48 protein-coding genes are annotated in these 56,954 nt (G+C 69.8%); 27 read left to right on the top strand and 21 right to left on the bottom strand.

The features are described from left to right. Nucleotides 1-21: 21 nt before the first annotated feature. Nucleotides 22-255 (top strand): hypothetical protein, encoded by a 234-nt coding sequence (locus ACT3SQ_RS13895; RefSeq protein ID WP_441445849.1) that lies wholly within the window; start codon nt 22-24, stop codon nt 253-255. Nucleotides 256-688: 433 nt separating this feature from the next. Further along, nucleotides 689-1,369: a response regulator gene (locus ACT3SQ_RS13890; RefSeq protein WP_441445163.1), complete on the top strand. Its 681-nt coding sequence runs from the start codon at nt 689-691 to the stop codon at nt 1,367-1,369. A gap of 48 nt (nt 1,370-1,417) precedes the next feature. Here ACT3SQ_RS13890 and ACT3SQ_RS13885 read toward each other — a convergent pair whose 3' ends face one another. From ACT3SQ_RS13885 to ACT3SQ_RS13860, 6 genes are all read right to left on the bottom strand, one after another. After that, the gene (locus ACT3SQ_RS13885) at nt 1,418-2,770 is read right to left on the bottom strand and encodes a glycoside hydrolase family 27 protein (RefSeq protein ID WP_441445164.1); all 1,353 of its coding nucleotides are present in this window, start codon (nt 2,768-2,770) and stop codon (nt 1,418-1,420) included. Between the two features lie 4 nt (nt 2,771-2,774). Next, nucleotides 2,775-4,076, bottom strand: a complete 1,302-nt coding sequence (locus tag ACT3SQ_RS13880; protein WP_444502332.1) for a D-arabinono-1,4-lactone oxidase — start codon at nt 4,074-4,076, stop codon at nt 2,775-2,777. A 142-nt stretch (nt 4,077-4,218) separates the two neighbouring features. Next, the gene (araA, locus tag ACT3SQ_RS13875) at nt 4,219-5,727 is read right to left on the bottom strand and encodes an L-arabinose isomerase (protein ID WP_441445166.1); all 1,509 of its coding nucleotides are present in this window, start codon (nt 5,725-5,727) and stop codon (nt 4,219-4,221) included. A 45-nt stretch (nt 5,728-5,772) separates the two neighbouring features. Further along, nucleotides 5,773-6,492, bottom strand: a complete 720-nt coding sequence (locus ACT3SQ_RS13870) for an L-ribulose-5-phosphate 4-epimerase (protein ID WP_441445167.1) — start codon at nt 6,490-6,492, stop codon at nt 5,773-5,775. Nucleotides 6,493-6,624: 132 nt separating this feature from the next. Continuing rightward, nucleotides 6,625-8,268 carry a xylulokinase gene (locus ACT3SQ_RS13865; protein WP_444601218.1) on the bottom strand — a complete coding sequence of 548 codons (1,644 nt, stop codon included), beginning with the start codon at nt 8,266-8,268 and terminating at the stop codon, nt 6,625-6,627. A gap of 72 nt (nt 8,269-8,340) precedes the next feature. Further along, nucleotides 8,341-9,363, bottom strand: a complete 1,023-nt coding sequence (locus ACT3SQ_RS13860) for a LacI family DNA-binding transcriptional regulator (protein WP_444601217.1) — start codon at nt 9,361-9,363, stop codon at nt 8,341-8,343. A 163-nt stretch (nt 9,364-9,526) separates the two neighbouring features. Here ACT3SQ_RS13860 and ACT3SQ_RS13855 point away from each other — a divergent pair, with 163 nt between their 5' ends. Then, the gene (locus tag ACT3SQ_RS13855; RefSeq protein WP_444601216.1) at nt 9,527-10,186 is read left to right on the top strand and encodes a hypothetical protein; all 660 of its coding nucleotides are present in this window, start codon (nt 9,527-9,529) and stop codon (nt 10,184-10,186) included. Nucleotides 10,187-10,220: 34 nt separating this feature from the next. Here ACT3SQ_RS13855 and ACT3SQ_RS13850 read toward each other — a convergent pair whose 3' ends face one another. The 3 genes from ACT3SQ_RS13850 to ACT3SQ_RS13840 are packed head-to-tail and all read right to left on the bottom strand — an operon-like array spanning nt 10,221 to nt 12,797. Then, complete coding sequence (locus tag ACT3SQ_RS13850; protein ID WP_345075578.1) at nt 10,221-10,850, bottom strand: dihydrofolate reductase; 630 nt, start codon at nt 10,848-10,850, stop codon at nt 10,221-10,223. Beyond that, on the bottom strand, nt 10,847-11,650 hold the full coding sequence (locus ACT3SQ_RS13845) for a thymidylate synthase (RefSeq protein WP_444601215.1): 804 nt from the start codon (nt 11,648-11,650) through the stop codon (nt 10,847-10,849). The genes ACT3SQ_RS13850 and ACT3SQ_RS13845 overlap by 4 nt, the downstream gene beginning before the upstream one ends. 4 nt (nt 11,651-11,654) lie before the next feature. Then, on the bottom strand, nt 11,655-12,797 hold the full coding sequence (locus tag ACT3SQ_RS13840; RefSeq protein ID WP_444601214.1) for a LacI family DNA-binding transcriptional regulator: 1,143 nt from the start codon (nt 12,795-12,797) through the stop codon (nt 11,655-11,657). A 720-nt stretch (nt 12,798-13,517) separates the two neighbouring features. Here ACT3SQ_RS13840 and arfA point away from each other — a divergent pair. The 5 genes from arfA (at nt 13,518) to ACT3SQ_RS13815 (ending at nt 18,456) form a co-directional block, all read left to right on the top strand. Beyond that, nucleotides 13,518-15,038, top strand: a complete 1,521-nt coding sequence (arfA, locus tag ACT3SQ_RS13835) for an arabinosylfuranosidase ArfA (RefSeq protein WP_444601213.1) — start codon at nt 13,518-13,520, stop codon at nt 15,036-15,038. A gap of 44 nt (nt 15,039-15,082) precedes the next feature. Continuing rightward, a complete protein-coding gene (locus ACT3SQ_RS13830; RefSeq protein ID WP_444601212.1) occupies nt 15,083-16,717 on the top strand; it encodes an alpha-N-arabinofuranosidase in 1,635 nt (544 codons plus the stop codon). A gap of 218 nt (nt 16,718-16,935) precedes the next feature. Beyond that, nucleotides 16,936-17,277: an ArsR/SmtB family transcription factor gene (locus tag ACT3SQ_RS13825; RefSeq protein ID WP_444599475.1), complete on the top strand. Its 342-nt coding sequence runs from the start codon at nt 16,936-16,938 to the stop codon at nt 17,275-17,277. 31 nt (nt 17,278-17,308) lie between these two features. Continuing rightward, nucleotides 17,309-17,806, top strand: coding sequence for an SRPBCC family protein (locus ACT3SQ_RS13820; RefSeq protein ID WP_444599476.1), 498 nt, complete (start codon nt 17,309-17,311; stop codon nt 17,804-17,806). After that, nucleotides 17,803-18,456, top strand: coding sequence for a TIGR03086 family protein (locus ACT3SQ_RS13815; protein WP_444601211.1), 654 nt, complete (start codon nt 17,803-17,805; stop codon nt 18,454-18,456). The genes ACT3SQ_RS13820 and ACT3SQ_RS13815 overlap by 4 nt, the downstream gene beginning before the upstream one ends. Nucleotides 18,457-18,620: 164 nt before the next feature. Here ACT3SQ_RS13815 and ACT3SQ_RS13810 read toward each other — a convergent pair whose 3' ends face one another. The 3 genes from ACT3SQ_RS13810 to ACT3SQ_RS13800 are packed head-to-tail and all read right to left on the bottom strand — an operon-like array spanning nt 18,621 to nt 22,959. Continuing rightward, complete coding sequence (locus tag ACT3SQ_RS13810) at nt 18,621-19,430, bottom strand: rhamnogalacturonan acetylesterase (protein ID WP_444599478.1); 810 nt, start codon at nt 19,428-19,430, stop codon at nt 18,621-18,623. Nucleotides 19,431-19,432: 2 nt separating this feature from the next. Next, nucleotides 19,433-21,397 carry a DUF6807 family protein gene (locus tag ACT3SQ_RS13805; RefSeq protein ID WP_444599479.1) on the bottom strand — a complete coding sequence of 655 codons (1,965 nt, stop codon included), beginning with the start codon at nt 21,395-21,397 and terminating at the stop codon, nt 19,433-19,435. Further along, on the bottom strand, nt 21,397-22,959 hold the full coding sequence (locus ACT3SQ_RS13800) for a family 43 glycosylhydrolase (protein WP_444599480.1): 1,563 nt from the start codon (nt 22,957-22,959) through the stop codon (nt 21,397-21,399). Before ACT3SQ_RS13800 ends, ACT3SQ_RS13805 begins: the two co-directional genes overlap by 1 nt. A 518-nt stretch (nt 22,960-23,477) precedes the next feature. On the opposite strand from ACT3SQ_RS13800, the gene ACT3SQ_RS13795 reads away from it, so the two are divergent. The 9 genes from ACT3SQ_RS13795 (at nt 23,478) to ACT3SQ_RS13755 (ending at nt 33,251) form a co-directional block, all read left to right on the top strand. After that, nucleotides 23,478-24,488 carry an ABC transporter permease gene (locus ACT3SQ_RS13795; RefSeq protein ID WP_444599481.1) on the top strand — a complete coding sequence of 337 codons (1,011 nt, stop codon included), beginning with the start codon at nt 23,478-23,480 and terminating at the stop codon, nt 24,486-24,488. After that, nucleotides 24,488-25,225, top strand: coding sequence for a DUF624 domain-containing protein (locus ACT3SQ_RS13790; RefSeq protein WP_444599482.1), 738 nt, complete (start codon nt 24,488-24,490; stop codon nt 25,223-25,225). Before ACT3SQ_RS13795 ends, ACT3SQ_RS13790 begins: the two co-directional genes overlap by 1 nt. After that, nucleotides 25,222-26,739, top strand: coding sequence for an extracellular solute-binding protein (locus ACT3SQ_RS13785; protein ID WP_444601210.1), 1,518 nt, complete (start codon nt 25,222-25,224; stop codon nt 26,737-26,739). The genes ACT3SQ_RS13790 and ACT3SQ_RS13785 overlap by 4 nt, the downstream gene beginning before the upstream one ends. 132 nt (nt 26,740-26,871) lie before the next feature. After that, the gene (locus ACT3SQ_RS13780; RefSeq protein WP_444599484.1) at nt 26,872-28,158 is read left to right on the top strand and encodes a glycoside hydrolase family 28 protein; all 1,287 of its coding nucleotides are present in this window, start codon (nt 26,872-26,874) and stop codon (nt 28,156-28,158) included. Beyond that, nucleotides 28,151-28,678: a hypothetical protein gene (locus tag ACT3SQ_RS13775; RefSeq protein WP_444599485.1), complete on the top strand. Its 528-nt coding sequence runs from the start codon at nt 28,151-28,153 to the stop codon at nt 28,676-28,678. Before ACT3SQ_RS13780 ends, ACT3SQ_RS13775 begins: the two co-directional genes overlap by 8 nt. Further along, nucleotides 28,675-29,643 carry a carbohydrate ABC transporter permease gene (locus tag ACT3SQ_RS13770; protein WP_444599486.1) on the top strand — a complete coding sequence of 323 codons (969 nt, stop codon included), beginning with the start codon at nt 28,675-28,677 and terminating at the stop codon, nt 29,641-29,643. Before ACT3SQ_RS13775 ends, ACT3SQ_RS13770 begins: the two co-directional genes overlap by 4 nt. A 38-nt stretch (nt 29,644-29,681) precedes the next feature. Continuing rightward, nucleotides 29,682-30,644, top strand: coding sequence for a dienelactone hydrolase family protein (locus ACT3SQ_RS13765; RefSeq protein WP_441445198.1), 963 nt, complete (start codon nt 29,682-29,684; stop codon nt 30,642-30,644). 323 nt (nt 30,645-30,967) lie between these two features. Continuing rightward, nucleotides 30,968-32,653: a ribonuclease J gene (locus ACT3SQ_RS13760; protein WP_441445199.1), complete on the top strand. Its 1,686-nt coding sequence runs from the start codon at nt 30,968-30,970 to the stop codon at nt 32,651-32,653. Nucleotides 32,654-32,741: 88 nt separating this feature from the next. Then, entirely contained in the window at nt 32,742-33,251 is a 510-nt protein-coding gene (locus tag ACT3SQ_RS13755) for a hypothetical protein (RefSeq protein ID WP_441445200.1), read from the top strand. 39 nt (nt 33,252-33,290) lie between these two features. Here ACT3SQ_RS13755 and ACT3SQ_RS13750 read toward each other — a convergent pair whose 3' ends face one another. Further along, the gene (locus tag ACT3SQ_RS13750; protein ID WP_441445201.1) at nt 33,291-34,148 is read right to left on the bottom strand and encodes a helix-turn-helix domain-containing protein; all 858 of its coding nucleotides are present in this window, start codon (nt 34,146-34,148) and stop codon (nt 33,291-33,293) included. Between the two features lie 55 nt (nt 34,149-34,203). Here ACT3SQ_RS13750 and ACT3SQ_RS13745 point away from each other — a divergent pair, with 55 nt between their 5' ends. After that, the gene (locus tag ACT3SQ_RS13745; RefSeq protein ID WP_441445202.1) at nt 34,204-35,076 is read left to right on the top strand and encodes a phytanoyl-CoA dioxygenase family protein; all 873 of its coding nucleotides are present in this window, start codon (nt 34,204-34,206) and stop codon (nt 35,074-35,076) included. Nucleotides 35,077-35,140: 64 nt separating this feature from the next. Here the strand turns inward: ACT3SQ_RS13745 and ACT3SQ_RS13740 are convergent, their stop codons facing one another. Next, nucleotides 35,141-36,736, bottom strand: coding sequence for a DUF222 domain-containing protein (locus ACT3SQ_RS13740; RefSeq protein ID WP_444601209.1), 1,596 nt, complete (start codon nt 36,734-36,736; stop codon nt 35,141-35,143). 439 nt (nt 36,737-37,175) lie between these two features. Here ACT3SQ_RS13740 and ACT3SQ_RS13735 point away from each other — a divergent pair, with 439 nt between their 5' ends. Further along, the gene (locus ACT3SQ_RS13735) at nt 37,176-37,667 is read left to right on the top strand and encodes a hypothetical protein (RefSeq protein ID WP_441445949.1); all 492 of its coding nucleotides are present in this window, start codon (nt 37,176-37,178) and stop codon (nt 37,665-37,667) included. A gap of 10 nt (nt 37,668-37,677) precedes the next feature. On the opposite strand, the gene ACT3SQ_RS13730 is transcribed toward ACT3SQ_RS13735, so the two are convergent. From ACT3SQ_RS13730 to ACT3SQ_RS13720, 3 genes are all read right to left on the bottom strand, one after another. Beyond that, nucleotides 37,678-38,211, bottom strand: a complete 534-nt coding sequence (locus tag ACT3SQ_RS13730) for an AAA family ATPase (protein ID WP_441445948.1) — start codon at nt 38,209-38,211, stop codon at nt 37,678-37,680. A gap of 77 nt (nt 38,212-38,288) precedes the next feature. Next, nucleotides 38,289-39,830: a hypothetical protein gene (locus ACT3SQ_RS13725; RefSeq protein ID WP_441445947.1), complete on the bottom strand. Its 1,542-nt coding sequence runs from the start codon at nt 39,828-39,830 to the stop codon at nt 38,289-38,291. A 74-nt stretch (nt 39,831-39,904) separates the two neighbouring features. Then, nucleotides 39,905-42,199, bottom strand: a complete 2,295-nt coding sequence (locus tag ACT3SQ_RS13720) for a glycosyl hydrolase family 95 catalytic domain-containing protein (RefSeq protein ID WP_441445946.1) — start codon at nt 42,197-42,199, stop codon at nt 39,905-39,907. A 340-nt stretch (nt 42,200-42,539) separates the two neighbouring features. On the opposite strand from ACT3SQ_RS13720, the gene ACT3SQ_RS13715 reads away from it, so the two are divergent. The 4 genes from ACT3SQ_RS13715 (at nt 42,540) to ACT3SQ_RS13700 (ending at nt 48,043) form a co-directional block, all read left to right on the top strand. Beyond that, on the top strand, nt 42,540-43,694 hold the full coding sequence (locus tag ACT3SQ_RS13715; protein ID WP_441445945.1) for a Gfo/Idh/MocA family protein: 1,155 nt from the start codon (nt 42,540-42,542) through the stop codon (nt 43,692-43,694). A 5-nt stretch (nt 43,695-43,699) separates the two neighbouring features. Then, nucleotides 43,700-44,986, top strand: coding sequence for a DUF993 family protein (locus ACT3SQ_RS13710; protein ID WP_441445944.1), 1,287 nt, complete (start codon nt 43,700-43,702; stop codon nt 44,984-44,986). Continuing rightward, the gene (locus ACT3SQ_RS13705) at nt 44,983-45,864 is read left to right on the top strand and encodes a sugar phosphate isomerase/epimerase family protein (protein ID WP_441445943.1); all 882 of its coding nucleotides are present in this window, start codon (nt 44,983-44,985) and stop codon (nt 45,862-45,864) included. Before ACT3SQ_RS13710 ends, ACT3SQ_RS13705 begins: the two co-directional genes overlap by 4 nt. Nucleotides 45,865-45,934: 70 nt before the next feature. Further along, nucleotides 45,935-48,043 (top strand): heparinase II/III domain-containing protein, encoded by a 2,109-nt coding sequence (locus ACT3SQ_RS13700; RefSeq protein ID WP_444592412.1) that lies wholly within the window; start codon nt 45,935-45,937, stop codon nt 48,041-48,043. Between the two features lie 57 nt (nt 48,044-48,100). On the opposite strand, the gene ACT3SQ_RS13695 is transcribed toward ACT3SQ_RS13700, so the two are convergent. Continuing rightward, on the bottom strand, nt 48,101-49,213 hold the full coding sequence (locus ACT3SQ_RS13695; RefSeq protein ID WP_441445941.1) for a substrate-binding domain-containing protein: 1,113 nt from the start codon (nt 49,211-49,213) through the stop codon (nt 48,101-48,103). 295 nt (nt 49,214-49,508) lie between these two features. Between ACT3SQ_RS13695 and ACT3SQ_RS13690 the strand changes: the two genes are divergently transcribed. From ACT3SQ_RS13690 to ACT3SQ_RS13675, 4 genes are all read left to right on the top strand, one after another. After that, a complete protein-coding gene (locus ACT3SQ_RS13690; protein WP_441445940.1) occupies nt 49,509-50,822 on the top strand; it encodes an ABC transporter substrate-binding protein in 1,314 nt (437 codons plus the stop codon). A 46-nt stretch (nt 50,823-50,868) separates the two neighbouring features. Beyond that, nucleotides 50,869-51,819 (top strand): carbohydrate ABC transporter permease, encoded by a 951-nt coding sequence (locus tag ACT3SQ_RS13685; RefSeq protein WP_444601208.1) that lies wholly within the window; start codon nt 50,869-50,871, stop codon nt 51,817-51,819. 3 nt (nt 51,820-51,822) lie between these two features. After that, on the top strand, nt 51,823-52,728 hold the full coding sequence (locus ACT3SQ_RS13680; protein WP_441445938.1) for a carbohydrate ABC transporter permease: 906 nt from the start codon (nt 51,823-51,825) through the stop codon (nt 52,726-52,728). Nucleotides 52,729-52,814: 86 nt separating this feature from the next. Further along, complete coding sequence (locus tag ACT3SQ_RS13675) at nt 52,815-53,522, top strand: hypothetical protein (RefSeq protein ID WP_444502521.1); 708 nt, start codon at nt 52,815-52,817, stop codon at nt 53,520-53,522. Between the two features lie 146 nt (nt 53,523-53,668). Here ACT3SQ_RS13675 and ACT3SQ_RS13670 read toward each other — a convergent pair whose 3' ends face one another. The 3 genes from ACT3SQ_RS13670 to ACT3SQ_RS13660 form a co-directional block, all read right to left on the bottom strand. Further along, nucleotides 53,669-54,733, bottom strand: coding sequence for a LacI family DNA-binding transcriptional regulator (locus tag ACT3SQ_RS13670; protein ID WP_441445936.1), 1,065 nt, complete (start codon nt 54,731-54,733; stop codon nt 53,669-53,671). Nucleotides 54,734-54,889: 156 nt separating this feature from the next. Continuing rightward, nucleotides 54,890-55,882 carry a hydroxyacid dehydrogenase gene (locus ACT3SQ_RS13665; protein ID WP_442332245.1) on the bottom strand — a complete coding sequence of 331 codons (993 nt, stop codon included), beginning with the start codon at nt 55,880-55,882 and terminating at the stop codon, nt 54,890-54,892. Further along, nucleotides 55,879-56,661, bottom strand: coding sequence for a sugar phosphate isomerase/epimerase family protein (locus tag ACT3SQ_RS13660; protein WP_444601207.1), 783 nt, complete (start codon nt 56,659-56,661; stop codon nt 55,879-55,881). The genes ACT3SQ_RS13665 and ACT3SQ_RS13660 overlap by 4 nt, the downstream gene beginning before the upstream one ends. Nucleotides 56,662-56,954 lie beyond the last annotated feature (293 nt).

The raw sequence follows: 56,954 nt of genomic DNA, 5'->3' as shown, positions 1-56,954 counted from the left end.
TGACGTCGAGGAGGCGGAAGTATGGCAGATTCGAAACGCAAACACGGCAAGGTGTTCGCCTGGTTGGTGGCGATTGGCATCGTGGCGCTTGTCGGTCTTCCGACTGCGCTGCTCTTCGGCCTCGGCGACCTGATCTTCGACGGCCCCAAAGAAGGCGTGATCTCTTTCTTCGGTACGCTCGGCTTCATTGCGGTTCTGCTCGCTATCGGATTCGTATGGGAGCAGGTCAAGGAACGGCGAAATCGGGGCCGGTGAGACCTGGCGGTCACGCCAGCGCTGTCTACGCAAGAACGTGGCCCTCTGAGGGGCGAAAAGCTGACAAAGTCAGCGGCCCCCAGAGGGCCACGGTGCTGCCATACTTCCGGGGATATTCGCATTTGAGTGTGGTGCCCTGCTGAGTCAAGGTGCGTCGCCGGCGTGTTCGTCGGTGGCTGCGTAGCGGGATACAGGTCTAATAGTGGTCGTGGTTGCGGTAGCCCCGGGCCGGCCACCACCAACACTGACAGCCGGTTCAGACTCCTCGCTGACCGCCTCTCCAAGGATCACTGGCACTGGACGCCCGACCACCGCGACCGACACGCGGCGGACCGTCACACCCCAATGTCGGAATCAGCTCGCAACCATCGGTCACCACGCCGACCGGGCTGACCTGCAGACCCCACGAAAGATCGAGGCTAAGCTCGATGGGATGGAGCGAATTCAGGTGCTGCTTGTCGACGATGATCCCCTCGTCCGTCACGCCTTGAGGTTCTTCGTCGATGGGGCCGTGGATCTCTGTGTCGTCGGCGAGGCCGGCGACGGGGAGGCGGCGGTGTCGCTGGCGCGGGAGCTGGGGCCGGATGTCATATTGATGGACCTGCATATGCCGAGGATGGGGGGCGTCGAGGCGACTCGACAGGTTGTCGAGCTGTTTCCTGAGATGCATGTTCTTGCGGTGACCACGCTGAGCACCGAGAGGCACGTCGTCCCCGCGCTGCGTGCCGGGGCGTCGGGGTACCTCGTGAAGGACACGGAGCCGGATGAACTCGTAGCCGCCATCCGAGAGGTGCATTCTGGGCGCTCGATGATCTCCCCGGAGATCACGTTCGAACTGATCAGCACGATCCGTGGTGATGCCCTGCGCAATGATGGCCGCAGGATGGCGGAACAACTGACAGCGCGCGAAATCTCTATCGTACGGCTCATCGCGCGCGGGATGTCGAATGCGGAGATATCGGAGACCCTGCATCTGTCGGAGCCGACGATCAAATCGAATCTCACGCGATTGATGAGGAAGTGGCGGGTTCGGGATCGCGTCCAAGTTCTTATTTATGCGATCACGCATGATGTCATCGATGTCGATATGCTCGAGGTCGGAGACGGCGAATAGGTGTCGTGCGGGTGCGAGAGAACGTGGGGAATGGGCTGAAAGCTCTGTCTACTGCCTGTCACCACGGAGCAGCACCGCTCCATGACGCGGGATCACCACGTCGATCGCGCTGGACCCCGGGGCGACGCCGCGCGCCGCGTCGGACTGCACGGAGACCGCACGCACCGGCACGAGCTCCCCGCTCCACAGCTCGGTGACCTCGCCGACGAGCGCAGCGGGCAGGCCCACGTCCTGGCTGTCCAGCGACACCGCGAGCTCCTCCTCACCCACATTGAACGCGCCGACGTACTGCTCGCCCTCCAGCCCGTCGGCCGTCCACAGGATCAGCGCGCCCTCGCGGAACACCTCGCGATTGCCGGTGGAGCCGGCGTGCACGGCGAGCACGTCGGGGTTCTGCAGCAGTGCGATCGTCGCAGGGTCGGAGCTGGGCAGGTCTCCTCCCACCATGAGCGGGGAGCGGGCGATCACCCACAGCGTCATCAGAGTGCGGCGCTCGTCGGGGGTGAGCTGGTCGTCGCGGGGCTCGCCGCGCTCAGCGCGGATCCCGATGCGGCCCAGCGGCAGCATGTCCCCGTCGGCCCAGCCGTCTGGGCCCGAGTGCGGGGCCCAGCGCGCGAAGCGGGCGAAGTTCGCCTCGACGTCCTCCCACCGATCCCACAGGTCATCGCAGATCCGCCACATGGTGGCGTGCTCGCGCAGGTGCGGCAGGCGGGTCAGGGACAGATCCCGGCCAGGGGAGAGGCTCAGCTGCATCGGCCTTCCGCAGCACTCGATCGCACCCGCGAACGCCTCGATCTCCGCCGCCTGGTAGGGCCAGAGCATGTCGTCGACCTTGAGGAAGTCCACGCCCCAGCCCGCGTACAGCGCGAGCACCGAGTCGTAATACGCTCTCGCTCCGGGCACGGAGTGGTCGATGCCCACCATGTGCGGGTTCCACTCGCAGGAATTCGTGGGATCAGCGATGTCCCCTGCGCGCAGCTCGGAGCCGAGCACGGGGCTGTTCGCCGCGACCGCGCGCCGCGGGATCCCCCGCATCACGTGGATCCCGAGCTTCAGCCCGAGGGCGTGGATCTCCTCGGCGAGCGGTCCGAAGCCCGTGTCGCCCGCAGCGCTCGGGAAGCGCACCGGGTCCGGCAGCAGCCGGCCGTGCTCGTCCATCGTGAGCGGTGCGCCCTGGTTGTAGCCGTGGGAGCGGGCCGACGGGTCGGACCAGTCGATGTCGATCACCACGGTGTCCCAGCCCAGCGGAGCCAGATGCTCGGCGAGGAAGCGGGCATTGGCCAGCACTTCTGCTTCGGTGACGGTGGTGCCGTAGCTGTCCCAGGAGTTCCAGCCCATCGGTGGGCGGCTCTGCCGGGGGCCAGGGGCAGTGGCGATGGCAGGGGAGGGGGCGGGGGTCATCTGGTCACTCTCCGAGCAGGCGGTCGACGTAGGCATTGGTGAAGACGCGATCAGGATCCAGGCGCTCGCGCAGGGCGAGGAAGTCCTCCAGCCGCGGGTACTGCGCGCGCACCTGCTCCGGGGCGGTGGTGAAGACCTTCCCCCAGTGAGGGCGCGGCGCGAACGGGGCCAGGCGCTCCTCGATCTCCGGCAGCAGCGACGCGACCTGCTCGGGCAGCTGCTTCCAGGTGAAGTGCACGCAGGCGCTGTCGCGCCGGTACGCGGGGGAGAGCCACAGCTCCTCCGCGGCGACGGTGCGGATCTCGGAGGCGTGCAGCAGCGGCCGGATCCGCTCGCCGAGCTCGCTCACCGCCGCGACCGCTGCGGCCAGGTCCTCGCGGGCCACGAAGTACTCCGACTGGATCTCCTCACCGCTGCTCGGGGTGAACTCGAGCCGGAAATGCGGCAGCCGCTCATGGGAGGGGCCGGGCTCCCCGCTCTGGTCGGTGCAGAAATCAGCGGGCATCCCCGCCAGCGGATGCACCGGCCGACGAGCCCGCCGACCGCCCAGCCACTGCTCCGGCAGCTCCTCGTCCACCCCCACCACCTGCTTCACCCAGGCCTGGTCGATCCGCCGGTCCCAGTGGTGGAAGAGGCTCACGCTGGTCCCGGCCGCGAGCATCGTCAGCAGGTCCTCGCCGGTCACGCGGCCTGCAGGGAAGTCCAGATGGACGGTCTGCCGCATCGAGGCGGCGGGTACCAGGTCCAGGGTCAGGTGGGTGACGATGCCGAGCGCGCCGAGTGCCAGCACCGCCCCGTCGAAGAGCTCGGGATCCTCGGCGCGGGACAGGGCGAGCAGGTCTCCACCGTCCGTGACCAGCTCGATCGCCCGCACCGAGGAGGCCAGCGAACGGCTGGCGTCCCCCGAGCCGTGGGTGCCCGTCGCACTCGCCCCGCCCACCGAGATGTGGGGGAGGGAGCCCATGTTCGCGAGCGCCAGGCCGTGCTCGGCCGCCGCCACGGCCAGCTCCCCGTAGCGCACCCCGGCGGCGACCCGCACGGTGCGCGCTGCGCGGTCGACCTCGAGGTCGGCGGGCAGGTGCGCGAGGGTGACGAGGTCCGCGTCGCTTGCGGCGATCTCGGAGAACGAGTGCCGGGTGCCGAGCGCCCGGATCCGCCGGCTGCGGCCCACCAGGGTGCGCAGCTCCGCGACGGAGGCCGGGGCGTGCAGCGGCCCGGGCCCGTAGTCCACGGTCCCGGACCAGCTGCGACCGGGGCGGGTGTGCGCGGAATCGGGGGCGTGCGCGGAAGGGGTCCCAGCGGGCATCATTGCTCCAGCTCTTCGAGGGTGGTCACGTCATCCTGCCGAAATGTGCCGGCCAGCGGGGCAAAGTAGGGCGATAGATCGCGCTATCGCCCCACTTTGTCCCGCTGGCCGGGCTTCTCCCGCGGGCGGGACGAGGTGGGGCTCAGAAGCCCTGGCCGAGGCGGTAGAACACCTGGTTGGTGCGCAGCTCCTGGGCGAAGGAGCGCACCGTGGTGTTCTCGTCGATGACCGCGAGCTCGAGATCGCCGATGGTCGCGAGGTCCTCCCAGACCTCGAGGCCCACGGCGGTGGTCATCACCGTGTGGTGGGCGGCGCCGGCGGTCAGCCAGCACTCGGCAGACGTCGCGAAGTCGGGGGCGGGCTCCCAGACGGCGCAGGCCACGGGCAGCTTCGGCAGCTCCTGCGCGGGCTCGACCACCTTCACCACGTTGGCGACCAGGCGGAACCGCTCGCGCATGTCGCTCAGCGCCACCACCACGGCGGGGCCGGCGTCGGCCGTGAACTTCAGGCGCACCGGGTCCTCGCGGTTGCCGATGCCCAGCGGGTGGATCTCGAGCGACGGCTTCGCGGTGGTCAGCGAGGGGGAGACCTCGAGCATGTGGGCGCCGAGGATCTGCTCGCGGCCGGGGGTGAGCTCGTAGGTGTAGTCCTCCATCAGGGAAGCGCCGCCGGGCAGGCCGTGGCCCATCACCGCGGCGACCCGCACCAGGATCGCGGTCTTCCAGTCGCCCTCGGCGCCGAAGCCGTAGCCGTCGGCCATCAGGCGCTGCACCGCGAGGCCCGGCAGCTGGCGCAACCCGCCGAGGTCCTCGAAGTTCGTGGTGAAAGCGCCGAAGCCGCCCTCGTCGAGGAAGGTGCGCAGGCCGATCTCCTGGCGGGCGCCGTAGCGCAGCGACTCGTGGCGCTCCCCGCCCTGCTTCAGCTCGGGGACGACCTCGTACAGCTCCTCGTACTCGGCGACCAGGGCGTCGATCGCGCTGTCCTCGACCGCATCGACCACGGCGACCAGGTCGTTCACGCCCCAGGTGTTCACGGAGACGCCGAGCCGCAGCTCGGCCTCGGTCTTGTCGCCCTCGGTGACGGCGACGTTGCGCATGTTGTCGCCGAAGCGGGCGAGCTTCAGCGAATGCATCTCGGCCCAGCCGGTCGCGGCGCGGGCCCAGCGGCCCACCTTCTCCTGCACGCCCTCGTCGCTCGCATGGCCCACGACGGTCTTGCGGTTCACGCCGAGTCGGGTGGCGATGTATCCGAACTCGCGGTCGCCGTGGGCGGCCTGGTTCAGGTTCATGAAGTCCATATCGATGCTCGCCCACGGCAGCTCGACGTTCGCCTGCGTGTGCAGGTGCAGCAGCGGGGTGCGCAGGGCGTCGAGGCCCTGGATCCACATCTTCGCCGGGGAGAAGGTGTGCATCCACGCGATCACGCCCACGCAGGCCGGATCGGCGTTCGCGGCCAGGGCCATCTCGCGGATCGCGTCACGATCGGTGAGCACCGGCTTCCAGACGATCTTCACCGGGATCGAGGAGCCGGCGTCGAGGGTCTCGGCGATCACGCGGGACTGCTCGGCGACCTGGTCGAGGGTCTCGGGGCCGTACAGGCCCTGGCTGCCGGTCAGGAACCAGATCTCGCGGGCTTCAAAGGGGTTCTGCATGGTGGTGTCCTCGTCGTTCAGGGGAATAGGGGGGCGGAGCCGGCGTCAGCGCTGGCCGTAGACGTTCTGGTAGCGGTCGTAGAGCGAGTCGATCAGGCGCGGCTCGATGGGCAGCGGCTCGCCGAGCTGGCGCGAGATGTGCACCGTGCGGGCGACCTCCTCGACCATCACGGCGGCCTTCACCGCGGCGCGGGCGTCCTTGCCGATCGTGAACGGGCCGTGGTTCTGCATCAGCACGGCGGGGCTGCGGTGGCCGGAGAGCGTCTCGACGATGCCGCGGCCGATCGAGTCGTCGCCGATCACGGCGAAGGGGCCGACGGGCACCGGGCCGCCGAACTCGTCGCCCATCATCGTCAGAACGCAGGGGATCTCCTCGCCGCGGGCGGCCCAGGCGGTGGCGTAGGTCGAATGGGTGTGCACCACCCCGCCCACCTCGGGCATATGCGAGTACACGTAGGCGTGGGCGGCGGTGTCCGAGGAAGGGGTCAGCGTGTCCGGTGTGCCGTCGTCGATCTTCACGCCGTCCAGGGTGCACACCACCATCGTCTCCGCGGTGAGCTCGTCATAGGAGACGCCGGAGGGCTTGATGACCATCAGCCCCGGGACCTCGGGCGCGGTGGCGGGGACCCGTTCGGAGACGTTCCCGGCCGTCCACACCACCAGCCCGTTGCGGGGCAGCTCGGCGTGGAGGGCGGCGACCCGCTCGCGGGTGGCGGCCACCGCCTCCTGGGTATCGACGGGGAGGGTGGCGAGGGCGAGAGTCATCAGGGCTCCTGGGAGGTCGTGGGGAAGAGTGAAGAGGCGAGCCCAGCCGGGTCAGCGAGGCCAGCCGGGTCAGCTGGGTCAGCCGGGTCAGCGAGGCCAGCCGGGTCAGCTGGGTCAGCTGGGTCAGCCGGGTCAGCTGAGCAGGTCGCCGGCGAGCCGTTCGACCGGGAGCCCGGTGCGATAGCTGGCCAGCCACTGGGCGTGCCCGGCCATCCCGGCCTCGTCGGGCTCGAGGGTGCTGAGCTGCTGGGAGGCGAAGATCTCGGTGCCCAGGAAGTCGCCGAGGGAGGCCTGCCCCTGCTCCTGCCCCTGGTCGCGGGCGCGAGCGGTGAAGGCGGCGAGCAGGGCCATGCCCCAGGCGCCGCCCTCGGCCGCGGAGTCGCCGACGGCGACCGGGGTGGCGAGCGCGTCGGCCAGCACCTGCTGGGCGACGCCTGCGGTGGCGAAGATGCCACCGTGGGCGTACATCACGTCCAGCTGCACGCCTTCGTCCTTCAGCAGGGCCTCCATGCCCACGGCGAGCGCCCCGAAGGCGCCGTAGAGCTGGGAGCGCATGAAGTTCTCGAGGGTGAAGCGGGCTTCCTGCTCGCGCACCAGCAGGGGGCGGCCGGAGGGGACGCCGGTCTGGTGCTCGCCGGAGACGTAGTTGTAGCTCAGCACTCCGCCGGCGTCGGCGTCGCCCTGGGCTCCCGCGCCGAACAGTGCGCCGTACAGCTCCTCGGGGCCGACGGGGTGGCCCAGCAGCTCGGCGAAACGGCTGAACAGGCCCAGCCAGGCGTCGAGGTCGGTGGTGCAGTTGTTGGTGTGGATCATCGCGACCGGATCCCCGGCCGGGGTGGTGACCATGTCGATCTCCTCGCGCGGGCCGGAGAGCTGCCCCTCGAGGACCACCATGGCGAAGGCGCTGGTGCCGGCGGAGACGTTGCCGGTGCGCGGGGCGATGGCGTGGGTGGCGACCATGCCGGTGCCGGCGTCCCCCTCGGGAGGCGCGGCGACCGCGCCGGACTGCAGCGCGCCGGTGGGATCCAGCAGCGCCGCCCCCTCGGTGGTCAGGGAGCCGGCATCCTGCCCGGCGGTCAGCACCTCGGGGAGCACCTCGGGCAGGGCCCAGGGCAGCTCCGCGACTCCGTCCAGGGCGGAGAACCGCTCCAGGAGTGCGGGGTCGAAGGCGTCGCCGGCGGCGGAGATCGGGAACATGCCGCTGGCATCGCCGACGCCGAGCACGGACCGCCCCGTGAGCTCGCGGTGCACGTATCCGGCCAGCGTGGTGAGCTGCGCCAGCTGCTGCACGTGCTCCTCGCCGCCGCGGATCGCATGCAGCAGATGCGCGACGCTCCAGCGCAGCGGGATGTTCACACCGAGGGCCTCGCTGAGCTCGCCGGCGGCCTCGGTGGTGAAGGTGTTGCGCCAGGTGCGGAAGGGGGTGAGCAGTTCGCCGTCGGCGTCGAGGGGGAGATAGCCGTGCATCATCGCGGAGATGCCGAAGCTCGCCAGCTGCGTGAGCTCCACCCCGTGCTGCTCACGCACCTCGCGCACCAGATCCGCGTAGCAGTCCTGGATACCGGCCCAGACGCTGTCCAGGGAGTAGGTCCAGCTCTCGTCCACGAGCTGGTTCTCCCAGGCGTGGGAACCGGTGGCGAGCACCGTGCCGGCATCGTCGATCAGAGCGGCTTTGATGCGGGTCGAGCCCAGCTCGAGGCCCAGGTGGGCGCGGCCGGCCCCGATCAGGGAGGCGGGGTCGGAATGCTCTGAGGGGGTCACGGCGGCGTGCGTCATACGCCTATCCCACCAGGGAAATCACGCGATGTCAACGTTCACATTGGCACCAGACGACGGCTCCCGACCAGGTCAGTGGGTGCGTTCAGGGAGGGTCGAGCGGCGCACCACCAGGCGCGGCGGCAGCGTGCTGGGCGTCCCTGGCGGCGGCTCTCGGTCCTCGAGCATGCACAGCAGGCGCTCGAGGGCGAGGCGTCCCAGCTCGGCGAAGGGTTGGGCGACAGTGGTCAGCGAGGGGATCTGGAACTCCGCTCCCATCGTGTTGTCGAAGCCCACCACCGCGACCTCCTCCGGCACTCGCAGGCCGTGCTCGTGCAGGGCGTGGAGCACGCCGATCGCCATCATGTCGTTCGCCGCGAAGATCGCGTCCGGCAGTCCGCTGCGCACCAGCTCGCTGGCGAGCTCGTAGCCGGAGCGCGGGGTCCAGTCCCCGGGGCCCACGACCGTTCCGTCCAGGCCATGCAGGGCGAGGGCCTGCTCGAACCCCTCGCGCCGGGCGCAGGCGTCGCACCAGTCCTGGGGGCCCGCGATATGCGCCACTGAGCGCACTCCGGTGCGAGCCAGGTGCTCGATGACCTGGTGTGCTCCGAGGTGCTGGTCCACCCCCACGACCTGGACCTCCGGGTTCCGGGCCGGCACCGCGGTGACGGCGACGACGGGGGTCGAGCGTGACAGCGAGGCGACCGCCGGGACCATGCCTTCATGGGCGGCGACCACCAGGATGCCGTCCACACCGGTGCCCAGCAGCTCGGCTCCGATCTGGGGGCTGCTGTCTGCGTCGGGACCGACGGTGGTCAGCAGCATCGAGTAGCCGGCTCGACGTGCAGCGGCCTCGATGGCGGTGGTCGTCTCCGTCGGCCCGAACAGGGAGGAGCCGTCGTTGAGCAGCCCGATCAGGGAGGAGCGCGTGGTTTTCAGCGCTCTGGCCGCGCGGTTGCGGGTGTAGCCCAGCTCGGAGATCGCTGCGAGCACGCGGGCACGGGTGTCCGGGCGCACGATCTGCGGTTCGTTGAGCACTCGCGAGACGGTCTGGTAGGAGACCCCGGCGCGGCCGGCGACATCCGCCATGGAGGGGCGGCGCAGGGTGGGAGCCACGGGGATATCTCCTTTCCAGGACGGGGTATATGGGCTGCAGGTGAGGCGGTGGCCTGCAAGATCGATTCACATCAGAGCAACGTGCCGTCGCGCCCCGGTCCGGCGATATGTCCGTTGCTGATTCGTGACCCGCAACGGCCTCGGAGGGGTGACACACGGGCATGTGAACGTTAGCATTCGAGGCGTTCTGGTCCCGGCCGGCACCGCTGTCCTCCAGGAGCTCGGAAAGCTCGAGACCACGGGGGAGGCGCCCCTGCTGAACACCCGGACGCACGATGCCTACCTCACGGAACTCGAGAGGGTCTCCGCTCACTCCGGGGTCTACGAGCTCACGGCCAGGACCGAGCGAAGTGCAGGTTCCGTCGGCGTCACCCTGCTGGTGGCGCGGATCGAGGAAGTCCTCTCTGACGTCGAGGGCCTGGTGACAGAGATGTTCGGCCCGGCGGGGCTGGTGGTGGAGTACGACGACCCGTCCGACGTCCTCGACCTGGCGGCGAGACTTCCGGGCCAGCTCACGGCGACCCTCATCGGAGACGAGGACGAGGAAGACCTGGAGCTCTCGCGAGAGCTCCTTCCCCTCTTGCGCGAGAGGGCCGGGCGCCTGCTGTGGAACGAATGGCCGACGGGCGTCTCCGTCACCCACGCCCAGCAGCATGGCGGCCCCTATCCCGCGACCACCGCACCGACCACGACATCGGTCGGCACCGCGGCGATCTCGCGGTTCCAGCGGCCGGTGGCCTATCAGAACTTCCCCGAGGTGCTGCTCCCCGAGCCCCTGAGGGATGCGAACCCGCTGGGAGTGCCCCAACGGGTCGACGGGTGAGGACCACCGTGCGGCGGGGTGAGGGAAGCGCAGCTCAGCGCCGGTAGCTGAGGACCCGGTAGCGGGTGCCGCTGGCCGCCTCGTGCCAGCCGCCGGCGGGATCGGACACTGCAGCATCGGTGGCGGCAAGGTGGAAGGCCGACGGGATCTCCGGGGCAGTGGTGTCCCCGTCGACCTCGAGGTCGATCTCGGTGACCACCAGCAGGTCGGCCTCCGCGATCGCCTCGCGGTAGACCGCGCCGCCGCCGATCACCCAGATCATCGGGCTGGCGGCGTCCGGGCGGGCAGCGTGCGGGGCGGGAGGCGTGCCCGCCTCGTCGGCGAGCACCTCGCGCGCGATCCGGAGGGCATCGGGCAGGCTCCGTGCCCGCACCGCACCGGCCTCCGCGAAGGCATCATCACGGGTGATGACGACATTGGTGCGGCCCGGCAGCGGCCGGAACTTCTCAGGGAACGACTGCCAGGTGCGCCGGCCCATCACCACCGGGGAGCCCTTCGTGGTGCGGGAGAAGTGCTTCAGGTCTTCCGGCAGGTGCCAGGGCATGGTGCCGCCGGCGCCGATCACGCCGTCCCGAGCCTGCGCCCAGATCAGACCGATCTGCGGAGCGACGACTCGCGGCGGCGCCGCACCGTCGGCCTTCGTGCTCTCGCCCGCTGTGCTCACACCGCCACCGGGGCCTTGATGCCCTTGTGGTGCTGGTAGTCGAGGATCTCGAAGTCCTCGAGCTCGTAGTCGAAGATCGACTCCGGCCGGCGCGCGATCCGCAGCGTCGGGGACGGGAACGCATCGCGCCCGAGCTGCCGGGTGACCTGCTCGTGGTGGTTGTCGTAGATGTGGCAGTCCCCGCCGGTCCAGATGAAGTCCCCGACCTCGAGGTCGGTCTGCTGGGCGATCATGTGCGTCAGCAGCGCATAGCTCGCGATGTTGAAGGGCACCCCGAGGAACAGGTCGGCGCTGCGCTGGTACAGCTGGCAGGAGAGCTTCCCGTCGTGCACCTCGAACTGGAAGAGCGCGTGGCAGGGGGCGAGCGCCATCTTCGGGATCTCCGCCGGGTTCCAGGCCGAGACGATGAGTCGCCGCGAGTCGGGATTGGTGCGGATCTGCTCGATGACGTCGCTGATCTGGTCGATCACCCCGCCGTCCGGGCTGGGCCAGGAGCGCCACTGCGCGCCGTAGACCGGGCCGAGGTCGCCGTTCTCGTCGGCCCATTCATCCCAGATGGTCACCCCGCGCTCCTGCAGCCAGCGCACATTGGTGTCGCCGCGCAGGAACCACAGCAGCTCGAGGATGATCGAGCGGGTGTGCACCCGTTTGGTGGTGATCAGCGGGAAGCCCTCGGAGAGGTCGAAGCGGATCTGCTTGCCGAACAGGCTGCGGGTGCCGGTGCCGGTGCGGTCGCTCTTGGCGTTGCCGGTCTCCATGACCTCGCGCAGCAGGTCCTCGTAGGGGGTGGGGACGGTCATCGCGTCACTCCTTCTCGGGGCGGTCAGTGGTCATGGCTGCAGTTACTGGAACTCCGGCTGCGGGAGCCTCAGCGGCGGGAGTTTCGGCGGCGGCGAGCGTCGAGCCGCGCACCACGAGCGAGTACGGGGTGTCGACCACGCGCGGCGGGCCGTCATAGCCCAGAATCCGCTCTCCGAGCAGGTCCAAGGTGGTGCGGACGAGGGCGGCTTTGTCCGGCGAGATCGTGGTCAGCGGCGGCGACGCGTACGGGGCATCGGGGGTGTCGTCGTAACCGGTGACAGCGACGTCCTCCGGGACGCGGCGCCCCTGGCGGCGCAGGGCGGCGAGCGCGCCGATCGCCAGCTCGTCGTTGCCGCAGACGAGTCCGTCCACCTCCGGCATCCGCTCCAGCAGCGCGTTCGCGGCAGCGAAGCCGTCGGGCCGGTGCCAGGCATCCACCGCCTGCACCACGGCGTCGTCGGCGCGCAGGCCGTGCTCGCGCAGGGCGGCGAGGAAGCCGTCGCGGCGCAGGGAGCCCGAGCTGTGCGGCTGCAGGCCCTGGGCGGTGTCGATCTTGCCGATGAACGCGAGGTGCCGGCGCCCCGTCTCGATCAGGTGCGAGGTCGCCTCGGAGGAAGCACTCGCATTGTCGATGCGCACATAGTCGCAGCCCTCGGGGAGCTTCTCGGGCAGGTGCTCCCCGATGAACACCGTGGGCTGGGTGGTGCGCTCCATCCGCGCGAAGTGCTCCTCCTCCAGGAGCAGCGGATTGAAGATCACGCCGTCGCCGAACACCTGCTTGAACCCCTCGAGCACGGTGCGCTCCGCCTCACGCCCCGCAGAGGTCGAGTGCAGGACGACGGTCTGCCCGCGGTCCTGCGCCTCGTCGATGAAGTGCTGCGCCAGATCGGAGAAGTACGAGAAGGCCAGGGAGGGCACCGCGAGGGTGATCATCTTGGAGGCGCCGGTGCGCAGCTGGCGGGCGGCCACCTGGGGCCGGTAGCCGACCTGCAGGATCGCCTCGCGCACCTTCTCGCGGGTGGAGTCGCGCACGTGGGGATAGTCGTTGACCACGTTGGAAACTGTCTTGATGGAGACGCCCGCGAGCTCGGCGACATCGCGCAGCGCAGGAGGGCGACGCTGGCCGGAGGTGGAGCGCGGGGACATGGGGTCGATTCTCGCATTGACGGGTCGGCCGCGGCTCTCGCCACTCACAGGTCACATCATCGCGCCGCGCCGCGCCGCCCCGCCCCGGCCCGGCGCGGCCTGGCCCGTCCAGACCGGCGCGACCCGGGCCCGGCGCGGCCCGCGACCTCGACACGCACGGCCCACCCGCCCAGAACACCGACTCCTGCCGATTCTGCAAGGGATCGGTGTTCTCGGAGCGCGTGTCGGGGGAGAGGCGGGCCTGGAGTGAGCGCGGCTGCCGGGGGTGCGTGCCGAGTACGTGCTGGAGCGTCCGACCTGCTCGGCTGCGGGGCGGGCGCGGGTTATCCGGTCGGCACGCCCGGCACCACCCGCGCAGAACACGGATCCCTGCCGATTCTGCGAGGGATCGGTGTTCTCGGCGCGCGTGTCGGCGAGGTGGGGAGGTGTGCGAGGAGGTGGGGAGACGTGCGGGGAGGCGGGGACGCGTGCGGGAAGGTTGGGACGCGTGCGGGGAGACAGGGAGGGGCGGGAAGGCGCGCGGGGCGGGGGAGGGGCCGGCCTGGGCGAGACCCGGCCTCGCCCTGGCCGGATACGCGTCGATGACCGGATACGCGTTGGCCACCGGATACGCGTTGACGCCGTGACGCCGCTGTGGAAAGCTTCTTCCAACGTTGTAGAAGTAGCCGTCGCATTGTTGCGAGTACCGCTTCCCCTCCCTCATGAAGGACGCAGACACCGATGTCATCGCAGGTCACCCTCACTCTGAACCCCGCCTTCCGGGTCGCTCCCGTGCGCCGCCGCACCTTCGGCGCCTTCGTCGAGCATCTCGGCCGCTGCGTCTACACCGGCATCTTCGAGCCGGACCACCCCGAGGCTGACGAGGACGGGTTCCGTACCGACGTCCTCGCGCTCACCCGCGAGCTCGGCGTGAGCTCCGTGCGCTACCCGGGCGGCAACTTCGTCTCCGGCTACAAGTGGGAGGACGGCGTGGGCCCGGTCGAGGACCGTCCTGCCCGTCATGACCTCGCCTGGCACTCGACCGATCCCAACACGGTGGGTCTGGATGAGTTCATGGCCTGGGCGAAGAAGGCGGATGTTGAGCCGATGTACGCGATCAACCTCGGCACCCGCGGCGTCGAGGAGGCGCTCGACGTGCTCCAGTACGCGAATGCGCCTGAGGGCATCGCGCTCTCGGATCAGCGCGCCGCCAACGGTCACCCCGAGTCTCACGGCATCCGCATGTGGTGCCTGGGCAACGAGATGGACGGCCCCTGGCAGACCGGCCACAAGACCGCTGAGGAGTACGCGCGCATCGCCACCGAGGCCGCCCGCGCCATGCGCCAGGAGGACCCGGATCTCGAGCTCATCGCCTGCGGCTCCTCGAGCTCCTCGATGGAGACCTTCGCGGCCTGGGAGAGCACGGTCCTCACCGAGGCCTACGACCACGTCGACATGATCTCCGCGCACGCCTACTACGCGGAGAAGGACGGCGACCAGGCCTCCTTCCTCGCCTCGGCGGACGACATGGACCACTTCATCGACGCGGTCGTCGCGACCGCTGATCACGTGCGTGCGAAGCTCAAGCGCGAGAAGCACATCATGGTCAGCTTCGACGAGTGGAACGTCTGGTACCAGCACCGCGCCGAGTCCCGTCCCCCGAGCGGGGATGACTGGCCGGTCGCGCCGGTGCTGCTCGAGGACACCTACAACGCGATGGACGCGGTGGTCTTCGGCAACCTGCTGATCTCGCTGCTGCGCCACAGCGACCGCGTCGCCTCGGCCTCCCTCGCCCAGCTGGTCAATGTGATCGCCCCGATCATGACCGAGCCCGGCGGTGCGGCCTGGAAGCAGACCACCTTCCACCCCTTCGCGCTCACCTCCCAGCACGCCCGCGGCGAGGTTCTCGACGTGCGCCTCGCGGCGCCGACCTTCGAGAACGCCCGCTTCGGCACCAGCTCCGCGGCCGACGCCGTCGCGACCTGGGACGAGGAGGACGGCGCGCTCTCCGTGTTCGTCGTCAACCGCGGCACCACCGAGGAGCTCTCGCTGGATGCGGATCTCTCCTCCTTCGGCGACCTCGAGGTCGTCGAGGCCGTGACCCTGCACCACGAGGACCCCTACGCGGCCAACACCAAGGACGCCCCGGAGACCGTGGCCCCGCAGGCCAACGACTCCGTGCGCCTCGAGGATGGCCGCCTGGTCGGAGCGCTGCCCGCGATCTCCTGGTCGCTCGTGCGTCTCGCCCGCCGCTCGGCCTGATCTGACCCCGCCCCCGCTTCCACATTTCTGCCTCAGGAGCACCCATGACCGACTCCGTCCCCACTCTCGCCTCCGACCTCACCTCCGCGCTCACCGCGACCACCCCCGGCTCCCGCGCGAGCGGCTCGACCGGCCCGTCGGCCGCCCGCACCGACGGCCCCGCCCGCGTGGTCGTGGACCTCGACCTGCCCGGCGCGACCATCAGCCGCCACCTCTACGGCCACTTCGCCGAGCACCTCGGCCGCTGCATCTACGAGGGCTTCTACGTGGGCGAGGACTCCGAGATCCCCAACACCCGCGGCATCCGCGATGACGTGGTCGCGGCGCTGCGCGCCCTGCAGATCCCGAACCTGCGCTGGCCCGGCGGCTGCTTCGCCGACGACTACCACTGGAAGGACGGCATCGGCCCGCGCGAGCAGCGCCCCCAGATGGTCAACTCCCACTGGGGCGACATCGTCGAGGACAACTCCTTCGGCACCCACGAGTTCATGGACCTCGTCGAGCTGCTGGGCACCGAGGCGTACGTCAACGGCAACGTCGGCTCCGGCACCGTGCGCGAGATGAGCGAGTGGATCGAGTACCTCACCCGCGCGGACGACTCCCCGATGGCGGCCCTGCGCCGCGAGAACGGCCGCGACGAGCCGTGGAAGGTGCCCTACTTCGGCATCGGCAACGAGGCCTGGGGCTGCGGCGGAAACATGCGCGCCGAGGACTACGCCGCGCTCGCCCGCCAGTACTCCACCTACGTGCGCGACCACGCCGGCAACGAGGTCACCCGCATCGCCGCCGGCGCTAGCGACCACGACTACGCCTGGACCGAGGCGCTCATGCGCGCCGCGACCAACCTCGACAAGCGCGAGGGCAAGGCAGGCCCCTACCAGGCGATCTCGATGCACTACTACACGATGTCCGGGCCCTGGTCCGACAAGGGCGCCGCCACCGAATTCACCGAAGAGGAGTGGTACCGCACCCTCTCGCGCGCCGCGCACGCCGAGGAGCTCGTGGCCCGCCACGCGACCGTCATGGATCACTACGACCCGCACAAGAAGGTGGGCCTGGTCTTCGACGAGTGGGGCACCTGGTGGAACGTGGAGCCCGGTACCAACCCAGGCTTCCTGTACCAGCAGAACACGGTGCGCGATGCGCTCGTGGCGAGCATCCACTTCGATGGCTTCCACCGCCACGCGGATCGCCTGATCATGGCCAACATCGCGCAGACCGTGAACGTGCTGCAGGCGATGATCCTCACCGATCCCGACACCGGCGCGCTCGTGCTCACCCCGACCTATCACGTGTTCGAGATGAACTCCGGGCACCACGACGCCAAGGCGCTCGCCGCCCACGTGCTGCTGCCCGAGGAGACTACCGAGGTCGACGGCCGCAAGCTGCCGATGATCTCCGCCTCCGCCTCGACCACGGGGGAGACGGCGCTGGTCTCGCTGTCGAACCTGGATCACGCGGAGCCGCGCACCCTGGTGCTGGACCTGCGCGGACGCAGCGTCACCGGGCACACCGCCCGCGTCCTCACCGGCGCGAGCTCTGCCGCGCACAACACCCCCGAGCAGCCCGACGCGGTCGCCCCGGCGCCGCTCACCGACGTGCGCGAGCACGAGCGCGGCCTTGAGATCACCCTGCCCCCGCACTCCTTCGCCACGGTGGAGCTCCAGCTGGGGGAGTGATGCCGCGGGCCCTGAGCTCGTGGGATAGAGGAGACCGATCAGCATCCCCTCTGAGCTGTCGCTCAGCGCATCGCGCAGCGACAGTTCAGAGGGGATGCTGCATGCAGGCGCCGGCCACCAGCATCCTGCGATCAACCAAAGGGTTGAATAAGGGGTATCTGAGGCGTAGAGTCCGGTTATCAACCATCCGGTTGATCACAGGTCGGAGAAAGGGAGGGATGGACGACACCACCCTGTCGAGAGCCTTCGCCGCTCTCGCAGATCCCACCCGGAGAGACCTCGTCTCCCGCCTCACCCTCGGCGACGCCTCCGTCGGTGAGCTGGCCGCTCCGTACGACATGTCCCTGCAGGCCGTGAGCAAGCACATCGCGGTCCTCGAATCGGCCGGGCTCGTCACCCGTCGACGCGACGCACAGCGGCGCCCCGTGCACCTCGACGCCGAGGTGCTGGGGGAGCTGACCCACTGGATCGATCGCCATCGCCGCGCCGCTGAGGCCCGGCTGTCCCGCCTCGATGCCGTCCTGCACGCCACCGACCCGGCGAGCTCCGCCACCACCTGACCGCCAGTACAGAGAACCAGGAGCACCAGCCATGACCACCTCCGACCGTCTCACCACTGCCACCATCGAGGCCGATGTCGAGGTCCCCCTGATCCGCATCGTCCGGGACTTCCACGCCTTGCCCGCGCAGGTCCTGCGTGCCCACACCGACCCCGAGCTCTACGCCCGCTGGGTGGGGCCCGAGAACCTCTCCACCCGGATCGACCACTGGGATGCGCGCACCGGCGGCGCGTACGCCTTCACCAATATCGGGCCGGACGGCGAGGAGTACTCCTTCCACGGCAGCTTCCATGAGGTCACCGAGGACCGCATCGTCCAGACCTTCACCTACGACGGCTGGCCCGAGGGAGTCTCCCTGGAGACGATGCGCGTCGAGGACCTCGGAGACGGCTGGACCCGCATGCGCAGCCAGTCCCTCTTCGACTCCTTCGAAGGTCGCAACGGGATGCTCGAAAGCGGCATGGACGTCGGCATCCACGAGGGCTACACGGCGCTGGACGCCCTGCTCGAGGGAGCGGACCGCAGATGAGCACGCCCCTGGCCCAGTTTCTGCCGGCGGAGAAGTACGGAGTGATCGCCGAGATGTTCACCAGGGTCGTCCACGGGGTGAGGGACCGGGACGCTCCCACCCCGGTGGTGGAGTGGCGGGCCCGCGACGTCGTCGGCCATCTGACCACCTGGCTGCCCGCGATGATCCACGGCGGCTCGGCGTTCCGCTTCGACCAGCTGCCGCCCGCCGAGACGGATCCCGTCGGCGCCTGGACATCGCTCGACGCGCAGCTCCGGACGCTCTTCGCGGATCCCTCCGCGGGCCGGCACCTCCACTCGAACCCCCATACGGGAACGGACCGGCCCCTGCCCGGGGTGATTGACGAATTCTTCACCGGGGATGTCTTCTTCCACACCTGGGATCTCGCCCGCTCCTCGGGGCAGGATGATCGCCTCGACCCCGGCATGGTTCACGACGCCTTCACCGGGATGAGCGCTGCCGAGGACTTCCTGCGCCCCACCGGCCAGTTCGGACAGCAGCAGAGCGTCCCGGCCGACGCCACCGAGCAGGAGAGGCTGTTCGCTTTCCTGGGCCGTGATCCGCGGTGGTCGCCGCCGCGCTCCTTCGCCACCGTAGAGCTCCAGCTGGGGGGGGTGACGTCGCGGGCCCGTGAGCCCGTGAGCCCGTGAGCCTGTGGGGCAGAGGTGACTGACCGGTATCCCCTCTGAGCTGTCGCTCAGCGCATCGCGCAGCGACAGCTCAGAGGGGATGCTCATGCGGGCGCCAGCTCCTGACAGCGTGCAAGGCACCGGCGGCGTTCGCCTGCCGCTATCTCCTGCCAGCCATGGAGCGCTCAGCCCCAGGAGCCCCGCCCGCCCCGGCAGCCCCCGCCACCCCCCGCCACCCCGGCAGCCCCAACAGCCCCGCCCGCCCCAGCAGCGCTCAGCCGCTGCAGGAGCGGCGCGAGCAGCTCGGCCACGATCTCTGCGACAGCGATCGCGCCGTCGATCGAGAAGTGGGTGTTGTCCTCGATGCCCTCGGGATAGAGGTCGCTCACTCCCCCCGGGAGCTGGGTGAACAGCTGCCGTGAGGGCTCCTCCCCGAGCGTCGTGATCAGCGCGCGGGTGCGCGACTGGAGGTCCAGCAGCGGCACGTCGAAGGTCTCGGACAGGGCCAGCACCGCGGTGGGGTGCTCGCCGTGGGTGCGCAGCAGCTTCCCGCCCTCGTAATGGCGCCTGGCCACCGGGGTGCACAGCACCGGGTGCGCTCCGAGAGCCCGCACCTCCGCGATCATCCGGGCGAGGTTCTCGGTGTACCCCTCCCAGGCGGCGAGGTGCTCATGCTTCTGGTCGTTGTGCCCGAACTGGAGGAGCACCAGGTCGCCGGTCGCCGTCGCATCGAGCACCGCCGACCACAGCCCCTCGGCGCGATGGGATTCGGTGGTCGCGCCGTTCTTGGCCAGGTCGATGACGTGCAGCGCAGTCGCTACCGCCCCGTCGGCCGCTGCGCCCCCGTGCAGCAGCGCGCAGCGCGCCGTCAGCGCGGCACCCAGATGCGCGCCCCAACCGGACATCGGATAGGCCGTGGCGACATAGGGCGCGACGGTGGAGTCGCCGGCGAGCACGATCCGGCGCCGACGGGCCGCGGGAAGGACCTGTCTCATGCTCAGGCCTCCCGCACGGCGGTGGGCATCGCATCGAGCAGCCCGGGGACCTCGTCGATCGTCACCTTGCGGTCCAGGAGCAGCATCTGCAGCGAGATCTCGAGGGTTTCGCCGAGGGGCACCTCGCGGGCTTCGTCCCAGGCGAGGCTGGGGCCGACGCCCACATAGTCCGAGGCGCGCACGAACCAGGGATCGATCCGGCGCTGCCCCTCCGCGCCCTGCACCATCACCACGCTGGACCAGGCATTGCCGTGCCGGCGCTGGATCACCAAGGCCGCGCCGCTGGAGCCATGGGCGAGGGCCTCGCCCGCTCCCTCCTGCACCAGGACCCGGGTCTCGTCCGCGCCGGGCAGGCGCCAGAACAGCCCTCCGTATCCCGCGCCGGGACGACCGCGGGTGGCGGGGCTGGTCAGGTGCAATGGCTCGGCACCGGGAGTGAGGACGCTGTGCCAGGTCATGGCCCAGCCGCGCTCCGCGGGCAGCAGCATCGCGGAGAGCGTGCGCTGCTCGGTGAGCAGGTCGTGGCCCTCGTGGGAGAGCCAGGCGATCTGCGACGTCAACGAGCTGCCGTCCGGGGACGCGCCGGTCGCCTGCACCTGCTGGGTGCCGTGGTTGGACAGCAGGGTCGAACCGCGGCCCTCGACGAAGGTCCGGCCGCCCCAGTAGGTGGTGCCGTTGACGTCGGGCAGGGCGAGGGAGACGCCGTAGTGGTGGCGGTGATCCACGGGCGTGACCACTGTCGTCGGCCGCCCGTCGAGCGTGCGCACCGGGTGCAGATGCGGGCGCGGGCTGTGCACTGGCACCATCGCGCTGCCGTCCACGGCGGTGCTGAGCAGGGTGCGGCCGTGCTTGAGGTTCCAGGCACCGTTCTCCTGCATCCAGACCAGCGGGGAGCGGTCGAGCTCATGGCGAGGCTGCTCGGCGATGGCCGGCACCGCCTGCATGGAGGGGGCCCGGGACGGGGGTACCCGCCCGGTGCTGTCGCCGACCAGCAGCCGGGGGGTGAGCAGCGCATGCTCGGTGGGTTCCGGGGCGCTGCTCGGGTCCAGCTGCCGGTGCAGCAGCGACCAGGCGACGGCTCCGGTGTCGAGCTCCTCCTGGTCGACGGTGGTCAGCGTGGGTACCGCGAAACGGGACAGCTCGATCCCGTCGAAGCCGGTGACGGAGAGGTCACCGGGGACATCGACGCCGAACTGGTTCAGCCGGGCGAGGAGTCCGAAGGCAACGAGGTCGTTGAAGGCGAGCACGGCGGTGGCCCCGCTCTCCAGCACCTGTTCGGCCACGCGGTGACCGGCGGTCATGGTGGCCCCGCCGAGGATGGTGCGGATGCTGAGGGCAGGGCGGGTGTCTGCGAGGGCGTTCAGTGCGCTGAGCCGCTCCTGATGGGCCGCGCTGCGGGGCGGGCCGGAGACGTACAGCAGATCGCGATGGCCCAGTGCCTCCAGATGCCGCACCAGCTGGGACATGCCGCTGGCGTAGTCGATGCCCACGCTCGCGATCCGGGGATCCTCGAGGCTGCGGTTCAGGACCACCACGGGGGCGATCTCCGGGACCAGCGCCTCGAGCTCGAGCTCGTTCATGCGCGGTGCCACCAGCACCACCGCATCGCATTGGCGCCGGGCATCGCGGGCGATGCCGGCCTCCCGCTCCGGGGTCGACGCCTCGGCGACCAGCACCCCGTAGCCGTCGGCCTCCGCCGCGCGGGTGAGGCTGCGCAGGACGCTCTGGAACATCGGGTTGCCGAGATCGGGGATCACCAGGGACACGGTCATGGTGCGGCCGGTCGAGAGATAGCGGGCGGTGAGATTGGGGCGGTACTGCAGGCGGTCGGCCGCCTCCCGCACCCGGGCACCGATGCCGGGGTCGACGGAGGTGCGGCCGTTGAGGACCCGGGAGACGGTCGCGCGGGAGACGCCGGCGGCCTCGGCGACCTGCGTGATGGTCGGGCCCCCGCTGCTGCGTGCCATCAGATCTCACGTCCTTCTCGACCGACGGTGACCGCGCCGAAGCGCGCGCCGCGCTCGGTGAGTCCATGGTGCACCATGCTGCCCACCGAGGCGAAGAGCCCCACCTCGGCGCCGACCCAGTGGCCCTTGGTGGCCTGCCACTCCTCGAGCAGCACCTGCTGCTCGGCCAAGAGCCGGATCCGACCGGCCTCGTCGCAGTCCATCTGCAGCTGCACCGACACCGGGGTCCCGGGCTCCTCGGTGAGCAGGCGGTGGACGGTGAGCGTCTCGTCGACCTCATTCTCCGCCATGGTCCCATGCACGAGCTCGACCCGGCCGCCCTCGCGGCGCAGCCCTGCCCAGGCGTAGCTCAGCCCGAGCACCACCAGGCCGGCCCGTTCGGCACCGATCTGCTCGCCCGACGAGGCGGCGGGGAGCTCGAGCGTGACCGTCCAGGTCGAGGGCTGGCCGGGCAGCTGCTGCGCGAGGATGGCGCCGAGGTCCCGCAGGTCCCCCCGAGGGCTCGGAGCGAACGCGAGGTCGAGCCGGCCCTCTCCGCAGCGTGCCCAGGAGGGCTGCGGGTTCGCCTGCCAGTGCCAGCGCGGGTGGAGCTCGACAGCCGTGCCCCCAGCAGTGAAGGAGTCGGAGCGGCTGGGTTCGCGATAGACGTCCAGCTCGCCGGCCGGGCCGGGGCCCGGGGGCACCAGCGCGACCGGGCGCCCGCGGACCTCGTCGATGCTCTCGCCCATATGAGGCCAGCCGTCCTCGTCGAAGCGGACCGGTTGCACATGGGTGACCCGGCCGAAGACACCGCGGTCCTGGAAGTGGAGGAACCACCAGCGGCCCTCGATGTCATCCACCAGGGCCCCCTGGTGGGGGCCGTTGACGGGGGTCGAGTCCTGCTCGAGCACGATCCGATGCTCGTAGGGACCCTCGATCGAGCGTGCGCGGAAGACGACCTGGTACCCGTCGGCCACCCCGCCGGCGGGTGCGAAGATCCAGTACCAGCCGTCCTTCCGGTAGGCCTTGGGGCCCTCGAGCGTGAGCATGCCGGGGAGCTCGGCGCCGTCGATCACCACCTGGGACGGGGACAGTGCGGCGGTGAGATCCGGGGTGACCTCGAGCAGGGAGAGGCGGTTCTTGACGCCAGCCCGCGAGCGGGCCCAGCCGTGCACCAGATAGGCGCGGCCGTCCTCGTCCCACAGCGGGCAGGGGTCGATCAGGCCGCGACCTGCCAGCAGCAGCCGCGGAGCGCTCCACGGGCCCGCCGGGTGCGGGGCGTCGAGCACGAAGATGCCGTGGTCCGGATCGGGGTACACGATGTGGAAGGTGCCCGCGTGCTCGCGGATGCTGGGGGCCCACACCCCGCTGCCCCGACGGGGGAGGGCGTAGTGATCGGCGGGCTCCAGCGCCGGCAGCGCGTTGGTGACGTGCTCCCAGTCCACCAGGTTGTGCGAGCGCAGCACGGGCAGGCCCGGGGCACGATGGAAGCTGGAGGCGATCATCCAGTAGTCCGCGCCGACGCGGATGACATCTGGATCGGGCCAGTCCGCGTCGAGGACGGGATTCGAACGGTGCTCCAACTGCACTCCTCCATAGGGGTGGGGTCGACATCGACCCCGGGGCGTGATCAGGGGTGGGCCTGCGTGCTGCGAGACGCAGCCCGAACGTCCGACCGACGGGCGGGGCCGGTGGGACGGGACGGCGCGACGCGCCTCTGCGCCGGGCGGGCCGACGCCCGAACCGCCCACTGTGAGACCGCTCCACGAGCAGTGCGTGAAACCTGCGGGGAACCGATTTCCAGACCCTTGGTCGCACACAGTACCAGCACTGCGGAGGGGCCGCGAGAGGGGGCGGCTGCCGCATCGACGATGCAGATCGGTGAGCGAGACTGAACTGTGGCCATCGCCTGACCTGCAGAGACGCTGAGCTTCTGGGTGCGAATCCACGGAGTGCTCAGGAATTCTTCCCGCGACCGTGTTGACAGTCGCGTGAACCCACCCCACACTTGGGGCTCGACGGGATACCGGTTTCCGATAGAGCGGTTTCCCGCCCTGACTCACCGTCCCGACCCGCCCTCGACGAAGAGCAAGGATGGCCAATGGTGGCTGACTCCGTGATCGATCCTCGGGCGAGCTCCTCCGTGCTCGATGCCCCGGATGCTGCCTCGCCCTCCAGCGCCGGCCCTGGCCGCGCTCCGCTGCGCCGCCGGACCCTGGCCGCGAAGATGTGGCGGCACCGTGCGCTCTACCTGATGGCGCTTCCCGGCATCGTGTACTTCCTGGTGTTCAAGTACCTGCCGATGGGCGGGCTGATCATCTCGTTCCAGGACTACAAGCCGTTCCTCGGCATCATGGGCAGCCCCTGGGTCGGCTTCGAGCACTTCGTGCGCCTGTTCACGCAGGACACCTTCTTCATGCTCCTGCGCAACACGCTGCTGCTCTCGCTGCTGCTGATGCTGATCTCGTTCCCGGTGCCGATCGTGCTCTCGCTGCTGCTGAACGAGCTGCGGGGCCGGTTCTTCAAGCGCAGCATCCAGACCATCATCTACATCCCGCACTTCATGTCCTGGGTGATCGTGGTGTCCCTGTTCTACGTGATGCTCACGACCGACGGCGGGGCGATCAACAACCTCCTCGTCTCCCTCGGCGCTGAGCCGATCGGCTTCCTCACCGATCCCGACTGGCTGCGCCCGATGTACGTCTTCCAGCACGTGTGGCGCACCGCCGGCTGGGGAACCATCGTCTACCTCGCGGCGCTGACCGCCGTGGACATGGCGCTCTACGAGGCCTCGGAGATCGACGGCGCGAACCGCTGGCAGCAGACCTGGCACATCACCCTGCCGGCGATCCGCCCCACCATCATCGTGCTGTTCATCCTCTCGATCGGTGACTTCCTCGAGCTCGGCTTCGAGCACATGTTCCTGCTCCTGAACTCGATGAACCGCGAGGTCGGGGAAATCTTCGACACCTTCGTCTACACCGCAGGCATCCAGAACGGCCAGCTCAGCTTCGCCACGGCCGTGGGCCTGTTCAAGGGCCTGGTGGGACTGATCCTGGTGATCGGCGCGAACTCGCTGGCCAAGAAGTTCGGCGAAGAGGGCGTCTACTGATGTTCGGCTTCGAGCAGTTCCTGGCGATCAACCGCCGCCTGACCGGCTTCTGGCGGCTGGCCTGGCTGAACCTGCTGTGGATCGCCGTGACCGTGCTCGGTCTCGGAGTGCTCGGGGTGGGGCCGGCCAGCTACGCGATGGCGAAGTACCTCCACCGCTGGTTCCGCTACGGGGAGACCCCACCATCCACGCGGACCTTCTTCCGCTACGCCCGGGAGCTGCGCTGGCAGCCCGTGCTGGTGGGCGGGGTCCTGCTGCTCGCGGGCGGGGTGATCCTCGTGAACCTCGTGAGCCTCAGCGACTGGTACCTGAGGGCTGCGAACCTGCTGGCCCTGGCCGTGCTGTGGATCATCTGCGCCTACGTCTTCACCGTCCTGGCGGCGCTCGACGTGAAGGGCCTGCGAGCCCAGCTGACCAGCGCCCTGCTGCTCGGGCTCGGCTCCCTCCACTGGACGATCATCGGCACCACCGCGGTGGTGATCGGCTACGCGCTGATGCTCCGCTTCGCACTTCCCCTGCTGGCGATGTTCGGGGTGGCTCTGCCGGCCGCCGTCTTCGCCGCCATCTGCTCGCGGATCCTCCGCGACCTCGAGCCCGCCGCGGCCGAGGACCCCGCTGTGCTTGCTGTCCCTGCGCGGACCATCGCGCATCCCGTGCAGCGCACCGACGCGCTCACGCCGCACCTGGCTTCGGCCTCCGACCAGGTGCACCCCCTCCGGAAAGGAACCCCAGCATGATCTCTCGCAGGAATCTCCTCCAGTCCGCTCCCGTCGCGGCGGCCGGCGCGCTCGCGCTGTCCGCCTGTGGCGGCACCTCCGGCGGCAGCGGCGGCGGGGAGGGCGGCGCCGACAGCCCGCTCTCCTGGATGGCGCTGCTGCACACCCCCACCACCCCTGAGGCCAGCGGGCCGGTGCAGTCCGGGCTGACCGAGGCGCTCGGCCAGGAGTTCGAGATCCAGTGGGTGCCGGACGCCTCCAAGGAGGAGAAGATGAACGCGGCGCTCGCCTCGGGCTCCGTCTCGGACATCACCTCCATCTCCAACCTCACCAACTCGAGCATCCGCAGCGGCGTGACCTCCGGGCTGTTCTGGGACGTCGAGCCGTTCCTGGGCGAGTTCGAGAACCTCAAGAACATCGATCCGAAGATCATCGAGGCCGCCCGCCTCGACGGGGTCCTGTACGGAGTGCCCTTCCAGAAGATCCTCGCCCGCTACGGCGTGCTGGTGCGCCAGGACTGGCTCGACGCGCTCGGGCTCGAGGTCCCCCACACCATCGAGGAGCTGGGCGAGGTCGCCAAGGCCTTCGCCGCAGGCGATCCGACCGGCACCGGCGCCTCTGTCACCGGGTTCATCGACCGCGAGGAGAGCTTCAAGGTGGGCTTCCGCTCGCTGGCCGGGTACTTCGGCGCCGGCGAGACCTTCCAGCTGGACGAGGCCGCGGGGAAGATCATCCCGGCCTGCATCTCCGACCCCTGGAAGGAGGCCATGGAGTGGTACCAGGGCGTCTATGCCGCGGGCGGCGTGAACCAGGAGTTCATCACCACCCAGAAGCAGAACCAGCAGCAGGCGATCGCCCAGGACAAGGGCGGCATCGTCGTCACCGGCCTGTTCGAGGCCAAGAACTATGTCGCGCTCGCTGAGTCGATCAACCCCGACACCAAGGTCAAGTGGACCCTGATCAACGACATCACCCACGGGGACGTCCCGCGCCGCATCATCTCCGACACCGGTGGCGGCATGGGTGGCCTGTTCTCGATCTCCACCCAGTCCGTGAAGACCGAGGACGACGTGCGCCGGGTGCTGGCCTTCGCCGACGGGCTGATGAACGAAGAGGCCCACAACCTGATGACCAACGGCGTCGAGGGCGTCCACTACGAGATCGACGCCGACGGCGCCGTGAACACCATCGACCAGGCGCTGTGGGAGCAGGAGGTCCAGCCGTACTCGAGCTCCCGCCTGGCCGAGAACGCGTTCACCTACAAGTCCTCGAACCCGTACGTGAACCTCGCCAACGAGATGATGGCCGAGAGCTCCGAGTACGCAGTCACCAACCCGGTGCAGTCGATGAACTCGGAGACCTTCAACACCCAGTGGGCCACGATCGAGCAGGGCCTGAACGACACCTACAACAAGTTCATGATGGGCGCGGCCACGATGGCCGACTACGAGGCGGCCATCGAATCCGCTCGCGGCCAGGGCCTGGACGACATCATCGCCGAGTACACCGAGGCGTACGAGCAGTTCAACGGCTGATCCGCGCCGGGACCGGGCCGATCCACGGTCCGGTCCCGCCGCGCCCCCGCCATCCCACGCTGGTCTCCTCCCACCGTCCCACGCTGGCTTCCTCCCGCCATCCCACCCATGAAAGGGCCCGCCGTGACTCTCATGTCGTCCCCCCAGGACACCGCCGACATCGCTCCGGCGACCACCTGGCTGCAGCGTGCGATCGATGAGGCCGCGGCCGTCGGCGGCGGTCAGGTCCGCGTTCCCGCGGGAGTCCACCGCACCGGTGCGCTGCGCCTGCGCAGCGGCATCGATCTGCACCTCGAGGCGGGTGCGGTCCTGCAGTTCGTGCCGGATCCGGCGCTGTATCCCGCGGTCGATGCGCGGTGGGAGGGCGCCGTGGGGATCGTGCACTCGCCCTGCCTCTACGCCCACGGCGAGAAGGACATCGCGATCACGGGCCTGGGCGCCATCGACGGGGCGGGGGAGGCCTGGTGGGACACCTTCCGCGACCGCCGCGAGGAGCTCGCCCATCCCCGACCCACCCTGATCGGACTGCATGAGTGTGAGCGGGTCACGATCAAGGACGTCGCCCTGCGCAACTCCCCGGCCTGGACGGTGCACCCCGCGCTCTGCGAGGACGTCACCATCTCCGGGATCAGCATCCGCAACCCTGCGGACTCCCCGAACACGGACGGCATCAACCCGGAGTCCTGCCGCAACGTGCGCATCAGCGACTGCCACATCGACGTGGGCGATGACTGCATCGCCATCAAAGCCGGCACCGAGCGCACCCCGCACCGGGTCGCCACCGAGAACGTCACCGTCACCGGCTGCACCATGGTCCGCGGTCACGGCGGAGTGGTGATCGGCAGCGAGATGAGCGGCGGCGTGCGCAACGTCGTGATCAGCAACTGCATCTTCCAGGGCACCGACCGCGGCATCCGCCTGAAGACCCGCCGAGACCGCGGGGGAGTGGTCGAGAACCTGCGCGTGACCAACATCGTGATGGACGACGTGCTGTGCCCGATCACCGTCAATCCCTTCTACTTCTGCGGGCCCGACGGCAAGGACCCGCACGTCGGCGATCGCGAGGCGCGCCCGGTCGACGCCGGCACCCCGCAGCTGCGCTCCCTGCACCTGGCCCATCTCACCGCCACCAACGTGCACGCTTCCGCCGGGCACATCTTCGGGTTGCCGGAGGCCCCGCTGGAGGACTTCAGCATGCATGACGTGAGCATCAGCTTCGCTGCCGATCCGCGTGCCGCCGCCCCGGAGATGGCGCTGGACGTCCCCGAGCGAGTCCGTTCCGGGATCGAGCTCGGCTTCGTCTCGGGCGGCGAGCTCAGCCGGGTGCGGGTGCGGGGGGCCGACGGTCCCGCAGTCCACACCACCTCATGCACCGACCTCGAGCTCGACGTCAGGGGGAACGATGTCCACCATGGCTGAGCCGCGCCGCACTGGCCGACCTTCCCATCCTTCCCGCACTGGCCGGCCTTCCCGCTCCTCCCGCCCCTCCCGCACCGCGGAGCAGGCTGCCCCGCGGGTATCCCGCACCGCCGAGCTCTGGCTGGTCGGGATCGGGATGGCCCTGTCCTTCGTGGCCCTGGGCGGCTTCGCCCTGGTGATGAACCAGATCGATATGGCCACCTTCGAGCAGGTCGTGATGCCGGCGCTGGTCGGGGCCGAGGCTGATTCCGGTCTCGGCGTCGCAGAGGCTCATGAGCTGGCCCGCACCCTCGCGGCGTGGTTCTCCATCACCCTGATCGCGGTGCTGCTGCTGTCGGCGATCGGCTGGTTCGTGGCCCGTCGGCGCCCCTGGCGGCGCACTGCCGGCTGGTGGATCCTCGCCGCCGGCCTCGCCTGCCTGCTGGGCAGCCAGCTGATCCTGTTCCCTCTTGCCTTCATCTTCTTCGTCGCCGCCGGCTTCTTCGCCCTTCGACCGGTCACGGATGGGAGCCCCTCATGACCACCACGCAGTCCGCCACCACCTCGCCCGTCCAGGCCGTCCTGGCCACCGACCCCCCGCCCCGCCGTCGCCGCCGCCGGGACGACGCCCCGAAGCTGCGACCGTTGACGCGCGGCGAGCAGGTGTTCCGGGTGGTCAACGTGACGATCCTGACGGGCTTCGCGCTGATCTGCGCGATCCCCTTCGTGCACGTCATCGGCAGCTCCTTCGCGACCCCCGGTGAACTCGCCACCAGCAACTTCCTGCTGATCCCGCGCGAGTTCACCCTCGACGCGTACCGCTACATCCTCTCCACCCCCACCATCTTCCGGGCGATCGGGGTCTCGACGATCGTGACCGTGGGCGGCACCTTCCTGAGCTTGGTGGTGACCTCCCTGATGGCCTATGCGCTCGCCAAGCCGTACCTGCTGGGGCGGCGCGCGATCAACTTCATGGTCGTGTTCACGATGCTGTTCAGCGGCGGCATGATCCCCACCTTCATCGTGGTCACCAAGCTGGGACTGCTGGATTCGCTGTGGTCGCTGGTGCTGCCGGTGCTGATCAACGCCTTCAACTTCGTGATCATGCGGAACTTCTTCTCCGGCATCCCGGAGAGCCTTGAGGAGTCCGCCCGCATCGACGGCTGCTCCGAGCTGGGGGTGTTCCTGCGGATCGTGCTGCCGCTGTCGGTCGCCTCGATCGCGACCATCGGCCTGTTCTACGGCGTGACCTACTGGAACACGTACATGCACGCCGTGCTCTACATCAACGACTCCTCGAAGTGGCCGATCCAGGTGCTGCTGCGCCAGATCGTCATCGTCTCCAGCGGCGTGAACGCGGATTCCACGGCGGTCGACGTGGTGCCGCCGGCCCAGTCGGTGAAGATGGCCGTCATCGCCGTGGCGACTCTGCCGATGCTCCTGGTCTACCCCTTCATCCAGCGCTTCTTCGTCAAGGGCGCCCTGATCGGTTCGGTCAAGGGCTGAGCGCGGTGGGGAGAGCCGGAGTAAGCGGAGCCGAGGCGATGGCTGCTGAGCAACAGCGGGAGCACCTGCGCACGCTGCTCGGCCTGCCTGGATTGCCTGGCCTGCCTGGATCGTCCCGACTGCAGAGCCCCGACCCCGAGGCCGGCGAGACAGCGCGCCTCGATTCCCTCCCGTCGACCCCGTCGACCGGAGCCCCCGAAGAGGTGCACGTGCGCACCGCCGAGGGTGTCTCGATCCCGGCCTTCCTCCTGCGCCCCGCCCCGGAGCTCGCCAACGGTGCCGGGGTGGTGCTGATCGCGGGGCACGCCCGCGGCATCGATGACCTGGTGCGCACCGACCCGACCGACGAGTACCACGAGGGCCTCGCGCACAAGCTGGTGCGGGCCGGGCTCACGGTGCTGTGCCCGGAGATGATCAGCTTCGGCCGTCGACGCTTCCCCCGTGCGGAGGGCGCCGAGCCCTACGAGCTGGCCGAGAACTCCTGCGGCATCGATGCCGCTCGCCTGCTTCTGCACGGCCGTCCGGTGATGGGCCAGCGGGTGGCCGACGCGCTCGCCGCCGTGCAGGCTCTGCGGCAGCTGCCCGGGGTGGATCCCGGACGGGTGGGCATCGCCGGCGGATCCGGGGGCGGGGCGGTCTCGCTCCTGCTCGCCGCCGCGGACCCGTCGATTGCTGGAGCCCTGGTCGCGACGTATTTCTGCAGCTTCGAGGCGAGCCTCTGCTCGATCCGGCACTGCCCCTGCAACATCATCCCGGGCCTCCTGCCCGAGCTCGAGATGGCGGACATCGCCGCCCTCGTCGCCCCGCGTCCGCTGATCCTGGAGGCGGGGGAGCGGGACCACATCTTCCCGATCGCGGCGACGAGGGAGTCTTTCGCGCTTCTCGCCCCGGCATGGGAGGCGCACGGCGCTGTCCCTCCCGAGCTCGTGGTCACCGACGGCGGTCACGCCTTCCGTGCGGAGCGCTCCCTCGACGCACTGGTGCAGGCGCTCACGGTCTGAACCCCGCACCGTCTGAACCCCGCACCGTCTGAACCCCGCACACAGGGCGCGGCGCCAGCGCGGCGTCGGCGCGCCATCCCACGACATGTCGCAAGCATCCCCTCTGAGGTGTCGCGTCGCGAAGGCTGCAGCGACACCTCTGAGGGGATACCGACGGGTAACCCGTGCGGATTCGAGATTCTGAACGTGGTCAATCCGGCATGGATGCGGAAATGAGGCGTTCCTGACGTACGTTTAAGGGGTGGACGTTGCTGCGACCTCTGTGACGCGCGCGCCATCAATGACTTGAGACCCTGACCCTTCGACGATGGAGACACCTCCCCATGCCCACCCCCCGCCGTAAGCTCACTGCTCCCCCGCGCCTGCCCCGGAACGGGCTGCGCATCACCGCGCTCGGCGGCCTCGGCGAGGTCGGCCGCAACATGACGGTGTTCGAGTACGCCGGCAAGCTCCTGATCGTCGACTGCGGCGTACTCTTCCCCGAGGAGCACCAGCCCGGCATCGACGTGATCCTGCCGGACTTCACCTCGATCCGCGACCGGCTCGACGACATCGAGGCCATCGTCCTGACCCACGGTCACGAGGACCACATCGGCGGCGTGCCGTACCTGCTCAAGGAGCGGGGCGACATCCCCCTGATCGGCTCCGAGCTGACCCTGGCGTTCATCACCGCGAAGCTCAAGGAGCATCGCATCACCCCCAAGACCATCCAGGTCGAGGCGGGGGAGCACCGGAAGGCTGGCTCGTTCGACCTCGAGTTCGTCGCGGTCAACCACTCGATCCCGGATGCGCTGGCCGTCATGATCCGCACCAAGGCGGGCAGCGTGCTGCACACCGGTGACTTCAAGATGGACCAGTTCCCGCTGGACAACCGCATCACCGACCTGCGTGCCTTCGCGCGTCTGGGCGAGGAGGGTGTGGATCTCTTCCTCACCGACTCCACCAACGCCGAGGTCCCCGGCTTCACGATGTCCGAGCGGGATCTCAACCCGGCCATCGACCAGGTGTTCACCACCTCGCCGCGGCGGATCATCGTCTCGAGCTTCGCCAGCCACGTGCACCGCATCCAGCAGGTGCTCAACGCCGCCCACGCGAATGGCCGCAAGGTCGCCTTCGTCGGCCGCTCCATGGTGCGCAACATGGGGATCGCCCGCGATCTCGGCTACCTCACCATCCCCAAGGGACTGGTCGTCGACTTCCGCAAGATCCAGTCGATGCCCGATCACAAGGTCACGCTGATCTGCACCGGTTCGCAGGGCGAGCCGATGGCGGCGCTGGCCCGCATGGCCAACGGCGACCACCAGATCCAGGTCGGCGAGGGCGACACCGTGCTGATGGCGAGCTCGCTGATCCCGGGCAACGAGAACGCGATCTACGGGATCATCAACAAGCTCACCGATCTCGGCGCGAACATCGTCCACAAGGGCAACGCGAAGGTCCACGTCTCCGGCCACGCGAGCGCGGGCGAGCTCGTGTACTGCTACAACATCGTGCGTCCGAAGAACGTGATGCCGGTGCATGGCGAGTCCAAGCACCTGCACGCCAACGCCGAGCTGGCCCGTCGCACCGGCGTGCCGGAGGACCACATCGTCATCGCGCAGGACGGCTACACCGTCGACCTGATCGACGGCCACGCGAAGATCTCCGGCAAGGTCGAGGCCGGCCTGGTCTACGTCGACGGGCAGACCATCGGCGCCGCCACCGAGGACACCCTCGCCGAGCGTCGCCTGCTCAGCGGCGGCGGCGTCGTGACCGTGGTGGCCCTGATCGATCCCGACACGTACCAGCCGGTCGAGCCGGTCGAGTTCATGACCAAGGGCTTCGTGCATGACAAGCGCACCTTCGACGGTGCGTCGACCCAGGTCAACAAGGCGCTGGCCCGCGCCAAGCAGGACAAGATCGAGGACATCGGCGCGATCGAGAACATCATCGTCGACACCGTCAGCGGCTACCTGCGCCGCACCTACCGCCGCGAGCCCGCCGTCATGGCCGTGGTGGTCGACGCCTGAGCGACGCCTGGTCGTCAGACTTCTTCCCAAGGCCCCTCCGGCCCGCCTCGCGGCGGCAGTCGGAGGGGCCTTCGGCGATACTGGGCGGATGACGGATCCAGCACTGCAGCTCCTGGTCGGCGGCCTCTCCCGTGAGGAGCTGCGGGGGCGGCTGGAGGCGTCGGCGGTCCAGCTCAATGCGCATGCTGAGGCCCTGCTCGTACACCCCTGCTTCGATGAGCGTGCACCGGAGAGCGTGACGGTCATCCAGCGCCGCGTGGCGGATCTCGGCCTCCCGGAGGGTGGCACTCTGCCAGCGGTCATCGCTGCGGCGCTGCGGCACGACCTCCGGCTCTGCCCGCCCGAGACGGGCCCGTATCTGCGGCTCGCGATGACCTCGCAATCCCAGGCGCCGGATTCCGTGCTCTCCGCGGGGCGCATCCCGACCGGAGCGCTGCATGTGGTCTCTGCTCCGCTGAGCGAGGACGTGGAGTTCCCGAAGGGCTTCTATCTGCGGGTGGTCGACGGAGTGGCGTGGCTGCGCGGTTTCCGCTGCGACGACGACTACGTCTGGCCGCCGGAGAGCGTGATCGCGCTCCGTGCGGCCGAAGAGCGCTGAGCGGCGCGTGACACGAGGGGCGCACGCTCCGGCCCGTGCTCAGCCGCGCCGGTGCGTCCGGTGGGCCGACGGGCTCATGCCGTGCTGGGCCCGGAACCGGCGCGAGAAGTACAGCGCGTCGCGGAACCCGACCCGGCGGGCCACGGTGGTGACGGGATCATCGGTCAGCTCCAGCAGGCGGGCGGCCAGCTCCATCCGCTGCGCCTCGACATAGCGGGTGAGGGGCGTGCCCACCTGCGCGGAGAACAAGTGCGCCAGACGTGACGGGGAGAGGTGGGCGACGTCCGCGAGCCGCGCCACGTCGAGCTGCTCAGCGAGATGGGCGTCGATGTGTTCGAGGACCCGCAGCACGCGCTCGTCGAGCTGGCGCCGGCGAGGGTTCTGGGTGTCATACCAGAGCAACGCCGCTTCGATCCCGTTCAGCGCGAACAGCTCCGGGCGGCCGACGGCGAGGCGCGCAGCGCGTGCCGCCCCGCGCAGCTGCTCGCGCACGCGATGGTCCACCTCCGTGCCCAGCCGGATGCAGCCAATCCCCGGAGCGGCGTCGGGCCAGTCCAGCAGCGCCAGCCAGGTCGCCGGCGGGTGCACATGGCAGAACAGCATGTCCCAGTGGCCGGCGACCAGATCGGTCCCGTAGTCGTGGACGGTGCCTGGGCGCAGCAGCACCCCGTCGCCGGGCGAGGTCGCGACCCGGGTGCCGTCGGCCGCGAGCACCAGACCGCCGCCACCCACGGTGTGCAGCAGCAGCCAGTCCTCGGTCCCCCGGGAGCGCCGCACGTGATAGCCGGTGTCCTGGGTGAGCTCCCCGGCCAGCACGCGTCCGAACTGGGGCGGCGGCAGCTCGAGGGCAGGCCCGCGCGGAGCCGATGCCCGAGATGGCGCAGCAGGATCGTCCATGTCTTCTCCCTTCGATCACCTGGTCCGCAGCAGTGCGTGGACTCAGACTGGCATCATGACGACCACTTCGGAAGCCCCCATCGGCCGCTCGACCCCTGCAGAGCCCACCGGACTCCAGGTCCTCGATGCAGAGGGCCTGGATCCGCGCCGGCTGGCTGATGCCTACGACCGCAACGGCGCGGTGCACCTGCGCGGCGTGCTCACTGCGGAGGAGATCGGCGAGCTGCGCGACAGCTTCACCACCCACATCGAGACCGATGGCAGCGGCGGGTCCTTCGGAGAGATCCCCGAGGGGGACCCGCTGCGTGCCTATCCGCGGATGATCCAGCCGCATCGGGCTGATCATCACCCGGGGCAGCTCGCCCGGCGCTGGCTGCTCGAGAAGCGGGTGATGGGGCGGGTGATCGAGGCAGTGGGCCCGGTATGGGCGGCGCAGTCGATGTTCTACTTCAAGCCGGCCGGTGCTCGCGGTCAGGCCATGCATCAGGACAACTACTTCCTACAGTCCCACCCGGAGACCTGCATCGCGGCCTGGATCGCGGTCGATGACTGCGATGCCGAGAACGGGGCGCTCGGCGTGGTGCCCGGAACCCACCGCTACGAGATCGAATGTCCTGAGGAAGCCGACGCCTCAGAATCGTTCACCACCATCACGGTGAGCATCCCCGCGCACCTTCGGGTCGAGCAGACGGAGATGAAGGCCGGCGACATGCTCATCTTCCACGGCAGCCTGGTGCACGGATCGAAGCCCAACACGAGCACCGACCGTTTCCGTCGTTCGCTGATCTTCCACTACATCCCCGAGGGCAGTCGGGAGGTGGCCGCCGCCTACCAGCCGCTGCTCGACGCTGCGGGTGATGAGGTGCGGATCGACGCCTCCGAGTACGGCGGGGAGTGCGGCGAGGGTTGGGTGGCGCGCAACCACTGAGCGCGGGTGGGCACGGGCACAGGCACGGGCGCAGGCACAGGCGCGGGCGGAGCCGAAGTTCCGGTCAGAAGGGTGGTTCGGGCTCGGGCTCGGGCTCGGGCTCGGGCTCGGGCTCGGGTTCGGTGTCCGGAGGCGTGCCGGGCAGCGGTGCCGGGTCGGTGTCCTGGAGGAGCCCGAGGCCGCGCGCTGCCTCCCAGGCGAGCATCTCCTCGTAGACATTCCAGGAGTGCTGGAGGGCTTTGGCGAGTACCGGCGTGAGCAGGTCGTAGTTCTGTCTCGCTCGGATGCGGGCCTGCCCGGCGATGACCCAGGTAGTGCTCCCATCCGGTTCTCGCACCGGATCGATGAGGCCGCGAGTCTTCATCTCATGGTGCTTCCAGCACAATCGATGAAGATTGTCGATCTCCGTCTGGCCGCCATTCTCGGGATTCTCGTGATCGTACTCTTCGATATGATCCGCTTCTCCCACGGTGCAGACATTTCTGGTGCATCCGGGGACGGCGCATACGGGATCGAGGAGGCGCAGATGCTCTTGCATCGAAGGCGTGGGCGAATATCGTGTGGGATGCAGTGGGAGGAAGGCGCCTTTGGCGGGTTCGGTGAGAATTCGGTACCAGGTGCTTTCGCCAGCCGCGAGGTGGCGGGCCATCGACGCGGGCAGCGGGATCGTTCCGTCGATCGTTCCGGGGGCCTCTGATTCGCCGAGCAGCGTCATTGCGGGGACGACGACGTTGAGCCGAAGTCGACTCCCCGGGACTTCGATGCCCCCGGTGTCGAGCATGGTGCGGGTGAGGATCGCATAGCGCAGGGCCGCGAGGGTCAGATGGTGGCCGTCGCGGGCGGCGTCGCCATCGATGTCGAAGGGGACGGGGCGACCTTCCTCGAGGGCATGGCGCTGGTCGTTCTGGACAGCACGCGCGGCGGCGTCGAGGCGGTGGGAGAGGGCGATGATCTCGTGGACAGGCCCGGTGATCCCGAGGCGGGCGGTGCCGTCATGCTCCGGATTCACCTCGAGGGCGACGTCGCGCTGCTCGGCAGGCGTGGACCGCACGGCAGTCGTGCCGAACCAGGCGATCAGCTTCCCGAGCTCCCGAGAGAACCGATCGCAGCTGATGTTCTCGAGATCCCAGTCCGCCACCCGCTCATCGACCTGCCAACACTGGTCGGAGGTGAGACGACGCACGCGGCGCAGCAGCTGCTCGAACCAGGCGACAGGGAGGTGTCCGGCTTCGAGGCGTGCGAGGGTGCGCGGGAGGGAGGTGACGGCGGTGCAGGCATCCCGGAGCAGCGACCGAGCCTGGTCCAGGGTGACTCGACGCGCATCGGCGACGAGGATCGCGTAGGTGTCTCCGTCGTCATCCGCGCCATCCGTGTCGTCCCAGAGCGTCGCAAGCTTGCGCAGTCGCTCTGCGTAGCCGCGGGCTTCCTCATGATGCGTGGCGAAGAGTTCCTGCGCCGCATGGACCTCGAGAGACCCTGGCTCGCACCAGGCGTGCGCGGCGAAGCCCTCCGGATCCAGCGGCTTACGGGCGCGGACCGGCGTGCGCGGGGGCTCCGTCTCTCGGGCGGGTTCGGAGGCTTCCTGCAAGGACTGGCCAGCTGCCTTCTTGCCGGAGGCGGCGGAGCCTCGGGGCGGCCGTGTTTCCATGGTGGAAGACATTCCCCGCCCCTTTCTCGGTCGTTCTTGCACGTTCGGAAGCTGTGCATCAAGCATCGCGTTCAACTTTCCTTCTCTTCTCAATATTTTACGCCAAGGGACGCCTTCCCGCTAGGGCCGGAGGCGCAATTGTGGATTTTGTGGATAACCCGGCAGTGTGGAGGAGAGATGACATTCGGAAATGCTGTCGTATGGCGGGAGGAAATGTGGATAACCCTGCTGTGGGGAGGAACGGTGAGGGCCGCGTGGCGGCACAGCTGGGGGAGGGGGCAGGCCGGGGGGCCCAGGTCGGTAGTGATCTGGATGGAGGGGCCAGGCCGACAGCGATCCGGATGGAGGAGCCAGGCCGGTAGTGATCCGGCCGGTAGCGATCCGGCGGGCCTCGACAGCTTGCCCCCAGCCCGCCCCAGCCGCCCCTCGCAGACGCGAGAGAATGGTCGACATGACCGACCATGTCGACTCCGGGCCCGCGAAGGGGACACCCCTTCGGGAGGATCTGCCCTTTCGTGTGATCGCCGGCGTCTGGGTGATCACGGGAGGGCTGGTCGCCGCGGTGACGGGCCCGCTCGCGCTCGAGCACGGTTCCTGGGCTGCGGCCTTCCAGGTGCTCGTCGGCGGTGTGTTGCAGGCAGGTCTCGGCGTGTCCCAGCACGCCCTCGCGGCGCGGCGTCCCTCGCCCGGCATGCTCCGGGCTGAGCTGCTGACCTGGAACCTGGGGTGCCTCGCGGTGATCGTCGGGACGATGCTCTCGTCGCCGTGGATCGTCGATGTCGGCGGGCTGCTGCTCGTGGTGACGATAGTGCTGATGATCCGTGCCGTCGGCCGCGGCGCGAAGGGCCCGGTCTGGGCGTCGTGGACCTATCGGGCGGTGCTCGTGCTGACCGTGGTGAGCATCCCGATCGGTCTGCTCCTCGCGCACCTGCGGGCCGGCTGAGCAGGAGAGGTCAGCACTGGTCCCAGGCGAGCACCGCGTCGACGAGCCGAGTTCCGGGCAGGGCGCTGTCCAGACGCAGCAGCGGCTTCTCCAGGGACTCGAGCCACGCTTCATGGCCTCCCCGGCTGCGCCCGGTGAAGGACGGATCGTCGTAGCTGCGAGCCCAGTTCCGGAACTCCTCCCAGGCAGCGGGATCGAAGCTCTGTCCCGCTCGCCGGACTGCTTCGCGGGTCTCGAGCCTGCGCAGGCGCTCCTCCGGATCAAGAGTCAGGAACACGACGGCATCGCACTGTGCCACGACGCTCTCCCCCCAGCCGAGCAGCGAGCCGGACAGCACCCACGCCTCACGCGGCACGAAGATGGCCTCCATGAGAGCAATCCGATCTGCTGCGGGCCGCTTCCGGGTGTAGGGCGGGCTGGACGGGAGCCAGAAGTAGTCATCCGCATCGGCATGGGGCACAGCCCAGCGATCGGCCAGGGCGCGCGCGAGCGTCGTCGTCCCGGAGCCGCTGGCTCCCATGATGAGGATCCTGGAACGCTGCATGCTTCTATTCTCGGGCCCGGACGCGCCCTATCGCACCCTTCACCCTATGGCGCCGCGTGCCGCTCACCGGTACACGCTCACTGGTACGAGACGAACCAGGGCCGGGGCTCGACCTCGTAGGTCTGCTCCGGAGTGAACATGGGGGAGTCCTCGTCGTAGAAGTTCTTCCACGCCATGAAGATCCCCTCCGGCAGATCCCGTTGCAGGGCCCGCCAGGTCTCGAGCTTGTCCCCGGGCGCCCCATGGCCGTCGGCATGCAGGGTGATCGCCAGCTCCGGGTGGGAGGTGTCGATGTCCTGCCGGTCGCTGATCATGGACAGGCTGAACTGGTGGAGGATCAGGAGCTTCTGCGGGAGGCTGTGCTCGGCAGTGAGGGCGGCCAGCCACTCGGCGACCTCGTTGACCTCGGCCGCGGAGACCGATCCGATCTGTGCGAGGTGCTTCTGTCCGGCTTCGAGCCGCCATTCCGCATCCAGCGCCAGGCCCACGTGAGGTGCGGTCAGCAAGTCCTCGTAGAGACGCGCCTGGGTGAGGAAGTCCGTCGTGCCGGGCTGCAGGTCCAGCACCACATAGACCCCGGCCTCGCCGGCTGCCTCGACCCATTCGCGCAGCAGCTCGGGATCTCGCTCGGTGGAGTAGTCGCCATCCCCGCCCGGCTCCGAGGAGGCCATGGTGGTGATGATCTCGAAGGCCGGGATCACCGGCTCCCCGGTGAGGCCCGCGTATTCCGCGGCGAGTTCCTGGATCCGCGTGATCGCCTCCGGCATCTCCTGCTCGCCGAGGATTCCGAGCGAGGGGACGCCGGGGGAGCCGTAGGCGGCGATCATCCGCCGGTCTGGGAAAGCGGTGTGGCCGCCGCCCGGCAGCTGCGGGGTGCGGAGCGTCCGTTCGAGGGCGGCGGGCCAGTCGTCGGCCGCGCCGAAGCTCGCCCCGAGTGCGAGCACGCCGGTGGCCGGATCCTCGCCCGCCGCCTCCGCGACCGCCGCGATCGTCTCGCTGCTGCGGCCGAGCACCCCGCCGGGGATCTCGGCGAGGCTGCCGCCGACGGCTTGGATGACGGCCGATGCGAGGACCTGGGTGGGAAGTGCTGCCTCGGGGTCCACGAGCAGGGTCACCGCGACGCTCGGCCCGGACCTGCTGAGCTCGGGCAGATCCGGGTCATCCTGCGCCGCGGGATCGTCCTCGACGATCTCCAACCCGTCATCGAGCGCGCTGAGGTCCGTGCCGCTCGCGGTCACCACGGCGACGGCCCCGAGCCGAGAGATCTCCTCCCTGACGCCCTGGCCGGTGCCGACCAGCAGCGGCATGCCGGTGGAGGCGCTCACGGGAGCGAGTGCTGCGAGAGTCTGCGGGGTCGCGACCACGACCGCATTGGCTGCCGCGAACAGGGCGGAGCTGAGGGCGAGCGCGGTCTGGACGAGATCCTCGCCGGGCAGCACGGTCGAGGCGGGGGCGGCGTCGACGACGTCGATGCGGAGCTGCCCGTCCTCCTCGTCGGTGCAGGCGCCGAGGGTCCCGGTCATCGCGAGCGCCGTGAGTCCGACGACCCCCGCGAACCCTCGACGGCTCAGCACCGCCCGACCGCGCAGCACCGCTCGACCCTGTCCTCGTGCCTTCACAGCATCACGCACCTTCTGTCGACAGCAGGCTCGCGGTCCTTCCCTCGCCGGGATCCGCAGCCGGCGCCATGGTGTCAGACTTCCGCGACCTCAGACGTCCGCGGGCTGTGCAGGGCGGCGGCATTGAGCTCCACCGGCTCCATCCCGGTCAACCGGACGCTCACCACCCGGTTCCCGCAGCGCACCCGGTGCGTGCCGAGCGCTCCCGGGCCCGTCGCCTGCAGCTGGACAGAGGTGAGAGCGCCGTCGCTCCACGCCATGTCCACCGCGACACCGGGGCGGGCGAGCAGCCCGCGCACGGACCCGTCGGCCATCACCGGTGGCAGCGCCGGGAGCAGCTCGATCTCCCTGCGATGGCTCTGCAGCAGGCATTCGGCGAGGGCTGCGACGATGCCGAGGTTCCCGTCGATCTGGAACGGCGGATGGGCGGAGAACAGGTTCGGGTAGAGGCCGCTGCGCTCGCCGTCGGCGGTCTCGGCGGGGCGCAGGTACAGCTCGAGCAGGGCCTGCACCCGATCTCCTCGATGCAGGCGTGCCCAGAGGCAGGCCTTCCACACCAGGGACCAGCCGGTGGCGTCGTCTCCGCGGGCTTCGAGGGAGCGGGCCACGGCCTGCTCCGTCCGCGAATCGACCGGGCCGTTGCCGGGGTAGAGGAAGCCCAGGTGGGAGACGTGCCGGTGATGCGGTTCGGCCTCGGCGAGACCATCGCGATGCCACTCGAGCAGACGGCCGTCGGCCCCGATCCTCGGGCCCGGCACCAGCGCGAGCGCCGAGGCTGTGCGCTGCACCACCGGATCCTGCTCCTGGCCCAGCAGCGCCGCGGCCTCCAGCAGGTGCTGGGCGCACTCGTGCAGCAGCCATCGGTCCATCCCGGTGCCCTCGCTGAGGCTGACCGCGGCGCCACCGGGCGTGGCCCCGTCGGTGAGCCAGAGATTCTCCGGCGAGGTCGAGGGGAAGGTGGCCAGATGGCCGTCGGCGCTCTCATGGAGCAGGCAGAGTGCGAAGGAGACCGCCTCTTTGAGCGCCGGGAAGCGGTCGCGGGCGATCTCGACCGCGTCGCGTCCGCTGAAGCTCGCCAGGGAGTCCAGCTCCCGTTCGAGCCATAGCCCGCCCATCGGCCAGGTCGACCAGGAGGGCTCGCCCCGCACCGGATCGGTGTACCCCCAGGGATCGGAATTGTGGTGCACCGTCCAGCCGTCGGCCCCGTAGAGCCGGCGCGCGGTCTCCTGCCCGGCGGTGCGCAGCATCGCCACGTACTGCTCGAGCGCCGCGGCGGCCTCCGGCACCTGGGCGACGCCGGCCGCCCAGTGATTCATCTCGAGATTGATGTTCACCGTGTAGTTCGAGGACCACGGTGCCTCGAGGCGCGCGTTCCACAAGCCCTGCAGGTTCGCGGGCGGGAGCCCGGGTCGTGAGGCGGAGGCCAGCAGATGGCGGCCGTAGGCGAAGCTGGTGGCGAGCAGCTCCGCCTCGGGGGAGCCGCTCAGCTCGAGCGCGACCTCGCCGGCGCCCGGCAGCGGGGTGGCGCGATGGCGCCGGTGCAGCTCGTCCTCACCGCGGGCGAGAGCCGACTCCGCCTGTGCCGACGCCTCGTCGATGGCCTCCTGCACGTCTCTGTCCGGAGCCTGCCCGAGGCCCTGCCAGGTGGTGGCCACTGCGCAGACCAACAGCAGGCGCTCGTGCTGCACCTGCCAGCGCACCACGACCGCCGCACGGCTGGCCCCGGCGCTCTCCCAGGCGACCTCCTGCTCGCGTCGGAACTGCCCGGCGGGGATGTCCGACGGGGCGCGCAGCAGGATCGTGAGCCCGTCGGCGCTGGCCTCGCGACGCTCCTCGACCAGGGGAGAGGTGAACTCGAGGGACGGGACTGCGCCGTCGGGGCAGGGTGCGGTGTGGACGAGGACCTCGTCGGCCCGGCTGATGAAGCTCAGCTGCTCCCCGGACTCGCCCAGCACCCGGTGCTCGGCGTGCTCGAGGTCCAGGATCCGCTCCGCCAGAACAGCGGGCACGGCAGCGGGAGAGCCGGCCTCCCCGATGCCCTCGAAACGCACGCACAGGTCGCCGACCGGCAGATATGCCTGCGACCATGACGCACCCAGGTGCTCGATCTCCTGCTGGGCCGCGGGCACGTCGCCGTTCTCGAACAGGGCACGGGAACGGGCCAGGGCCGCTCCGGCCTCGCGGCGGCCGGTGCGGTGCGGAGCATCCGTCTGGGGCCCGCCGGACCACAGGGTGGATTCGTTGAGCGAGAACCGGGCGGCATCGGGATCGCCCCAGATCATCGCGCCGAGGCGCCCGTTGCCCAGGGGGAGAGCTTCGAGCCAGCGCTCGGCGGGGCCCTGGCGGTGGAGGGCGAGGGGAGAGGTCACGGAGGGTGCCTTTCATGGGGCGCGGGATGAGCTGGGCCTGCCCACCCGATGCGCCGTCGTCGACCGCATCCCCGGAGAGACCGCTGTACCGATGTTCCTACGGGCACTGCTGCGAGCGGAGCCACTCCTTGCCCGATGTTGCCGCCTCGCAGGGCTCCGCGGCGGGCTCCGGGCAGGGATGCCCAGGTGGGGCGCCCAGGTGGCAGCGGGGTGGGGCGGGGCGCGCGAGCGCAGGCAAGGGCTTGCCCAGTGGTCGACACCATGATCTAATGGACGAAAGGAAAGCGGTTGCCGTCGGGCATCGAAGCTCGCGGGCCACGGGACACCAGGGAGCAGCAGCATGGCTACACGCAGGATCGGGATCATTGTCAACGGCGCCACGGGGCGGATGGGCTATCGCCAGCACCTGGTGCGGTCCCTGCTCGCCATCCAGGAGCAGGGTGGCGTGGAGCTCGCTGACGGCGACCGCCTCCTGCCGGACCTGCTACTGGTCGGGCGCAACGAGGAGAAGCTGCGCGGAGTGGCCGAGAAGCACGGCCTGACGAAGTGGACGACCGACGTCGATGAGGCGCTCGCGAACCCCGACTATGAGGTCTACTTCGACGCGCTGGTGACGAACCTGCGGGTCGCGAACCTCAAGAAGGCGATCGCCGCCGGCAAGGCGATCTACACCGAGAAGCCCACGGCGGAGTCCTTCGAGGACGCGCTCGAGCTCGCGACACTCGCCAAGGAGCACGGCACCGTCAACGGCGTCGTCCACGACAAGCTCTACCTGCCCGGCCTGCTCAAGCTGCGCCGCCTGATCGACTCCGGCTTCTTCGGCGAGATCCTCTCCGTGCGCGGCGAGTTCGGCTACTGGGTCTACGAGGGGGACTGGCAGCAGGCGCAGCGCCCCTCCTGGAACTACCGCAGCGAGGACGGCGGCGGCATCGTCGCGGACATGTTCCCCCACTGGAACTACGTCATCGAGGAGCTGTTCGGCCGCATCGAGGACGTCTACGCCCAGACCGCCACCCACATCGGGAAGCGCTGGGATGAGAAGGGCCAGGAGTACGTCGCGACCGCCGACGACGCGGCCTACGGCGTCTTCCGCCTCGAGGGCGGCACCGTGGTGCAGATGAACTCCAGCTGGGATGTGCGCGTCCACCGCGATGAGCTCGTCGAGTTCCAGGTCGACGGCACGAAGGGCAGCGCCGTCGTCGGCCTGCACGGCGCGCGCATCCAGCCGCGCGAGGCGACCCCGAAGCCCGTGTGGAACCCCGATGTCAAGGACGGCCACGACTACCGGGCCGACTGGATCGAGGTGCCGGACAACGAGCAGTTCGACAACGGCTTCAAGGTGCAGTGGGAGGACTTCCTGCGCCACTATGTTGAGGGTCGCGAGTACCCCTTCGACTTCCTCTCGGGCGCTCGGGGCGTGCGCCTCGCCGAGGCCGGGCTCACCAGCTCCGCCGAGGGTCGTCGGATCGCGCTCGACCCGCTGACGGAGGTGTGAGCGCCGTGAGTGACCTGCAGCTGACACTGCTGGATGAGGGCGGTGCGCTGCGCTCGATACCGCTCGCCGGCGCGCCCGCCTTCGCCACGCCGACCGCGCCGCTGCGCTCCCGCGTGGTCTATGCGGCGGTGCACGTGGTCCCGCAGGTGCACGGGGACAACACCCCCGGCGCCCCGGCGGACATCGACTGGGATGCCACGCTCGCCTTCCGCCGCACGATGTGGTCCCGCGGGCTCGGGGTGGCCGACGCGATGGACACCGCCCAGCGCAACATGGGCCTGGATCCGGTCGCGACCCGCGAGCTCATCACTCGCACGGCCGACGCCGCCCGCGCCGCGCTCGCGGATCCGGAGATCTCCGCCGTGTTCCCGGCCGGTGCGACAGTGAGCGATCTGGTGGTCGCCGGGGTCAACACCGACCAGCGCAGCGAGCATGAGCTCAGCCTGGACGAGATCACCGAGGCCTATATCGAACAGCTTCGCGCCACCGAGGCCACCGGCGCCGGCGCTGTGCTGATGGCCAGCCGCCACCTCGCGCGCGCCGCGACGACCGCGGCCGAGTACGAGGACGTCTACCGCCGGGTGCTCGACGCGGCCACCGCACCTGTCGTGCTGCACTGGCTGGGCACCGTGTTCGATCCGCAGCTCGAGGGCTACTTCGGCAGTTCGACGAGCGCGGACGCTGCAGAGACGATGCTGCGCATCATCGAGGCGGATCCCGCGAAGATCCGCGGGGTGAAGATGAGCCTGCTGGATGACGCCGCAGAGATCGCGGTGCGCGAGCGGCTCCCCGAGGGCGTGCGGATGCTCACCGGGGACGACTTCCACTTCTCCCACCTCATCGTGGGCGACGGCACCTTCACCGCCGATACCGGGGGAGAGCAGGTGCTCGGGAAGTACTCCGACGCTTTGCTGGGTGCCTTCGCCGCGACCGCTCCCGCCGCGTCCGCCGCAGTGCAGGCGCTGGATGCGGGCGATCCAGCCGAGGCCTCGCGGATCCTGGACGCCTCAGAGGAGCTGGGCCGCCACATCTTCTCCGCCCCCACCCCCCACTACAAGACCGGGGTCGCCTTCCTGGCCTGGCTCAACGGCCACCAGCAGGCGTTCGTCATGGTGGGCGGCATGCACTCGGCCCGCAGCCTCCCGCACCTCTCGCGCACCATCGAGCTCGCCGCCACCACCGGCAATCTTGAGCAACCTGCGCTGGCCGCCGAACGCTGGCACGGCATGCTGCGCCAGGCCGGCTACGAGATCGCGGCCGATGGAACCACCTCGAACGGAGATGCCGCATGACCACCTCACCCTCCCTTACCTCGCCCTCCGCGCGGCTCGGCACCGGGACCCCGCGCCTGTCCCTGAATCGCTGGAGCTTCCGCACCACCCCGCTCCAGGACTTCCTCGAGGCCACGACCGCCCGGGGGATCGACGCGGTGGGTCTGTGGCGCCAGGACGTCGCGGAGGTCGGGCTGGATGCCCTGCGGCGCCGGGTCGACGATGCGGGGCTGCGCGTGAGCAGCCTGTGCCGCGGCGGCTTCCTCACCGCCTCCGCCGAGGTCGACAGGGAGGCGGCGCTGACGGACAACCGTCGCGCGATCGACGAGACCGCCACACTCGGAGCGCCCACCCTGGTGCTCGTCGTCGGCGGAGTGGACAAGGCGGACAAGGACATCATCGGCGCCCGGACCCGGGTCACCGAGGCCGTCGCCGAGCTCGCCCCCTATGCCGCCGAGCGCGGGGTGACGCTGTCCATCGAACCGCTGCACCCGATGTTCGCCGCGGACCGCGCCGTGGTCTCCACCATCGACCAGGCCCTCGACATCGCTGAAGCGTCCGGCAGCGCGGCCGCAGGTGTCGTCGTGGACACTTATCACGTGTGGTGGGATCCGTATCTCGAGCGCGCCATCCAGCGTGCCGCGGCAGCGGATCGCCTGTTCAGCTACCAGGTGTGCGACTGGAACCTGCCGCTGGCCGCGGAGCCGCTGAACTCCCGCGGCTACATGGGCGACGGCTTCATCGACTTCCCGTCGATCACCCGCATGATCAAGGCCGCCGGCTACACCGGCGACATCGAGGTCGAGATCTTCAACGAGGACGTCTGGGCCACCCCGGCCGACGAGTCCGCGAAGATCATCGCCGAGCGCTTCGAACAGCTGGTGCTGCCTTTCGCCTGACGACGAACTGCGAGGAACGAGCGGGAGGAGTCGGGCAATCGGATGGAGCCTTGAGCTGAGGGACCGAATCGTGGAGATGACATCGCCGCTGCGCACTGCGTGGGGACTCGAGGTCGATGCTGAGGATGAGCATGGCGTCGGCCCGGAGGCAGCTGCTCGCGCCGTCCTGCCCATCAAGCTGTCCCGGGCTCTCGATGGGGCGCGGGAACGGATCCCCCTTCCCGCCCGACCTTCCGTGCAGCTGCGGGAGGCGATGACCGCCCCGGCGCTCGCGTCCGCCGCGGATCCGCTGCCCTTCCCGCTGCTGAGCCGGTACACGCGGTTCTGGCGCGAGGGCGTGCGCACCGACTATGAGGACGAGGTGCGCCGGCTCGGCATCATGACCGGGGAGGCCGTGCTCGCCGCCCTCGCCACGGGGGAGGCCCGCTGGGTCGACCGGGCGGCCGACGGGCTGATGCTGCTGTGCGAGCTCTCGACCTGGTGCTGGGTCGCCCACGAACAGGCGCATGACCTGCGGGGATGGGTGGTCCCGGATCCGGAGGCGCCGATCGTTGATCTGGGCGCGGCACAGACCCTCCAGGTGATCGCCTGGGCGGATCTTGCCCTGGGGGAGGAGCTCGACGAGCGCGTGCCGGGGCTGCGGCAGCGGCTGCGATGGGAGGCGCGGCGGCGCGTGTTCGACCCCTACCTGGCGCGTCGCGACTGGCATTGGCTGCATGGGGCGGCGCACAACTGGACCGGGTGGATCCATCAGCATCTGCTCACCGCTGCCCTCTTCCTGCTCGAGGAGGAGTCGGACCGCGGGACCCGCGATGCCGTCCTCGCCCTCTCGATCGCTCAGCTGGACCGCTACCTCGCCTCCTTCCCGGCCGACGGGGGGATCGATGAGGGGTTCTCCTACTTCTGGAACGGCGCCTCGCGGCTGCTGGAAGCCATCGACCTGCTGATCACCGCCTCCGGAGGCACCCTGAGCCGGGACGCGGTGACAGGAATCGACGTCATCGCCCGGTTGCTGCGCTATCCGCAGGGCATGGACCTCGGTGGGGGCTGGTTCGTCAACGTCGCCGACGGCCCGGCCCGGCCTCCCGCCGACGAGCTGCCCTGGGACGTGCTGCACCGCTGGGGCCGACACCTCGGCGCGGACGACGTGGTCGCCCAGGCCCTCGCCCATCGCGGCGACCGTCCGATCCCGCGGGTGCAGCCCCAGCTCGGCCTCGGGCGGGTGCTGACCGCCCTCGGCGACAAGCACTGGGCGGCTGCCGACAGCGCCGGAGCTCGACCGCCGTACCCTGCCCGGACCTGGCTGCCAGAGGTCCAGCTGCTGGTGGCGCGGGAACGCGAGGGTGATCCCTCCGGGCTCGCGCTCGCCGCCAAGGGCGGTCACAACGACGAGGCCCACAACCACCTCGACGTGGGCTCCTACCTGGTCGCTCTCGATGGCGCCCCGGTGCTGATCGACCTCGGCCAGCCCACCTACACCGCGCTGACCTTCACCGATCGCCGCTATGAGATCTGGACCATGACCAGCTCCTGGCACAACCTGCCCGAGATCCGGGGGCACCAGCAGGGCGTCGGCCCCGAGTACCGCGCCCGCGAGGTGACCGCACGACTGAGCCGATCGGCGCAGGGCCTGTCGGGGACGGGCTCCTCAGCGTCGGGCTCCTCGACTCCCGACGACCAGAATCGCGGGGCGACCTCGACGCTCGAGCTCGAGCTCGCGGCGGCGTATCCGGTGGAGGCCGGGCTGCGCTCCTACCGCCGGAGCATCTCCCTGGACCGAGGGGCCGGGCCGGGCGCCGAGCCGGGCGCCGTGGCAGGTGCCGTGGTGCGGATCGAGGACACCTGGCTCCTGGATCCCGTCGGCCCCGCCGAGCGCGCGTCCGCCCCGGACGCCCCTGCCGTCCCTGCCGTTCCTGACGTGGTGCTGAACCACGTGATCGCCGGCGACCCGATCGACCACCGCCCCGGCCTGCTGCTGGTGCGTGCTCCGTCCGGGGCGCTCGCCGAGATCCGTTGGGCCCCCGCGCTCGGCAGCGGGACGCTCGAGCGCCGGGAGATCGGGGACCCGTTGCTCGCCGCCTCCTGGGGAGCAGCGGTGCACCGCCTGCGCCTGACCGTTGCTGATGCCGGGACGGCGACGGTCACGGTGCGCTCCGCCGGGAGCGATGCGCCGCGGTGACGGTCCGCCTCAGTGAGGTGCGACGTCAGTGAGGTGAGACGTCCGTGACGTGAGGCGTCAGCGACCGATCGCCGGTCTCGGGGCCGCGGTCGAGGATCGGGTGCGCAGGGAGGGGAGGAGCTCGACCCGTTCGATCGGACAGTCGGGCTGGCGCAGCCGACCCAGTGCGAGCAGCACCGCGCGCTCACCGAGGGCCTGTTTGGGAGGGGCCACCGCCGTCAGCGGAGGATGCGCCAGCTCGGAGAGCTCGTCGTCATACGAGACGATCGAGAGGTCGTGGGGCACCGACCAGCCGCGCCGCTGAGCATGCTGGAGCACGAGCAGGGCGGCTTCGTCGGAATGGATCAGTGCGGCCGTCGTCCCCTGTTCCCGGCACCGGTCCAGGAACGCATCAATCGCCTCGAACGGGGAGTTCCCGTGGGTGTCGATGGTGCCGGTGTGGGTGTGCCGTGCATCGAATCCGAGCTCGGTCGAGGCGCGCTCGAACCCCTGCTCGAGGAGGGGCCGGGTCGGGCTGAAGGGGTCGCACAGCATCGTCACGCGCTCGTGCCCGAGCTCCCGGAGGTGGCGGAGCGCCATGGCGGCACCGCTGGCGTGATCCGTGCGCACGGAGTCGAAGCTGCGCCCGTGCACGCTGAAGGCGTGCATGCTCCGTTCGGCGAGGACCACCGGGAGCTGGACGCCCTGCAGGCGTTCGAGGAGTCGCTCGCTGGCCGCACCGGAGCGCAGGTCAGGGGCGAGGATCAGGGCATCGATGCTGGGATCCGCGGTGAGCTGGTCGAGCACCGCCAGGTTGTCCTCTGCGCTGGCGGACGATGCCTGGACCAGCAGCCTGGCCCCATGCTCCGAGGCGGCGTGACGGGCACCGCTGACGATCGTGGGCCAGTAGTACTGCAGGGACGGGGCGACGATCGCGAGGGTGGCCTGGGTGGCATATTCAGCGGGTCCAGCGGCGTCACCGAGTGGGCTCGCCGGGGTCCCGGCGGTGCGCCGGGCTCCACCGTGGACCTGCTCGATGAGCTGTTCCTGCGCGAGCCGGGCCAGGTCACGCCGCACGGTGATCGGGGAGACCCCGAGGTCCTCGGCGAGGGTGGTGACCCGCACCTCTCCGTCGCGGGCGACCCGCTCGAGGATCGCGAACCGTCTGCTGTCCGGGAGTGCAGTGCTCATCGGTTCAGTCCTCCTTCGGCGCCTGTGGGGGCCACGGTGCCACACCGGCGGTGTGGTGATCATAAAAGAACATAATGGATCATAAGGAATAAGGAAAGCGCTTGACAGCACAGAAGTGATCCTGTTGACTCTGGGCCAGATCGCACCGCGGGCTCTGATGGATCGAGAGTCGCTGCGCCCCGCCGAGGTCGGCGGTGCCGGAGGCGGTGCCGCAGCACCTTCGATCCCTGCACGCCCGAGGCGGAGACTTCACCGTTGGAGCCGGTGCCCCGGGCATCACTGGAAGGACAGACCGATGACGTTCACCCCTACTCGCCGTTCCCTGCTCGCCGCAGCCGCGGTCGCCGCCCCTGTCGCAGCGCTCAGCGCCTGTGGAGGGGGAGGCGGCGACGCCCGCAATGCGGACGGCAAGATCGAGCTGACGATGGCCGGCTGGTCGATCGACTCCACCCCGGAGTTCACCGTTCTCAAGGAAGGATTCGAGGCGGTCAACAGCGATGTCGTCGTGGTGATCAAGGAATACAGCGCCGACGACTACGAGACCCAGCTGACCACCGACCTGTCCGCAGAGTCCGCGCCCGACGTGTTCCCGGTCAAGAACCTCCAGCCGTACCACTACCTCATGAGCAACGGCGCTCTCGCCGACGTCTCCTCCCTCGCCGAGTCCCTGTCCGGGGACGGGAACATCAACCTCGAGCACCTCACCGTCGACGACGGTGTCTTCGCCCTGCCGTACCGGCAGGACTCCTGGGTGATCTACTACAACAAGGAGCTGTTCGACGCGGCCGGCGTCTCCCACCCCGACGGCACCTGGACCTGGGATGACTACGCCGAGGCCGCACAGCAGCTGACCGAGGGTCTGGCGGGTACCGACACCCCCGCCAAGGGCACCTACCACCACACCTGGAAGTCCGTCGTGCAGGGATTCGCTCTCGCGCAGACGGAGGGCGCGGAGCTCAGCTCCGGGGATCTCGGCTTCTTCGCGCCGTACTACGAGCGCGCGCTGGCGATGCAGGACGCAGGCTCCACCGAGACCTTCTCGACCGCGCAGTCCCAGTCCCTCGCGTACCAGGCGCAGTTCGGCACCCAGAAGGCGGCGATGACGCTGATGGGCTCCTGGTACATCGCCACCCTGCTGGCCCAGCGCGAGAGCGGGGACGCGGACGTCTTCGACTGGGGACTGGCACCGGTACCGCAGCTCGACTCCTCGACGGTGGAGAACCCGGTCACCTTCGGCGACCCCACCTCCCTCGCGATCAACGCCGCCCTGACCGGGGAGAAGCTCGAGGCCGCCCAGTCGTTCCTCGAATACGTGGTCTCGGAGGAATGCTCCCAGGCTCTTGCCGGAATCGGCATCACCCCCTCGTACTTCTCCGACGCCGTGGTCGAGACGATCTTCGGCCTCGAGGGCATGCCGGAGGATGAAGGATCCAAGGCGGCCTTCCAGAACAACGACACCCGGCCCGAGAACCCCGTCGGCGAGTTCACCAACGACATCCAGACCATCCTCGAGGACACCCACTCGGAGATCCTCACCGGCTCCACGCCGGTCGATGAGGCGCTGACCGCGGTCGAGGAGCAGCTCGCGAACGAGGGCCTGGTCGGCTGATGGCGGACACGACGCGCGCAGGACTCGCCCCGCGGGAGGTGAACACATGTCCACGCTGACCGCAGATCCTGCCGCTGACCGGAGGGATCCACCCGGCCAGCGCCACGGGCAGCGCCGACGCCAGAGCGCGATTCGACGCCGCCGGACCCTCTCGGGCTGGACCTTCATCCTGCCCAACTTCCTCGGCTTCGGGCTGCTCACCCTGGGGCCCGTGCTCGCGCTGTTCTACATCGCCTTCACGAAGTGGACCGCCTTCGGGTCGCCGCAGTTCACGGGCCTGGACAACGCCCGGCGGTTGATCGGCGACAAGACCTTCTGGACGGCGCTGCTGAACACGCTGTACTACGCCGGCGTGCACATCCCGGTCACGCTCGTGCTCTCGCTCGGGCTCGCGATGCTGCTCAACCAGAAGCAGCGTGGCCGCGCGTTCTACCGATCTGCCGCCTTCTTCCCCTACTTCACCTCGATCGTCGCGGTGGCGCAGGTCTGGAACATGCTGTTCTCCCCGGAGTTCGGGCCGATCAACCAGTTCCTGCGGTTCATCGGCCTGGAGAACCCTCCGGACTGGTTCACCTCGAGCACCTGGGCGATGCCGGCGGTGATCGTCGTGAGCATCTGGCGCGAGACCGGCTACTACATGCTGCTGTTCCTGGCCGGGCTCCAGGCGGTCCCGCCGGAGCTGCACGAGGCAGCGAAGATGGACGGCGCCAACTGGCTCCAGCGCCTGTGGAACGTCACCATCCCGAGCCTGAGACCGACGACCTTCTTCGTCACGGTGATGCTCACCATCGGCAGCTTCAAGGTGCTCGACCTGATCCTCGTGATGACCAACGGCGGCCCGGGAACCTCGACGCTCGTGCTCTCGCAGTACATCTACCGCATGGGCTTCGAGCGGAACGACTTCGGCTATGCCTCGGCGGTGTCTCTCGTCCTCTTCGGACTGTGCATGGTCGTGACCATCACCCAGTTCATCTACAACCGCAGAAAGGAGCGGTGAGCCATGAGCACGATCGACGCCCCGGCGCCCACCTCCGCCGGCACCTCAGCTGCCGACCGGGCCCCGCTCCGCACCAAGCCCGACCGCCCGCTGCGCCGGTTCGCGCGGCTGCTGCGCTACGTGATGCTCGGCCTCGCCTCGGTGCTGGTCCTGCTCCCGTTCGCCTGGATGGTGCTGTCCTCCCTCAAACGCAACAACGAGGTGTTCACCGCCCCGATCACCTGGTTCCCCGAGGAGTGGCAGTGGCACAACTACCTCGACATCTGGACCAAGGCGGACATGTCGACCTGGCTGATGAACACCATCATCTTGTCGGTGGCTGTGATGACTCTGCAGGTGGTGACCGGATCGTTCGCCGCCTACGGCTTCAGCAGGATCCGCTTCCCGGGCCGCGACATCCTCTTCCTGGTCTACATCGGCACGATCGCTGTGCCGTGGCAGGCGTACATGATCCCGCAGTTCAAGATGCTGTCCGCGATGGGACTCTCCGACACCCGCCTTTCGATCATCCTGCTGCAGGCCTTCGGCGCCTTCGGAGTGTTCCTGATGAAGCAGTTCTACGACACGATCCCGGAGGAGCTCTCTGAATCAGCCCGGATCGACGGGGTCTCCGAGTTCGGGATCTACTGGCGGATCATGCTGCCGCTGTCCGTGCCGTCGATCGCGGCGCTCGCGATCATCACCTTCACCAACACCTGGAACGACTACATGGGCCCGCTGATCTACCTGCGCAGCCCCGACCTGTGGACGATCCAGCTCGGCCTGAAGACCTTCATCGGCCAGTACAACGCGGACTACGCCGCGATCATGACCGGCTCCGTGCTGTCCGTGCTGCCCATTGCGATCGTCTTCGCGATCGGCCAGAAGCACTTCGTGCAGGGCATCGCGACCTCCGGGCTCAAGGGGTGAGCGGCATCCGCACGATGCAGCGACGCTCTGGCTCCAGGCGGCCCGACGCACCGCCGGCCAGCAATCATGCGGCACAGACCTGGTCGATGATCGCGGGATTCCTGTTCGGGGCGCTGCGGCTGAACGCGGCGCTGATGCTCGGGGCGCTGCCCCTGGTGCTGCTCTGCGTGCTGGCAGCGAACCCGCTCTCCGCGACGCCGGCGCTGATCCTGGCGCTGTATCTGGCGATGCCGATCATCACCGTCGGCTTCTGCGTTTTCCGGGACGCTCCGGTGTTCCACGTCAGCCAGGGGCCGGGCGACGGGCCCGGCGGCGAGGCGCAGGACGGCCCGCACTCCTGGTGGGACGGCTGCTCCGAACAGGAGATGCTGCGCCCGATGCTGCGGGTGCTGCGCACCACGGCACCGAAGGTGCTGCGCTCCACGGCCCTGCCGATGGCGGCGACTTTGGTACTGGTGGTCGATGCGCAATGGGTGCTCGGGCAGAGCTGGGGGCTGATGGCCGCGCCCGCACTGCTGATCGCGGCGCTGCTCAGCCTGATGATGGCCTTCGGGGTCTGCGCACTGGTCAGCGACAGAGCGGACGCCGGGCCCCTGGTGCTCGCCCGTACGGCGGGCTACGCCATGCTGCGGAGCTTCCCGCTCACGCTGCTCAGCCTGCTGGTCCTGGGGATCGGGCTGCTCGGGCTGATCTGGCAGCCGATCCTGTGCTGGGCGCTGGCGTCCTCGCTGGTCCTCTACGTGGTGTGGGCCAACACGCGTTGGTCGATCAAGCCCGCGCTGCGCACGTCCTGATGCGCCGCGGCTCCCGCCCGCCTTTCCCGCGCATGCTCACGGAGGTGCGGTGCGCAGCACGTCAGGCCTGAACAGGTGCGCACAGACCGCACGACCTGCTTCGAGGGCGAGCTTCGTCGTCTCGTCACCGGGACGCGGTCGGCCGCTCAGCCGGCGACAGCACCCAGCGCCGTGGACTCGCACAGCAGCACGTCGCCGCGCACACGCACCTCGTGGGGGTGGTCCGCGGGAGGGGCGTCCTTCGCCGCTGCCGGCTCGAGCGCCCACTCCACGGCCTGCCGCGCCATCTCGGCCAGCGGCAGCGCGATGGTGGTGAGGATCGGGTTGGCGTCGGCCGCCCCGGGGACTCCGCCGAAGCCGGCGACCGCGACCTGCCCGGGCACGTCCACGCCGCGGCGGCGCAGCTCGCCGAGCGCGCCGAGGGCCATGACGTCCGCCGGGGCGAAGACGCACAGCGGCGAGTCCGCGGGGCCGGGCGAGGAGAGCAGGTGGTCGTGGATCCGTTCGGCGAGCTGATAGCCGCCGTCGCGGGTGAGGTCCGCAGCGGTGCTGAGCTCCGGCTCGATGCCGGCCTCGGTGAGCGCGGCGACGAAGCCGCCGGTGCGGTCCCCGGCCGACGGGATCCCGGCGATGCCCTCGACCACCGCGAACCGTCGATGTCCCTCGACGACCAGGGCAGTGGCCAGCTCATGGGACGCTGCGGCGTTGTCCGTCACGATGGTGCGGCCCACGCCCAGCGACTGGCCCAGGCCCACCACCTTGCCGCCGTTGCGCTCGAAGCCCTGGAGCAGATTGCCGATGGCGGCGTCGGACTCGGTGCCGTAGCGGTGCGAGCCCACCAGCACCAGCGCATCGACCTGCTGGGCGAGCAGGGAGCGCAGCGCCCGGATCTCGGTGTCGATCTCACGGTCGGTCTGGGTGAGCAGCACCTGCGACTGGGAGGCGAACACCTGCTGCTGGACCTCGCGGGCGATGGTCGAGAAGTAGGGGTCGGCGATGTCGTGCACCACCAGACCGATCAGGCCCGAGCGGGAGCGGGCGAGCGCCTGCGCCTGGGCGTTGGCGACATAGCCGAGCTTCTCGGCGGAGGCCTTCACCTTGTCGGCGACGGCCTTCCCCGGCACGCGGGTGGAGCCGTTGAGCACACGAGAGGCGGTGGCCAGGGAGACCCCGGCGTCCTGGGCGACGTCGCTGAGGCGCACGGCGGGCATCTGGACTCCTTCTGCTGAGGGTCTGTCATGGGCTGGAGGGGGACTGGGAAACGCTGTCCCCGAATCGGACAAGCATAACGACGCCACACACCGCCCGATGGTCTGCAGCTGTGGATGGTGATGGTGAGATTCCCCGGGTGGTGCCAGACGGAGCTGTCAGGCGGAGACATCCCGGCGGGAGGCGTCGACTGGATATCGCGGTGGCTCCCCGGCGCCGAGACGCCGGATCTCCTCGAGTGCCGCCTCGCCCATCCGGCGCAGCTCATTGCCCTGCGAGCCGGCGATGTGGGGCGTGATCGCAGCCAGCGGGGCGTCCCAGAGCGGGTCGTCATCGGCGAGGTCGTCGTGCACGTCGAGTACCGCGGCGAGGCGCCCGGAGACCACCTCGTCGCGCAGCGCGTCCAGATCCACCAGCGCGGGCCGTGCGGTGTTGAGGAAGGTGGCGCCGTCCCGCATCAGCGCGAGCAGCTCGCGGCTGACCATGCCCTGGGTGGAGGGGACATCCGGGGCATGGAGGCTCACCACATCGCTGCGGGAGTACAGCTCCTCCGGCTCCACCTTTGTCGCGCCGAGCGCGGAGATGGTCGCGGCATCGACGAAGGGGTCGGTGATGAGCACCTCGAGGTCGAAAGGTCGCAGGTGTTCAGCCACCAGCACGCCGATGCGCGAGGCGCCGATGAGGCCGACGACGGCGCCGTAGTTGCCGATCTCGGAGGCAGAACGGGCCGCCGGGCGTGGCGCACGATCGCCCCGGTAGCGGTGCTCCTGAGCGAGGGAACGCTTCCCCGCCAGCAGGATCTGGGCAAGGGTGAACTCCGCGACCGGCACCGCATTCACCTCGGTCGCCGAGGTGACCACCACATCGCCTCTCTCCCAGACGGCATCGGTGACGACATGACGCACCGTCCCGGCGGTGTGGACGATCGCCCGCAGTCGCGGCAGGCGGGCGAGGGCCGCGGCGTCGACGGGGCGCGAGCCCCAGCCGGTGATCAGCACCTCCACCTCCGCCAGCACCGCATCGGGGGCGTCGGCGAGGTCGGGGACGGCGCGCGCGGTGTCGATCTCGGCCAACTCGCGCAGCCGCGCCAGCTGGGCGGCGTCGAACATCCGCTGCGGCAGGCTCACGGGCATCGCCAGCAGCGCCCTCATCGTGCGGCCGCCTCTCCGGCCTCGATCAGATGGCGCAGGGAGTCCGCCTCACGGCGCAGCAGGGAGGGATCATCCGCTGGGACGAATTCGAGCAGCGCATCGCGGTCGGAGCCCTCCGCAGCGAGGATCGCGAACGCGTCCCGCCACAGCTCGGCGCGCTGGGAGAGCGGCAGGCGCTCATTCGTGGGCCACCACGAGAACACGTGGATCGTGGAGGTGCGAGGGAGCACCTCGCGGAGCGTCTCGAGCGCCTCCGGGGTGGCCATCCCCTGGTGGGGCTGCCAGTACGAGAGCACGGTGGCGCGATCGATCTCCCCGAGCAGGCGCAGGGTCGAGCCGATCTCATCGGTCAGCGTGCGGCCGTGGAACTCGAGGCCGACGTCGATGCCGTGCTCCGCCGCGCGGTCGGCGAACTCCTGGATGTGACGGGCGATCAGGGCACGCCCCTCGGCGGGGACGTCGGCGGAGCCGGTGCGACCCGCCCAGACCCGGATCCGTGGAGCGCCGAGCTCCCGGGCGGCGGCGATCACCGCGTCGCCCTCGGCGCGGATCTCGTCCTCGGATCCTTCGAAGCGCAGGTAGGAGCCGTAGGAGGCCACGGCAAGCGCCGCCTGCTCGGTGAGCTCCCGGGCGCGCTGGGCCGCAGCGGCGTCGCCGGGTGGGACGTGGGCGTCTCCGGCCCATTCAATGCACTCGAGCCCGGCGGTCTGGGCATGGCCGATGACGGTCTCGACGTCGAGGTCTCGGAAGGTGACGGAGCAGAGTCCGGGGCGGATCATGGGCCCTCCTGGGCGACACCGAGGGTGAGGGGGCGGTGCCTTCAACCCCGTGTGGAAAGCGGTTACAGGATCACGATAGGTTAACAGGGCGGCGGGTCCCGAACTATGACAGGTCGGGCCCTGGGGAGACGGCCGCGGTGCGAGCAGGTCACCGGGATGTTCTGAGGGGGAAGGTATGGCAACAGGTCCACGCCAGAGTCAACGGAGACCCAATGTGCTGCTCCTGGTCACCGACGACCAGGGGGCCTGGGCGCTGGGGTCTCGGATGCCTGAGCTCCACACGCCGACCCTGG

Source organism: Brachybacterium sp. AOP42-C2-15, assembly GCF_052377065.1.
In the GTDB taxonomy this organism is placed as follows: domain Bacteria; phylum Actinomycetota; class Actinomycetes; order Actinomycetales; family Dermabacteraceae; genus Brachybacterium.
Note: the sequence above shows the minus strand (reverse complement) of the source record. Positions and strands in the feature narration are given on the sequence as shown.

Coding starts and splice junctions, on each gene's coding strand:
- ACT3SQ_RS13895 (WP_441445849.1), top strand. CDS start 22: ATGGCAGATTCGAAACGCAAACACGGCAAGGTGTTCGCCTGGTTGGTG.
- ACT3SQ_RS13890 (WP_441445163.1), top strand. CDS start 689: ATGGAGCGAATTCAGGTGCTGCTTGTCGACGATGATCCCCTCGTCCGT.
- ACT3SQ_RS13885 (WP_441445164.1), bottom strand. CDS start 2,770: ATGACCCCCGCCCCCTCCCCTGCCATCGCCACTGCCCCTGGCCCCCGG.
- ACT3SQ_RS13880 (WP_444502332.1), bottom strand. CDS start 4,076: ATGCCCGCTGGGACCCCTTCCGCGCACGCCCCCGATTCCGCGCACACC.
- araA (WP_441445166.1), bottom strand. CDS start 5,727: ATGCAGAACCCCTTTGAAGCCCGCGAGATCTGGTTCCTGACCGGCAGC.
- ACT3SQ_RS13870 (WP_441445167.1), bottom strand. CDS start 6,492: ATGACTCTCGCCCTCGCCACCCTCCCCGTCGATACCCAGGAGGCGGTG.
- ACT3SQ_RS13865 (WP_444601218.1), bottom strand. CDS start 8,268: ATGACGCACGCCGCCGTGACCCCCTCAGAGCATTCCGACCCCGCCTCC.
- ACT3SQ_RS13845 (WP_444601215.1), bottom strand. CDS start 11,650: ATGACCGTCCCCACCCCCTACGAGGACCTGCTGCGCGAGGTCATGGAG.
- ACT3SQ_RS13840 (WP_444601214.1), bottom strand. CDS start 12,797: ATGTCCCCGCGCTCCACCTCCGGCCAGCGTCGCCCTCCTGCGCTGCGC.
- arfA (WP_444601213.1), top strand. CDS start 13,518: ATGTCATCGCAGGTCACCCTCACTCTGAACCCCGCCTTCCGGGTCGCT.
- ACT3SQ_RS13830 (WP_444601212.1), top strand. CDS start 15,083: ATGACCGACTCCGTCCCCACTCTCGCCTCCGACCTCACCTCCGCGCTC.
- ACT3SQ_RS13825 (WP_444599475.1), top strand. CDS start 16,936: ATGGACGACACCACCCTGTCGAGAGCCTTCGCCGCTCTCGCAGATCCC.
- ACT3SQ_RS13820 (WP_444599476.1), top strand. CDS start 17,309: ATGACCACCTCCGACCGTCTCACCACTGCCACCATCGAGGCCGATGTC.
- ACT3SQ_RS13815 (WP_444601211.1), top strand. CDS start 17,803: ATGAGCACGCCCCTGGCCCAGTTTCTGCCGGCGGAGAAGTACGGAGTG.
- ACT3SQ_RS13810 (WP_444599478.1), bottom strand. CDS start 19,430: ATGAGACAGGTCCTTCCCGCGGCCCGTCGGCGCCGGATCGTGCTCGCC.
- ACT3SQ_RS13805 (WP_444599479.1), bottom strand. CDS start 21,397: ATGGCACGCAGCAGCGGGGGCCCGACCATCACGCAGGTCGCCGAGGCC.
- ACT3SQ_RS13795 (WP_444599481.1), top strand. CDS start 23,478: ATGGTGGCTGACTCCGTGATCGATCCTCGGGCGAGCTCCTCCGTGCTC.
- ACT3SQ_RS13790 (WP_444599482.1), top strand. CDS start 24,488: ATGTTCGGCTTCGAGCAGTTCCTGGCGATCAACCGCCGCCTGACCGGC.
- ACT3SQ_RS13785 (WP_444601210.1), top strand. CDS start 25,222: ATGATCTCTCGCAGGAATCTCCTCCAGTCCGCTCCCGTCGCGGCGGCC.
- ACT3SQ_RS13780 (WP_444599484.1), top strand. CDS start 26,872: ATGTCGTCCCCCCAGGACACCGCCGACATCGCTCCGGCGACCACCTGG.
- ACT3SQ_RS13775 (WP_444599485.1), top strand. CDS start 28,151: ATGGCTGAGCCGCGCCGCACTGGCCGACCTTCCCATCCTTCCCGCACT.
- ACT3SQ_RS13770 (WP_444599486.1), top strand. CDS start 28,675: ATGACCACCACGCAGTCCGCCACCACCTCGCCCGTCCAGGCCGTCCTG.
- ACT3SQ_RS13765 (WP_441445198.1), top strand. CDS start 29,682: ATGGCTGCTGAGCAACAGCGGGAGCACCTGCGCACGCTGCTCGGCCTG.
- ACT3SQ_RS13760 (WP_441445199.1), top strand. CDS start 30,968: ATGCCCACCCCCCGCCGTAAGCTCACTGCTCCCCCGCGCCTGCCCCGG.
- ACT3SQ_RS13755 (WP_441445200.1), top strand. CDS start 32,742: ATGACGGATCCAGCACTGCAGCTCCTGGTCGGCGGCCTCTCCCGTGAG.
- ACT3SQ_RS13750 (WP_441445201.1), bottom strand. CDS start 34,148: ATGGACGATCCTGCTGCGCCATCTCGGGCATCGGCTCCGCGCGGGCCT.
- ACT3SQ_RS13745 (WP_441445202.1), top strand. CDS start 34,204: ATGACGACCACTTCGGAAGCCCCCATCGGCCGCTCGACCCCTGCAGAG.
- ACT3SQ_RS13740 (WP_444601209.1), bottom strand. CDS start 36,736: ATGTCTTCCACCATGGAAACACGGCCGCCCCGAGGCTCCGCCGCCTCC.
- ACT3SQ_RS13735 (WP_441445949.1), top strand. CDS start 37,176: ATGACCGACCATGTCGACTCCGGGCCCGCGAAGGGGACACCCCTTCGG.
- ACT3SQ_RS13730 (WP_441445948.1), bottom strand. CDS start 38,211: ATGCAGCGTTCCAGGATCCTCATCATGGGAGCCAGCGGCTCCGGGACG.
- ACT3SQ_RS13715 (WP_441445945.1), top strand. CDS start 42,540: ATGGCTACACGCAGGATCGGGATCATTGTCAACGGCGCCACGGGGCGG.
- ACT3SQ_RS13705 (WP_441445943.1), top strand. CDS start 44,983: ATGACCACCTCACCCTCCCTTACCTCGCCCTCCGCGCGGCTCGGCACC.
- ACT3SQ_RS13695 (WP_441445941.1), bottom strand. CDS start 49,213: ATGAGCACTGCACTCCCGGACAGCAGACGGTTCGCGATCCTCGAGCGG.
- ACT3SQ_RS13690 (WP_441445940.1), top strand. CDS start 49,509: ATGACGTTCACCCCTACTCGCCGTTCCCTGCTCGCCGCAGCCGCGGTC.
- ACT3SQ_RS13685 (WP_444601208.1), top strand. CDS start 50,869: ATGTCCACGCTGACCGCAGATCCTGCCGCTGACCGGAGGGATCCACCC.
- ACT3SQ_RS13680 (WP_441445938.1), top strand. CDS start 51,823: ATGAGCACGATCGACGCCCCGGCGCCCACCTCCGCCGGCACCTCAGCT.
- ACT3SQ_RS13675 (WP_444502521.1), top strand. CDS start 52,815: ATGATCGCGGGATTCCTGTTCGGGGCGCTGCGGCTGAACGCGGCGCTG.
- ACT3SQ_RS13670 (WP_441445936.1), bottom strand. CDS start 54,733: ATGCCCGCCGTGCGCCTCAGCGACGTCGCCCAGGACGCCGGGGTCTCC.
- ACT3SQ_RS13665 (WP_442332245.1), bottom strand. CDS start 55,882: ATGAGGGCGCTGCTGGCGATGCCCGTGAGCCTGCCGCAGCGGATGTTC.
- ACT3SQ_RS13660 (WP_444601207.1), bottom strand. CDS start 56,661: ATGATCCGCCCCGGACTCTGCTCCGTCACCTTCCGAGACCTCGACGTC.